The organism is Pseudoalteromonas sp. SCSIO 43088 (assembly GCF_023650795.1).
Taxonomy (GTDB): Bacteria; Pseudomonadota; Gammaproteobacteria; order Enterobacterales; family Alteromonadaceae; genus Pseudoalteromonas; species Pseudoalteromonas shioyasakiensis.
Window position 1 is genome coordinate 519,042 of sequence record NZ_CP072676.1, and the last position, 57,671, is coordinate 576,712.

A 57,671-nucleotide genomic window follows, 5' to 3' on the forward strand; every position below is an offset into this window, starting at 1 on the left:
CCGAAACAAAAAGCAATAATAGTGTCGCCGTATTTTATTCCTCGTGAGCAGGGCGTTAAATTACTAACCAATTGGGCAAAGCAGGGAGTTGATGTCACTGTGCTGACTAACTCTTTAGCTGCTACCGATGTATCCGCGGTGCATGCTGGTTATAAAAAGTACCGAGAAGATCTTATAAAGGGTGGGGTTAAGCTGTGGGAGTTAAAACCCAGTGACTTAATGGCCATTAAGCGCAAAGCGGGGCGTAAAGTAACTGGGTCATCACAAGCAAGTTTACACGCAAAAACCATGACCTTTGATGATGAAAAGATTTTTGTGGGCACCATGAACCTCGACCCTCGCTCGCTTGATTTAAATACCGAGATGGGCGTATTAATCGAAAGCGAAAAGCTTAGCCGCTTTTTGGCCCATTGGGTTGATACGCAAATGCCTGAATATGCCTGGAAAGTCGAGCTCAAAGATAATGACTTAGTTTGGCTCGACACAGTGAGTAATGAGCAGTTTGATGAAGAACCACAAACGTCTTCGTGGCGACGCTTTCAAGTGTGGTTTATTTCGTTATTCCCTATCGAAGATGAGCTATAAGCCATTCCTTCAGTATTTATACCTAAGCCCAACTTTTTAGTTGGGCTTTTTGTTTTCAGCCTTTAGTTGTTAACCATTTCGGGATAAAAAAAGGCGTTTGAGCGTACACGTGTAAACCCATTGTATTCAAGTGCTTAGCGTGCAAAGAAAAAATAAATATAAAAAAATGTTAAAAAAACTGGTTGGACCAATTGATCTATTGCTCGTTTTATGACGTAATGTAGGTATTACTATCTGGTCGGATGAGTTTATTATGAGCTTACGTACAAAATTAAAAAAAGTATTACCTAGTATTTCAATTACAGAACAAGAAGCGTTAGATGCGGGTGATGTTTGGTTAGAAGGTTCAATCTACCAAGGTAAACCTGATTTCGATGCACTTCGTGACGTGCCAGCAGCTAAGCTGAGCGCTGAAGAGCAAGCATTCTTAGATGGCCCAGTGAAAGAATTATTATCAATGATTGATGATTCTGAAATTCAAAACGGTGTTCATCTTCCTGACTACATTCTTGATTTCTTGAAAAAAGAGCGTTTTTTCTCGCTTATCATTCCTAAATCATTCGGCGGTTTAGAATTTAGCCCTTATGCAAACTCTACAATCGTTGCGACTATCGCGACTAAGAGTTCTGCGGTTGCGGTAACCGTGATGGTTCCTAACTCATTAGGTCCAGGTGAGCTATTACTTCACTTTGGTACTAAAGAGCAACAAGATCACTACTTACCACGTCTTGCAAATGGTCGTGATATTCCATGTTTCGCACTAACTAGCCCAGAAGCGGGTTCAGATGCGGGTGGTATTCCAGATATCGGTGTTGTTAAACGTGGTCAGTTCAATGGCGAAGAAGTATTAGGTTTAGAAATTACCTGGGACAAACGCTACATCACACTTGCGCCAATTGCGACAGTATTAGGTTTAGCATTTAAAGTAGTTGACCCTGACGGTTTACTCGGTGGCAAAGAAAACCTAGGTATTACCTGTGCGCTTATTCCTAAAGATCACCCAGGTGTTGAACTTGGTAATCGTCATGATCCTATGGGCATCCGTTTTTACAACGGTACGACTCGCGGCGAAAAAGTATTTGTACCAATGGACTTCATCATTGGTGGTCAAAAGAACATCGGCCGTGGCTGGCAGATGCTGGTTAGCTGTTTAGGTGCAGGCCGTGGTATCTCATTACCTGCACTTGGTGTTAGTTCATCACAAGTGGCATTCAAAGGTGCTTCTGAGTACGCAGCAGTGCGTGAGCAGTTTGGTCTGGCGATTGGTCAATTCGAAGGTATCCAAGAGAAGCTTGCTGATATCGCAGGTAAAACTTACCTTCAAGAAGCAATGCGTGTATTAACAACAGAAGGTTTAGGCATGGGCTTAAAACCATCAGTAGTTACTGCGATTGCTAAATACCACATGACTGAAATTGGTCGTAACGTGCTTGATTCAGCAATGGATATTCAAGCAGGTAAAGCAATTCAAAATGGTCCGCAAAATACATTAGCAAGTGGTTATGTTGCACAACCAATCGCAATCACGGTTGAAGGTGCAAACATTCTTACTCGTAACCTTATGATTTTTGGTCAAGGTGTAATGCGTTGTCACCCTTACCTGCAATCTATGGTTGAGTCTATCCACAGCGAAGACAAAAATGCAGATAAAGAATTCAACAGCATCTTACGTAAAACAGTGGGTTACAGCGTAGCTAATAGCTTACGAGCTTTCCGTTTAGGCGTATTACCGTTTACTGCGGGTGCTAAATCGTCACTACCAGAAGTACGTGAATACGAAAAAGCAGCGCATAAATTATCTGCAAAACTTGCAGTTTACGCTGACTTCTCGTTATTGGTACTAGGTGGCAAACTTAAACAAGCAGAAATGTTATCTGCACGTTTAGGCGACGTAATGAGCTTCTTATATGCGGCGATGGCATCAATTAAATACTACGAGCAAAAAGTAGCAAGCAGTGAACGTGAGCAAGCTGCGCCTTACTTCCACTATGCGACTCGCTTTGCACTACAAAGCGCTGAAGAAGCATTGCATAAGTTCTTAGATAACTTCCCTGCAAGTGGTACTCGTAAATTTATGCGTTTCATTACGATGAACTACTCAATGAAAATGCCTAAGATCAGTGATGATTTAATCCGTGAACTTGCGACTCAAGCGCAAATGGATACCGCATTTAAAGCGCAAATCACTCACTTGGTTAAACCAATTGAAGGTGATGGTCATTACATCAATGAGCAAGCGTACAAAGCGAAAATGGCGTGCCTTGATTTACTTAAGAAAGTTAAAAAAGCTCTGCGTGCTAAAACTATTAAGCCGGGCGTTCGTTTTGCAGAAACGCTTGATAATGCACTTGTTGCAAGTGTTATCAACGAAGAAGAATATGCAAAACTGATTGATTACAACAAGAAGCGTGAAAAAGCGATTCGTGTTGATGAGTTTGACTTTGATATGAACCTACTGGATGACAATGCAAAGCCAGTTAACCCACTTAAAAGTGTGGTAAACGAGTAATTCAACAATGCAAGTCCTGAGCAGTATTAGGACTTTATCTTCGAAAACCCGTGCTTAGCACGGGTTTTTTATTGCCTATAGGCCGTTGTGCCAATAGCCAATATCACCTACCATTGCCATCGGTTTATATAAATTACAGAGCGTTATGGATCTTAGGCAATTCGTTACTTGTCACTTTTCAAATATTACAGAGCTACAGCAAGCTGCATCAGTATGGAGTGGATGCGGTGAGATTATTCGTTGCCAAACGAATGGTACTGCTGCGGTAATTAAAGCGATTGAAGTGCCTAACCAGATCAATCATAGTCGTATAAAACAAAGTGATTTAGCGCTTGCCAGAAAGCGCCAATCTTACTTAGTCGAATTTAATTGGTATAGGCATTACGCAGAGCAATTACCCCATGAAGCTGCGGCTATCCACTGTATTGAGGCAATCCAAGAGGGCAGTAAGCAAGCACTGCTATTTAGTGATTTCAGTGCGCTTGGCTACCAGCCTGCAAGTGCTACACACAATGACATTGAAGCAATTATAAACTGGCTTGCACACTTTCATGCTTTTCATTTAGCAAGCTCTGCCGATGGCCTTTGGCCTCGCGGTAGTTATTGGCATTTAGCAACGCGGCCTGATGAGCTACAACGCATGAGCGATTTAAGCTTAAAAGCGCAGGCGCACGCTATTGATATTGCGCTGAGTGAGTCACCATATCAAACGTTAATTCATGGTGATGCTAAGCTTGCCAATTTTGCGATTGCGCCACAAAACCAGCATGTTCTTGGCTATGATTTTCAATATGTTGGCAAGGGTGTTGGGGTGATTGATGTAATGTATTTTTTAGGCAGTTGCTTAGATGATACGGCATTAAAATCAGTTGCAGATGACTATTTAAATCGCTATTTTGACACCCTCATACAGGCACTAAAACGTTATCAACCGAATGTAAACCCAGCGCATGTTGTTAGCAGTTGGCGAGCGCTTTGGTGTTACGCATGGAGCGATTTTTATCGCTTTTTAGCAGGTTGGAGCCCTGATCATGCAAAAATAAACGGCTACATGCAGCAGCAATTTGTAACGTATTTAAAAATAAAGGATTAGCAATGAATAAGCCAATGCGATTTGCCATTATCGGCTGTGGTGCTGTAACCGAAGTGAAAAGCGGCCCTGCTTATCAACAAGCAGAAGGTATTGCGCTTATTGGGGTGACACGCCGCGACTTAGAAAAAGCCCATGATTACGCTAAACGCCATAATGTCGCAAAGGTGTTCGCATCGCCAAGCGAACTCATTAACGATACCAGTGTTGATGCAGTGTATATTGCCACGCCGCCAGATAGCCATAAAGCGTATGCTCTTGAGGTTGCTGCGGCAGGTAAACCGTGTTGTATTGAAAAGCCACTGACGCCAAGTTATCAAGACAGCCTTGATATTGTCGCAGCGTTTAAAGAGGCTAAACAGCCGCTATTTGTGTCTTATTATCGCCGTTCATTACCACGCTTTAATCACGTTAAACAGTTATTAGAACAAGGTGCGATTGGTAAGCCTCGTCATGTTAGTTGGCATTTAAGTAAAGCTCCTAACGCTCTTGATTTATCGGGTGAGTACAACTGGCGCACAGATCAAAATGTGGCACGAGGAGGTTACTTCGACGATTTAGCCAGCCATGGTCTTGATTTACTTGCCTACCTTTTAGGTGACTTTAGTACGGTGCATGGTTTATGTGCTAATCAACAGGGCTTATATTCAGCATTCGATGCTATTACCGCGCACTGGCAGCATCAATCTGGTGTTACCGGCACCGGGAGCTGGAACTTTGCTTCAGCAAATCGTTTTGATGATGTGGTGATTTATGGCAGTGAAGGCGAGCTTAGCTTTAGTGTGTTTGACGAAAAACCGATTGTGCTTAACAACGCACAGGGCAAACAACAGTTCGTAATTGATAACCCTGCGCATATTCAACAATATCATGTTGAAAACATGGCGAACTATTTTCATGCTCAGCAACCTCATCCATCAACTGGTGAGAGCGCACTACACACAAGTTGGGTTATGGAGCAGATTTTATCGGCTTAGTGCTCAAACGCTGCATTGAAGGCATTTACAATTTGTGTGTTTTCACCTTCGTGAAATAACTCCATCAGGCGCTCACTAATTAAAGTTCGTACCTTTTCAGTTTTAAGCGCTTTATTGAACAGCGCGATTGCTTGTTTGCCGACCTCTGTTGGTGAACAAGCAATATAACCAAACACGGCGGCTTTTTCTGGTTTAAGGCTGATGTAACGAATACTACTCAGACCGGGGAAACGTTTATAACGGTTGCTAAATACAGTTTGGTATTCTAAAACGGCATCAATTTTATTTTGAAATAACATTTGCCCGAGCCTTGGTGCATTTGTTGCCCCATCGAGTATAAAAAAGTGCTCATCATTTAAACGGACAAACTTATCAATCTCTTCTGAGTATGAACGGCCTTTGGTGACGCCAATTGTTAAGTCATAGTAATAGATAGCTTGTAGTAAGGTAACAGCGTCTGGAATGGTGGGCTTATTAAATACCACCAGTTTATTTGAAGGAAATGCCATCAGAGGGTACTGACTAAACACAGCATGAGCTTCACGCTCTGGGGTTTTTAATTTATTGTACAAGCAAACATTGTTCATTTTTCTTAATTGCTGCCACTCTCTTAAGCGGCTTGCAGGTATAAAATGTAGGCTGATTTCATCGCCTAATTCAGCTGCGGCAGCCAGCAAAAACGTGGTGGCCTCATTTTCAGGGTTACCGCCATCTTGCGGAACAAAGTCTGCCATAACTTGAATATCGAGTGTTTCACTGTGGACCGGTAGGCAAATACACAAAAGTAGTATCGAAGTGAAGATAAACGTTTTCATTACTGCAGGCCCAAAATAAATAAAATGTTAAACATTGCCGGTGCGTGTTGTTGCAAAAAAATTAATATTTGCAGCTGATAGTGTAATTTTAGACCAATTCAAAGAATTAATGCGATGAACATGCATTTTTTGCAGTCGAGAAGACTATTTTGCGCTAAAATAGGCGTAATTTATCTCATTTAGGTTCTACTTATGTCTATCCATGTAATTACTCATCCGTTAGTTCAACACAAACTTGGCCTTATGCGTGCAGAAGGTATTAGCACTAAAAGTTTTCGTGAGCTGTCGTCTGAAGTAGGTACTTTGCTTACTTACGAAGCAACAAAAAACCTACCATTAGAAAGTGTTCAAATCACAGGGTGGGATGGTTCAACATTAGATGTAGAACATATCAAAGGTAAAAAAATTACTGTTGTGCCTATTCTTCGTGCCGGCCTTGGTATGATGGATGGTGTTATGCAGTTATTACCTGCTGCAAAAGTAAGTGTTGTTGGTCTTCAGCGTAACGAAGAAACATTGGAGCCAGTGCCTTATTTTGAAAAACTGGTTGGTAAAATTGATGAGCGTTTAAGCCTTGTTATTGACCCAATGCTAGCAACCGGTGGTTCAATGATCGCAACGATCGACATGCTTAAAAAAGCAGGTTGTAAAGATATTAAAGTGATTGTACTGGTGGCAGCACCAGAAGGCGTAGAAAAAACCCTTGCATCGCACCCAGATGTTGAAATTTTCACAGCATCTTTAGACAGTCACTTAAACGAAAAAGGATATATCATTCCAGGCTTAGGAGATGCCGGTGACAAGATTTTTGGCACAGTGTAAGGCGCTCACGTGGAAAATCATCAAACATTTTCGTTAAAAACCATTCTAACTGGCGCGCAAATGCTGTTTGTAGCATTTGGTGCACTAGTACTTGTGCCGTTACTAACAGGCCTTGATCCCAATGTGGCTTTATTTACCGCAGGCTTAGGAACCTTGCTGTTTCATGTGGTTACTAAAGGCCAAGTTCCTATCTTTTTAGCATCGTCTTTTGCTTTCATTGCACCTATTATCGCCTCGGTACAAATGTGGGGCATTCCCGCAACAATGGGCGGTTTAATGGTGGCAGGTTTTTGCTATGTTGCGCTTAGCTTAATTGTAAAATTTAAAGGCGTGAATGCACTGCATAAAGTGTTACCTCCTGTGGTTGTTGGCCCTGTGATCATGGTGATTGGTCTAGCCTTAGCCCCCGTCGCTGTGAATATGGCAATGGGTAAAGCAGGGGATGGCAGTGCACAATTAGTTCCTTATGAGCAAGCAATTTGGGTTTCAGGTTTATCATTACTGGTTACGCTGATTTTTGCGGTATGGGGTAAAGGTGTATTTAAACTTATTCCTATTCTTGCTGGTGTGGTAGCAGGTTACCTTGCTTCGTTATTTATAGGTATTGTTGAATTTAATGCGGTCACCGAAGCAAACTGGTTTGCGGTACCGGCATTTACTTATCCTGAGTTTAAATGGCAGGCTATTTTATTTATGGTGCCTGTGGCCATTGCGCCAGCAATTGAACATATTGGCGACATGATGGCTATTAGCCAAGTAACAGGTAAAGACTATTTAAAGAAACCGGGTTTACACCGCACTTTACTAGGTGATGGCTTAGCAACCTCTGCGGCATCGGTTTTTGGTGGTCCACCTAATACAACGTACTCTGAGGTAACGGGGGCGGTAATGCTTACACGTAACTTCAACCCTCGAGTGATGCTTTGGACCGCAATCATCGCAATTGTGCTGGCGTTTGTGGCAAAAATGGGCGCGGGTTTACAAACGATTCCGGTTCCTGTGATGGGCGGCATCATGATTTTACTGTTTGGTTCTATCGCCGTTGTTGGTTTAAATACCTTAGTTAAATCAGGTGAAGATCTTACCGCGCCTCGCAACTTGACTATCATCGCACTGATTTTAGTGTTTGGTATTGGTGGCATGCATATCGGTGGTGATGAGTTTAGTTTGCAAGGTGTGAGCTTATGCGCAATTTTGGGGATTATCTTAAATGCTGTTCTCCCCAAAGCAGTGCAACAAGCTGATTAGAACTTAAAAACTGCTTGAATATTGCACCAAAAAAGCGCATTAAATATGCGCTTTTTTTGTAACTAACTAAAATTTAAGGAATTATAAAACTGGTCTACTAACTGCATTTATCTCTATGTCATACTGGTAGGAGCGATTATGCAAGAGGCAAATGTTGTGGATATTACCCCGTTTTTAGCGAAGCATCAGTTACCACTCAAGTATCAATACTTAAGTGAGCAGTTTTTTATACCCCTCGCGCACGATATCTTAAGCGCAAAAATGACCGGCCAACCTATGCTGGTGGCGATTAACGGCTGCCAAGGGTCAGGTAAAACGACCCTTGCTGATTTCTTAGTGACCTGGGTTAATAGCAATACCGAATTTAATAGTGTGTCATTATCAATCGATGACTTTTATTTAAGTCGTGATGCACGCAATGAGCTTGCTAAAGATGTTCATCCTTTGTTTGCGAGTCGTGGTGTACCAGGTACGCATGATACGCAATTAATGGAACAAACCTTATCAGCTTTGTTGGCAGGTAAAGTGGAAGTGCCATTACCTCAATTTGATAAACTAACTGATGATCCGGTGCCAAAAGAGCTGTGGCCTAGTAATCAAAAGCCGATTGATATCGTGTTTTTTGAAGGCTGGTGTGTAGCCAGTACACCTCAGCAGCCTTATCAACTGCAAACTCCGGTAAATGAATTAGAGCAACTAGAAGATGCCGACGGCATTTGGCGTCGCTGCGTAAATAGTTGCTTAGCGAATGAATATCAAAATGTATTCGCAATGGCCGATTACACCATTATGTTAAAAGCGCCTTCATTTGAAGATGTGTATGCGTGGCGCTTAGAGCAAGAGCGTAAACTAATTGCCAAAAAAGGCCAGGGGCAGGGCACGTTTGACGAAGTGAGTTTAAAGCGTTTTATCTCTCATTTTGAACGTATTACGCGGGAAAACTTAGCTACTCTTGCGCACAGCGTGGATGCGTTATTATTGCTTGATACCGAGCGTGATATCACCAAGATGGAACTTCTCGCTGACCAGATTGCTCAGCCACTTATTTTTACTGACTTAGACGGCACATTGCTCGATCACGATAGTTACGAATGTGAGGTGATCAAACCATTTTTGGCAAAGTTGAATGATACCGGTGTCAATGTGATTTTTAACACCAGCAAAACCTTTGCTGAAGTCACTGATATTCAAAAAGGTTTGGATCATCACCAGCCCTTTATTGTGGAAAATGGTGCTGCTGTTTATATCCCGAAAGACTATTTCAAAGTAAAGCCGATTGGCTGTGATGAATATAAAGGTTATTGGCGCTTTGCCATGACGCAAAGTACCGATAAATTGCATGAAGATCTTAAACAATATGCGAGCCAATTTAGTCATTGTGTACGTTTGTTTAGCCAATTTAGTGCACAAGAAATAGCCGAGTTAACAGGACTCCCCGTCGATAAAAGTGAATTGGCTCTACAAAGACAGTACTCAGATCCGGTTTGTTTTTCGGGTAGTGAGGAAGAAAAGCAAGGTTTGATAGATGCAATGAGCCAAGCAGGCTACGAAGTGCTTGTTGGCGGGCGTTTTATCCATTTAACCAAAGGTAACAATAAAGGACTTGCACAAAAGTGGCTGTTAAATCAGTTCAAAAAAGCCTATCGGAATCCTTTTACTGTGATAGCGCTTGGCGACAGTCAAAACGATGTAGCCATGCTAAAGGCGGCCGACACCGCTATTTTAATCAATAACCCTGGCAGCCAAGTGCAATCACAAATATTACAAAAAGCATGGCAGCTCAGCGAAAAGCCCGCCCCTGCAGGTTGGGTTCAAGAAGTTTCTGCGTTAACTATCATCAAAGCGCGTTTTGCAGCAAAACAGGAGCAATCTCATGGCTGATTTTTATCAAAATGGCATTATCACGACCTTACACAATATTGCTGACCGCCCAGTAGAAGAACTAGAAAAAGAGTTGTTGGGCTTTTCAAAACAACGCCCAATGGGCCTGATTTTGCCTTCGCTTTACAGTGAGTTAGAAGGACCCGCTCTGCAAAATATTATTGCTGAGCTGAAACATGTGCCTTATTTATCGCAAATTACCATTGGTCTAGATCGCGCTGATGAAAGCCAATATCGCCATGCACTGCAGTTTTTTGCTGAGCTTGATCAGCCTCATAAGGTACTTTGGAATGATGGCCCGCGTTTACAAGCTCTTGATAAAGAACTACAAAAATTGGGCGTTGCGCCACGAGAGCTAGGTAAAGGTCGCAATGTTTGGTATTGCATGGGCTATAAGTTGGCAACCTCAAAAGTAGAGTCAATTGCACTGCATGACTGCGATATTTTGACTTACGACAGAGCGCTATTAGCACGTTTAATTTACCCCGTTGCTCACCCTCGTTTTAACTATGAATTTTGTAAAGGCTTTTACCCGCGCACCGCTGAGGGCAAAATTAATGGCCGTGTGTCACGTTTGCTGGTAACGCCGTTATTGCGTTCGTTTAAAACAATATTAGGTAGCAACGATTACTTAGAATATATGGATTCGTTTCGTTACCCGCTAGCGGGTGAGTTTTCATTCCGCCGTGATGTACTTAATGATATTCGTATTCCAAGTGACTGGGGCTTAGAAATTGGCGTGCTATCAGAGATGTATCGTAATTACTCGCATAACCGTTTATGTCAGGTAGATATTGCTGATAACTATGATCACAAACACCAAGACTTATCGCTAGAAAACCAAGCGGCGGGCTTGTCGAAAATGTCGATTGATATCACCAAAGCTTTATTTAGGAAGCTGGCTACCCAAGGGGTGACTTTTACGACAGAAACGATTCGCTCATTAAAGGCGACCTATTACCGTATTGCCCTCGATTTTATTGAAACTTATCACAACGATGCGTTAATGAATGGCTTAACACTCGATATTCATCATGAAGAAAAAGCCGTTGAAATGTTTGCTCAAAATATTATGAATGCGGGTCAGCACTTTTTAGAAAACCCAATGGAAGCACCGTTTGTGCCGAGTTGGAACCGAGTAGCTTCGGCAATGCCAGAGGTGTTTGCTCGCTTAGAAGAAGCCGTAGAGCTTGATAACAAAGAATATATTTAACGGGGAAGGCACGTGACTTTAGAGCTTTTGCAACAAAGGGTTATTCAGCATTTAACCTGCATCTACGGCGAAGTTGAGTTATCAACAACGCTTGAACAACTCGCAGATAGATTAATCAATACCATGTTAGGTGATGATCCTGTTCGAGACCCAACGCCGCATAAAAACCGTTGGGATGAGCAAGATATGATTTTAATTGCCTACGGTGATTCGATTATTCGTCATGCTAATACGGATGAAGCCGTTGCTAAGCCTGAAGAGCCGCCTTTGCATACGTTACATCGCTTTGTAAAAAACCAATGCTTACCTGAGCTTAATGCACTACACATCTTGCCGTTTTACCCATATAGCTCAGATGAAGGCTTCGCGGTAATGAATTATGTGCAAGTGAATGAAGCGTTAGGTAGTTGGCAACATATCCGCGATATTTCAGCGGATGTTAGGTTGATGGCAGATTTGGTGATCAACCATTGCTCTAGCCGCAGCGTTTGGTTTGAAAACTTTATTCAGGGCAAAGAGCCGGGAAAAGGGTATTTTAAAACGGCAAGCCAGAGTGATGACCTTGTGCAAGTTGTTCGCCCGCGAACATCACCGCTTTTACAGGCGGTTGAAACTAAAGACGGTTTGCAACATGTGTGGTGTACCTTTAGTCATGACCAAGTCGACTTTGATTTTGCTAACCCAGATGTACTCAATGAATTTGTCAGCATTATTCGTCATTATTTAGATAACGGTGTGCGTATATTCCGCCTTGATGCGGTGGCTTTTTTATGGAAAAAACTCAATACCCGCTGCATTAACCTGCTTGAGACACACGAAGTGATCAGGCTGCTTCGCACCCTTATTGAGCATTTTGAGCCTAATGTGATTATTATCACAGAAACTAATATCCCGAACCGCGAAAACCTATCGTACTTTGGTAATGCCAACGAAGCGCATTGTATTTACAACTTTTCATTACCACCGCTGTTATTACATACCTTACTCAGTGGCGACAGTACCGCATTAAAACATTGGATGATGAGTATGCCACCTCCTCAAGAAGGGACGGCATACTTTAACTTTATAGCTTCACATGATGGTATTGGCTTGCGCCCCGTTGAAGGCTTGTTGGAGCAAAGTGAAATTGCCGAAATGGTCAATACGACTGCGAAATATGGCGGTAAAGTTTCATTACGTACCGCCCCAGATGGCACCAATACCCCTTATGAGTTAAACATTGCCTTATTTGATGCGTTGCAAGGTACCCATAAAGGCCCAGATAAATGGGGGGTTGCACGCTTTTTATGTGCGCATGCCATTATGTTTGCGCTTGAAGGTATTCCTGGTTTGTATATTCATAGCTTACTCGGTACTACCAATGATTATGATCGCTTTGAAAATAGCCAACATAACCGAGCGATTAACCGTCACCGCTGGCAAGAGTCAGATTTACTAGCAAAGCTGAGTAATGAAAATGCCCATCATCGTACTGTGTTTAAAGCGATGAAAAACCTAATGGCTATTCGTAAGGCGCAAAGTGCATTTCACCCTAATGCGACGCAATATACGTTACATTTAAGCGAAGGGCTCTTTGGTTTTTGGCGACAAAGTATCAACCGTTCGCAAAGTATGTTTTGTGTTTATAACATTAGTGACGAGCCGCAAACGCTTACGCTTGCCGACTTAAATTTGATTGGTACCGAGCAATGGCGAGATTTGATCAGCGGTGAGCAAATTACTGAGCAAACACAAACAATGTCGCTAACCCCATATCAAGCAGTTTGGCTCAGTAATAAATAATGTAAATGCCCTTTACAGTGCGCTTTTTGTTGCCTCTAAAAGAAGTGATTCAACACTGAAGGGAAGGGCATTTTTATTCGCATTACTGAAAACGCGAAAGTTAATTGCTAAGTTATCACTGTGAATTTGTTCAACTAGCTTAAGCGTTTGTTCGCTATGTTGGCTGAAAATGGCCACTTCATGATGCATAGTTCCGGTTGCGTAATTATTGAGTAGATCATGAACATTTACTATAGCTAAAGCTCCTAGTGTGACATGACCGCCGATAGTGACGTCTATTTTTTCTGCCACAACTCTGAGCGGCCAATTTATTGCGCCAACCAATACATCTTTGCGTTTATTTAACTCATCAAGCGCTGCAATAGCCCCTAATGCCATGGCATCATTGGCAGCCCAAACCATATTGATGTTAGATTGATGGCTAAAGTAGCCAAGACTCTGGCGATACGCTTGTGTTGCTGACCAGTTGGCAACTGTTTTAGCGGTGATATTAGCATTATCATGCGTTTGAACACTTTGCTCTAAACCTTGCTCTCTATCAAGTGCTGCATGAGTGGTGTAATCACCATTAATCGCGAGAATATTTGCCGTGTGCTGAGCTTTTTCAATCAGTTTTTCAGCTAATAATTGACCCGCTTGTTTGTTATCGGGCACAACGCTACCTGCGATATTAATACCATGATCAATCAAACGGTTTAGTTCTTGTTCTGATGGGCGGTTAAGTAAAAAATAGATGGGCGTAGAGATGTGCTTTAAGCTTAAAAGTTGTTGGGTAAGCACACTTTTCTCATCAACTAAAATCAGCATGTCTGGCTTTGCTTTTATCGCTTTAGCCACTAATGACTTCATTTCAATATGATTTCGGTTGGCATAATGAATCGTTAATTCGAGATTAAAGTCTTTGGCAGCATCACGCATCAACTGCGACACTTCAAACCAAAACGGGCCTGTGACATTGGTATCGGCATGACCTGGGTTTATAAAAATAATACTTTGCTTGGCAAAGACACTCGGTAAGCAAAATAGGCAGATAATGAAAAATACCGTTTTGAGCATAGTCTTATTAAGTTAAAAGGCCGATAGGGAAGAGTATAGCTTGAATTGTCAGGTTTTAAGTAAATGATTGGCATAGGATAGTTTTTTAATATCTGATAGAAAAAGGGCTGCACAAATGTGCAGCCCCAAGAGAATCAAATATTTTACGATTAGAAATCGTAAGATAGTCTTAAGTAGCCGAAACGACCGATGTTGTCGTAACTTGCACTACCAGAACCTGTACCTAACGTACCGTATGGAAGTTTGCGGTTGAAGATATTATCTACACCCAGCTTCACACCAAAACCATTTTCAAAGTTATAACCAATTGTTGCATCAGAGATAACGTAAGTACCAAATGTCATTAAGCTATTTGGATTCGGGTTATCTGCAAGTTCTTGGTCAGTGTAAAGGCTTACTTCATCTAGATAACGTGTATCAAACGTTGTAAAGAAGCCATCACGCTTATAAGAAATTGAAAGGTTTGCTTGCCATTTCGCTTCGCCAGTTGTGCCTGCGTACTCATAGTAGTCGCTCGGTTGGTCTTGGAATGGGAAGGTTTTACGCTCAATTAAGTACGTACCAATTAAACGTGTTGAGAAGTTGCCTTCTAGTGCATCAAAGTCATAACCTAATTCAAAGTCAACACCTGATGCTTCTTGACCAGACACGTTCAGAACTGAGTTTTGAATAAGTGTAATTTCATGTGAGCTGCTATCACGCGTGATTAGGTTACAGTATTGGTTATTAATACCACCTTCTGCATCTACACAGCGGTCAAGAATGTCTTGTGAACCGATGGTCGAAATCGCGTCTTCAAGTTCAATTTTCCAGTAGTCAACTGTCACTACAGCGTTTTCAATGAATGAAGGTTGGTAAACAAAACCAATTGTTGTACTGGTTGATTCTTCGCCTTTCACATCTCGGTTACCACTTACTAAACCTTCAAGGGTTTGCGCATCGTAGTCTGATTCAAAATCAGCAGGTACACCAAGAGCTGCACAGTTCGCGCGGCGTACTTCTGAATTTTGTAGATCATTCAAGTTATCAGCTAAACATGGATCGTCAACACTGTAGAATGTTTGGCTCGGTGCACCAAAGATTTCGCCAATGTTTGGCGCACGTAGTGCTTCTGATTGTGTTGCACGTACACGTAGTTGATCGTTAACAGTCCAATCTAAACCAAGTTTCCAGCTTGTTGCATCACCAATTGTGCTGTAGTCAGCGTAACGTACCGCTGTATCTAGTACTAGGTCTTGAACAAGAGGTAAATCAGCAAGAAGTGGGATTGATGCTTCGAAGTAAATTTCATTTACATCAAACTCACCTTTGTCTTCGCCAAGCGCGTTAAAGAAGGTACCGGCTGCGTTGTCTGGCTCTTCAGTTTCGCTTTCTTCTTTACGGTATTCAACACCCGCTGCAAAACCAATGTAACCAGCTGGTAATTCATAAATTGCTGAATTTGCAAGTGAAGCAGACACAACTGTTTGGGTAATCTTTGAAGTACCTACTGAAACAGTATTGATGTAATCAATCGCTTCTTGGCTCGGTGCACCAAAGCCCATGATATTAACAGGTACACACCCTTCAGCACGTGCTTCTTCGCTGCGACAAACAACATTGCCTGAACCATCATCAATAGCATCTAGGGCATTGTAGTAGTTTGCCATGATCATGTTAGCGCCATTAACACGCTCTAAATCAGTTTGGCCATATACAACTGACGCATCTAATTCCCAGTCATTGAATACCGTGCCTTTTAAGCCTGCAACAAAACGGGTTGTTTCACGTGTATTGTTTTCAACACGACGACCTAAGTCAGTCATCATGCGGTTAACCATGATTGAGCTAACACCTTCTTGTTCCATTAGATCTTTAACGCTTGAGTCAAGGTAAGGGTTATCAATCTTGATGCTGTTATTTGGGTTAAAGAAGAAGAATGCAGGCTGACCAATGCTTTGGCCTTCGCTGTTAACATACTTTGCTTCAAGATACGCATTCATGCCCTCTGCGATATCGTAGTTTGTTTTGAAGTTAATGTTGTAGCGTTCAAACTCAGGTTGAATTTGGTTAAACTGTGCTAGGTTAAATGAATCACAGTTAGCACATGCAAGGCCATCAACTTGGTCACCAATGTTAAGTTCACGGTAAGTACCATCTGGGTTAAATGAATTTACATAGCCATTACTTAGCGCGAATACACCTGCGTTATTAATCGCATAGTAGCCTGCATTTGGCGTATAAATGTAGTCAGGAAAAGCTGGATCATCTTTGTTTTCAGCTGTTTGAGCTGTGTTGCGCATATTGCGGTAAGAGCCATCAGTCCAAGGGTGGTCTAACGCATTTAAAGTATCTTGACCCGAATACTCAACAGAGAATGCCACGTTACCGCGATCATTATCGAAGTTTGTGCCGTAAGAGAGTGTTGCTTTTTCGTTGCTGTAATCGCTTAGGTCTGATTCGCCTCGAGTTACACTTGCGCTAAAGCCTTCAATATTCTTTTTAAGAATGAAGTTAACTACACCCGTTACAGCATCGGCACCGTATACAGCTGACGCCCCACCGGTGATAATTTCAACACGCTCAACCCATGTGCTTGGAATTGTATTTGTATCAACTGATTGAGAGCCTGCAGAGCTAGAAACGTGACGTTTACCATTAACAAGTACTAGCGTACGGTCAGTACCCATATTACGTAAGTCAAGAATACTTAAACCCGCAGTACCGATGTAACGGCCAGAGTTTGAAAGTGAAAAAGTATTACCAAGAGCTGGTAATTTATTAAGTGCCTCACCGATATTAACCGCGCCTGTGTTAACTAAGTCATCACCAGTGATAACTGTCACTGGCGCAGGGGCAATAGCACCTTCACGTAAAATACGAGAACCTGTTACTTCGATACGGTCGATTGTTTGTACACCTTCTTCATCAGCAGCAAATGACTGACCTGAAATTGCAAGTGCAGATGTGCACAGGGCAAGCTTAATACTTGCACCTAAGATGTTATGTTTTTTCATTGTTTCACCTGTTAGTTTTTATTTTATCCCTTAAAGGGTTGTTAACAGTTGTTCTTAAAATGTTAACGCGGTGCACTTTATCATTGTCCCTATTATTTGCAAACAAAAACTACGTATCAATTTGTACACATCTAATTTCAATTTAAACAGTGTGTTAGGTTCTTTGTGGGGTTCAGGTGTTTTTTGTTTATTGTGAAAAGGTGATTACAGAATATTTACTTTGTTGCTGTATTCGGTATTTTAATGGCATTAGGTTTACGTAGCGTTTCGCTTTATAATGGGTGCATAATTTGTATTTGGTTGAGAGTGTATGAAAGCCATTTTTATTAGTTTTTTAATCGTTTTTTCCAGTCTGAGCGCGGCCAATAATATTGATCTTGAGGCCAATATGAAAAACATGGGGCTTGCTTATAAAAACTCAGTGCGAGCAACTGATTTAGCCACCTTTAATACCGCGATTGATGAATTTATTGAGTTATTAGAGACTGCCAAAACAGCTGATTTTAAACAGCATAAAACAGCGTCTTTAGAAGGGCTTGATAAAGTCATAAATCAAGCAAAGCAAGCTAAGCAACTTGCAACGACCCGTGGCCTTGAAGCTGCAAAAGCGCCGCTTAAATCTATTGATGAGCTACGTAAGAAATACCATGAGCTACATGAGCCGCCAGGTTTTTGGGAGTTGTTATTTGGTAAGTAAAGTTATTGAGTTAGATTTACTATAATTTTAAAAAGGTGCCGAGGCACCTTTTTTAACGCTTTTTCTTTTTACCCTGAACTGCCTTCAAGCGCGGATTGTCTTTATTAATAACATAGACACGACCTTTACGCTTTACGATTTGGCAGCCCGGGCGGTTCTTCGCGCTTTTTAATGAACTTAATACTTTCATGTTCTTACCTATAGCAACTACTTGCTCGCTAAGTTTTTGAAACGACGATTAAACGCAGCAACACGGCCATCGCTTGCAACGGCTTTTTGCTTACCGGTATAAAACGGGTGTGAATCGCTTGATACGTCAATTGGCACATAAGGGTAGGTTTTGCCCTCAAGTTCAATTGTGCGCGAAGTTTTAATTGTCGAACCAATAATAAAGTAGCTGTCTGCCGCTGTATCATGAAACGCGACTTGCTGGTAATCAGGGTGGATATTTGGCTTCATAATGGAACTCTTTGTTATGTGATAATGTAGCGATTATAGGGTGGTTGACTATTTAGATCAAGATAAAAATGATTCTTATTTATATCGGCTTGTCTTAATTTTGTACAAGCTGAACAATCAATAAGCAGTTAGATTTAAAAAGCTGGATATTGTCGGTAAGGCTGTTATAACTAGGTATGCGTGCTTATTTTAAAGAAGGATAAGGAAGTGAATGATAAAACTAGCCGTGAAGAACTAGATCAAAATGTAATGAACACGCTTCGCGATAAAGACCATTCTGTTTTAGCTAATCATGTAGACACCTTGTCGTGTACTCACAACGATATTATTGAGTTGTTGGCACAGTATTTAGCTCTGAGTGAACAAGATGATGATGAGCGTTTCGATACCTGGTTTGATAATCTAAGTAAAGAGCAACACACCGTTGTGAAGACTTTCGAAGTGTATCGTGGTCAGTACGAGCATTTAGATTCTTAATACTTGATCATGTTGTTTTTACATGAAAAAAGCCACCCGAAGGCGGCTTTGCTGATTAGCGCTAACTAATTAATCTAACATGTAAGCTCGCATGGTAATTTGCTCAGCTTGGCTTGAACCATAATCAGAAACAATCGTACGAATATGGACAAAGTCACCGACGTTGCCAGTATTAGGGATCGTAGCTACCCATTCACCGTCAATGTGTTCAACTTGTGCATCTAACCAGTTTTCGCTTGAGAACTTCGTTGATACAGGGCAATAGATATAAGCAGGCACGTTAGCAATCGTACATTCTTGGCCGTACGCATATTGGAACTGTACATCTGCCAGCGCCACTTCACCTACACCGTCCAATAAACCCGTTAACTTAACGTGAGCCGCTTCACCTGATTTCATGCTGTTGTTAATATCAACAGGTAAATCAACCATAGGCACTAAAATTGGCTGAACACCTTGTTGCTGCTCGTCAGCCGTAAATGTATAGAAACCTTGGTAAAGAGAACCTAGCTTATCATTGACTGGAGAGCGCTCACCAACACCACGGGCATAAGATCGCATTTCTAAGGTAATTTGATGAGAGCCCGGCTCAAGAGTTAACGTACCTTGATACGGAGATACAGGCTCACCATTTACTTTTAAACCAAAGGCTGAGCTACCCATAAAGCCAAAAATACCATCATGGTTTGCGGCATCGCCAAACGAGGCAAGGTTAAAGTAAAGAACGTTGGTATCGCGGCTAATAATCGCCGAGCCACTGCTGCCTAAGCTACCAGCACGTGGACCTTTAAACCAAGTGGTGTTTTGCTCTGCACCTTCAGTCATAGCGCGTGGACCATCAAAATAAGCGCCAGCACTTTGAATTTGATAGTTTGGCATAACGACATTCGTCCATGCATTTTTTGTACTTGCTGTGTAATATTCATCACGCTGATGAGGCAACATAATTAACTGTGAGCTACCTGTTGAGTAGAACTCTCCGGTACTGTTGGTCATTGCCATAACATCAGTCCATGCAGGGCGCTCATCATTTTGCGAGTGATAAGACGCACTTATTTTATGCATTTTATGTTCAGCAATATTGATTTTCCCAGATTGAATTCGGCCATCAGTAATATGGTTTATTGAATAAGCATAAGGTGAGCGTTCAGCCGCAATACCAGACCAGCTAACGATATTGTTGCCAGCCTCTATTTCTGCCATTAAGGCTTCACCTTGTTCGGTACTAATACCAATCACGGGGACTTTTGGTGTGCCTGTGATTGCCCCTTTATATCGGCCGCCACGACCAGGACGATAAAAAATCACACCGCTGGCGCCATTTTTCATCGCATTACCGACCATGTAAGACGTGAGGTAATTAGGGTTAGCAATAAGCGCAATTTTTCCGTCTAACTCAAATTGGCTCCAGTCAGTGCTGTAACCAGCATCACCTACTGGCACTACTTCTGCAGAGCCTTCACCATGAAAAGACAGTGCTAAACCTTGTTTGATGTAATCAAGTTCAACCCCGTTTTGCATTTTGACGGTTGTTTCTGGAGCCACTGCGCGGGTGGTGATAAATGAGCGAAAGCGATCGTCATGACCTTGTGACCATGCATACATATCATTTACGTAATCAGGAGCCATTTCGATAGCTGCAAGCTTCGCAACTTCTTGATCGTCAATCGCGTAAGTAAAGCCAAACGAATAACCTTGTGGATCAAGAGGCTGGTCAGCTTTAAAGGTAACAGGCTGAGCGTTACGTGCATCAAAGTTAATCTCTGTTTTGCCATCAATCTTACGATTTAATACAGCCATTTGTGCCGCTGATTCTACTAAACCAGAGCTGGTTTGCGGGTTATCATAAGTCATAATGTTAGCAATCAACGTATAGTAGCCAGCAGGTACATCGATATTGGCTTTACCGCCAGTGAGCCTAACAAGACTGCCCCAATCATCTTCTTCATTTATTAAGTAAAGCTTTGATGGCGAGCCTGCTTGATTACCCCAGCGATCAGTTAGGTTTACTGTTAAATTAACTTGGGGTTGGTCAATCCAAAATGACACTGGCACTGTCACTTGCTGATCAGTATTGCCAACGGTTGTGCCTGTGATACGACCTGTAATTGCACCATAAGCACTGTTATTAAGTGCCACACTAGGGTCAATCCACATAGGGACTTGAGCAACACCTTTGGCTGGGATTGTTACAGATTTAACATCTAACCCTGCCAAGGTCGCCGGTAATTGTGTTTTGCCATCTTCACCGATTAAATCTAATTTCAATTTTAATTTAATATTTTCATCAGACGTGTTTGTTAACGTGATCTGTGTTTCGGTAAATGTACTATTGGCATTATCAAAGTAGCCAAGTTCACGGTTTGCAGGGGCCACAATAGCTTGGTCAATGGCTCGGTCGATATTCATGGCACCGGCACCTTGCTCAAGGACGTGAGAATCACTACTAAATACAGATGATGTAAGCACGTCTTTAATTTCTTTTGGCGTAAGGTCTTGGCGAGCTTGCATTACAATTGCAGCACCACCGGCAACATGAGGGGCAGCCATTGATGTACCTGAATACACGCGGTAGGCCGTATCACCTAAGCCACCAGAAGCCGCGGCAACCACAGAGACACCTTGCGAGGCAATATCTGGTTTTGCTGAGTGGCCATCTGGCGATGGACCGCGTGAAGAGAACGACGCCGTATTGCCATCACGATCAATAGCACCCACGGTTAATGCACTTGGCGCGCAGCCCGGTGAACCAATCGTTTCACGGGTAAAGCTATTGCCCGCAGAGATAACAAATAAAGCTTTATCGCTAAGCGCTTCAACCATCTCAACCAATGGGCCACTACAGGTTGTTGCTGTGCCACCCAATGACATATTTACAATGTCAGCTTGTTCTGAAAGCACCGCCCATTGCATGCCATTTAAAATACCGTAGGTTGATCCTCCTCCTGTATTACCAAGTACTTTACCGATAATTAAATCGGCGGCTGGTGCCACCCCGACCCATTTGCCTGCTGACTCATGGCCATTGCCTGCAACGGTTGAGGCTGTATGAGTTCCATGACCATTTAAGTCATCTACACCGTTGCTCGAATACGTAAAATCACGTGATGCAATGACACGACCTAGTAAGTCTGGATGCTCGGTGTCGTAGCCTGTATCAAGTACGGCAACTTTAATACCTTCGCCATTATAGTTAATCGCTGACTCACCATATGCGCCGGTTAGTGGGACTGTTGGAGTCAGTGTTTCTGACTGGGTAACCTTGTGAGCATGAACGACAGCATCAAGCCAAATACCTTCAACGTCAGCTTGTGCAACCAGGGTTTGCCAAGTTTGCGCTGCTTTGTCTTTGTTGATTGCAAATGCGGCGCTGTCGATTAGCTCAATTTCACCGGTTAATGACATACCAGCAAGCGTTGCTGGGACTGCAGGTCCTGCAAGGGTGCCGTCGCGGTATTCAACAATGACGGGGAGCGCGTCGGTTGATGCATCATCGTAACCCGATTCATATAACTTATTAATGTTAAATAACTCTAAATCGATCGCATTTGAATCAACTAAGGCTTGAGCATGGTTTGGAACAACATAGGTGTTGTTACCACGTTTAAAGATACTGGTGAATGTATCTGAACCATCTGCATTCACTAATCGAATGCCGCCTAGCTTGCCGTCTTTATTGACAACAGCCGATACTTTGTCCCCAGTGATCAAAGTGAATGTAAGGGCATCCGCTTTACTTTGTTGTGTAACAAATGATTCTTCTGCGGTTGCTGGTTGAGCAATCGATAAGCCGAGCATGGCTAAGTAGGTCGCCTTTAAGCGACCAAGCCTTGGAAAAGGTTTCATCTTTTCATCCTTTATTTTGATGTAATTAGTTTGGAAGAAAGGAGTTATTGCTAGCTGTCAAAATAACAAATATGACAAGAGCAATAACTCAACCAGACCAATCTATCGATCAAGCAGATGAAAACCTACAAAACAAAGGTAGCAAATTGTATTAACCTATTTATAACAAAATAAACACTGTTGTAACTTTGTGCGGTCATTCAGTTTCGCTTCATTTTAAGCGCAAAAATGAGAGGTTATTTTACCGATAGATCGTACTTTGCCACTACGTCATCAATATAACGATGGCGTAAGGTGTTTTTACCTTCGTTGCCCGTACCATGACTTAACGCGCGGTTCATTAATTTGAGCGCTTTATGTAAGCTTTGGCGCTCTTCCACGCTTAAACCTGTTTTAGTGCGTAGTTCAGTAATATCATCAATCAATAACTTAGCCACATCGAGCTGTACGGCTTCTTCAACTAAGCCATTTTGTGTTAGCACACCGTATTTACTGCATAAAAACTGCTGCCAAACTTGCTGTAAGTGCTCGTCAATTTCACTGCCAAATAATTCTTCATCGATAGCAAAGCCTTGCTCAGCAAGCTTACTGAGTTGATTTGAATATTGCTGAGCAAAATAATTAAATGCTTGGCAAGATGAGCTTATGTCATGTTTGATAATTAATTGCCCCCAGCTAGCGGCACCACGAGGGTAATAGTCTTGATATTCTTCGCATTGATAAATGCCCGAATACGAACTGCATTCTAATTGACTCTGCAAACAGTAACTCGGCTTTGGAAATAAACTACTTTGTTGCCATGCCGATAGCGTTTCCTCATCAATTGAGAGGGTATGGCACAGCTCTTCGGTGGTATAAAAGTAGGTTGCCAAAAATTTTGAAAGTTGCATTATCAAATACTCACAATAAATACTGTTAATTTATACAGTGTTTGATTTTGGCTTAACTTTGATTTTTTCTCAAGTATTTTTATTTATTGCAGCACACTACTCGGAAAATGCCTGTGTTTGTGATACAACTAGCGCAAATTTTCCAAACATTAAAAAAGTTATGCGCAACCTAGAAACAATTAAACAAGCAAGTTTGATCACCGCTATAAAAACACCTTATTTAACCAATGGTGAAATTGATCTTGCATGTTATGACGACCTTGTTGAACAGCAAATTGCAGCTGGTGTTGATGGCATTATTGTCGGTGGTACCACAGGTGAAGGGCAATTAATGAATTGGGAAGAACACTTAATGCTAATTGCTCACAGTGTTAGCAAATTCTCTGACCGTTTATTAATTGTCGGTAATACAGGTAGCAATAATACACGCGAAGCGATTAAAGCAACCGAGTATGGTTTTGCCACCGGTATGGATGCAGCGCTACAAATTAACCCTTATTACGGACGTACGTCGCTGGCGGGTGTGAAAGAGCACTTTAACCGTTTACTTGATATTGGTCCTGCGTTTATCTACAACGTAGCCGGTCGTACAGGCCAAGACTTAACACCCGATATCATTGAGCCACTCGCTAAGCACGAAAACTTTATCGGTGTAAAAGAATGCGGTGGCAATGAGCGTATTGCTCATTATGAACAGCAAGGTATTGCTTGTTGGTCAGGTAATGACGATGAAGCGCATGATGCAAGACACATTCATAAAGCCCACGGTGTTATCTCGGTTACATCTAATATTATTCCAGGCTTATTCCGTCAGTTAATGGATGAGCAAAATGATGCACTTAATGCAAAACTACAGCCACTTATGGGCTGGTTATTCTGCGAGCCTAACCCAATTGCAATCAATACGGCACTTATGATGACAGGCGCGGTAAATCCTGTGTTCCGTCTTCCTTATGTGCCACTAACAAGTGCTCAGCAAGAAATCGGTTTAGGTTACATTAACGAACTTGATGTTGCTGATATAGTAGGCGAAAAAGCACAACTTTTAACCGAAAAAGACGTTATTTTACGATAAAAATGAATGAGTGCTTAATTGCGGCTGTAATTAAGCACCATTGTTTTACTTTTTTGTAGCTAATAGGTAAAATTAGCAATCGTTTGGCGTTATAAGAATAATATTTGTGAAATTTGTTGTTGATAATTTGAGTTTATGGGTTGCACCCGAGCAACAAATAGCAGAATTAAGCCATCTCAATCTTGCTGACTTTGATTTAAGCTGGGTTGCACCGATGCAGCGCCGCCGCTTAAGCCCATTTATGAAAATGGCTCTTCATACTATGCATCAAGCGCAAGGTGAGTATCAGTAGCTAGCTGTTAATTTTTCATCGCGTCATGGCGACTTACCAAAAACATCGCAACTGTTACATTCACTTGTCGAACAAGAGCCTCTTTCTCCGACCGCATTTGGTTTGAGTGTACATAATGCTGCAACCGGATTATTTTCGATTATTGCAAAAAATAAAGCCCCGATGAATGCTATTGCTGGTGGTCAAGACAGTATTATTTCAGCCATGATAGATGGTTTTGCGCGTGTTCATAGTGGTATTGAACAGCAGATTTTGATTGCTCATGCCGAAAGTGTATTACCAGATGAGTACTTACCATTTAGCGACGAGCAACAAATTGCTCATAGTGTATCGTTCGTATTATCAACAGCGCAGACCGGTAAGCCATATTTTGAATTAACGAAACTTCCTGAATCAGAACATACTCAAAGTGACTCGTGTTTACCACTGAGTTTGCAATTAGCAGCTGCTTTAACAAGCAAAGGATCACAATCGCTGCTTTCACATCAACAATCAGCTTGGATGCTACAGTACCATGGCGACTAACGTTTACATTAAGTTGAATAAAATTTGGCGGGTACTGGCAACCGGGTTTTGTTTTTCTGTATTTGGTTTTGGCGGTATTGTACTCACCTTGTTGGTTTTGCCTCTACAACGTTTATTTGAACCTTGCCAAGCGAAACGTAAGCAAAAAGCCCGTTTAACGGTTCACTATAGTTTTAAATTCTTTGTTGCCTTAATGCATTACACCGGTGCTATCCATTTCTCTGTGCAAGATAAACAGAAATTTCATGATCTTAAAGGGCAGTTAGTACTTGCCAATCATCCTTCATTAATTGATGTTGTGGTGCTGATATCTGTGATTAAAAATGCTGACTGCGTGGTCAAAGCACACCTATTTAAAAATCCATTTATGCGCGGTGTCATTAAAGGCACAGGTTATATTAGTAATGAAGACCCGCAAGAGTTACTTAATGATTGTGAAGCATCACTCGCTGCTGGAAATAACCTGATTATCTTTCCTGAAGGCACCCGCACAACCCCAGGTGAACAGTTAAAATTTAAGCGTGGCGCTGCGAATATTGCTGCGCGTTGTAAAGCCCCAATTACCTCAGTGCTGATTAGTATGAAACCCAGCACTTTGACCAAAGGCACACCATGGTATTGCGTTGCCGCAACAAAAGCGCATTTTGAGATGCGCTTTGCCACTGACCCATTTATGTTTAACGACACATTTAATAATGAACAACCCGCCATGCAAGCACGACAATTAACCCGTGATTTGCAACATTACTTTTCAGAGGAACTCAGGCACCTATGACTGAACTAAAGAACAAAATAAAACAATTAATCATTAGCAGCTTAGATCTTGAAGATATTACCGTGGATGATATTGAAAATGACCAACCTTTGTTTGTTGATGGTTTAGGCCTAGATAGCATCGATGCGCTTGAGCTTGGCTTAGCCATTAAAAAAGAGTTTAACGTTAAGATTGACGCAAACTCAGAACAAACAAAAGCCCATTTTGCATCGGTAGATGCATTGGCAGAATTTATTAACCAACACCAATCATAATACAGACTTAGAAGTAGGAATAAGCATGAAAACCGCTGCTGACATTTACAACGTTTTACAGGGCATTTTAGTAGATGAATTTGAGATCGATGCTGATGATATCAGCCTAGATGCGCACCTGTATCAAGACCTAGATCTTGATAGCATTGATGCTGTTGATTTAGTTGTAAAACTACGCGAAATCACTGGTAAGAAAATTGAGCCAGATGCATTTAAGCAAGTGCGTACTGTGCAAGATGTTGTAAACGAAGTAGAAAAGCTCGTTTCATAAACATTACTATGCTCAAAGCGATAACCACAACACTGCTCTTAGTATGCTTATCTTTATACCCATTTATTGTGTATTTTGGATTACAGCATATCTCATTAAGGCAAGTGAGCTTGGTATTGATGGTATTGTTAGGTTTAAGGCTTGTACTTAGCAAGAAGTTACTGACATCTATGCCATGGATAAAGCCAGCCTCTATTTTGGCTATTATCGCTTTAGCAACGACGCAGTTTTTTAACAGTGATCTGGGCTTAAAGCTTTACCCAGTCATTATAAATACAGTAATGGCCATAACCTTTGCTTATTCGTTGAAAAGTGGCCCAACAGTCATTGAAAGTTTTGCTCGAATTAAAGAGCCTGATCTTGATGAAAAAGGGGTTAATTACACGCGCCAAGTTACTAAAGTATGGTGCGCGTTTTTTATTATTAATGGCAGTATTGCGTTATACACTAGCCTATTTACTTCGTTACAGACATGGACTCTGTACAACGGATTAATAGCCTATATTTTGATAGCTCTCTTAGGCCTTGTGGAATGGCTTGTAAGACAAAAGGTTAAAAGTAATGGTAGCGAGTAACCTGAAATTTCACCCAGACGCTGCATTTGTTGTTGCAGGGCAGCCAATAACACAAACACAGTTTTTTGCTGATATTGCGGCTTATCAAAGTAAGCTCACAGCGCTTAAAGCTGGCAGCCATGTGGTGTTATTCCATCCTGATACCTACCAATTTGCAGTGCGCTTATTTGCCTTAGCGTGTAGTGGTCATAATGTCATTCTGCCACCTAATGGTCAGCATGAAACATTAAGCTTATTGCTTGCTCAGTCTGCTTTTTTTGCCGGCGATGCGACCAATATCAATGATGATGTGCTTTTTACTAACCTTGAGCAAAGCCTTGGTCACACGCCTTTGCAAACTAACCGTTTACAATGGCCAACAAACACAGCGGTTATATTTTATACTTCAGGCTCATCAGGACAATCTAAACCGATTGTGAAACCGTGGCGGGTATTAAATCGAGAGCTTGCAGTACTTTCAATGTCATTTGACTTACCCAGCCAATTTACGTTTTTAGCAACTGTTTCGCATCAGCATATTTACGGCTTATTATTTCGTTTACTTTGGCCGTTGGCGAAAGGCCATATAATTGATAGTGAACAAATTCAGTATCCTGAACATATTGCGCAAAGACTAAAAAATATTCGTTATGCAGCGCTCGTTTCAAGCCCTGCGCAACTTGGTCGTTTATGTGCTGATAATGTGTTAATTCCTGAACGCGACAAAATTAAGTGGTTATTTTCCTCTGGCGGACCACTCAACAATGAACATGCCGAAACTTTATTTAACCAGTTAGCTCGCCCAGCTACCCAAGTATTTGGTAGTACCGAAACCGGCGGTATTGCTTATCGACAAGTTACACAGGCGGCGGTTGATGTACCATGGCAGCCGTTTAATGGTAATTATTTATCGTTGAATCATGAAGGGCGCTTGATGCTAGATTCTGCGATTTTAGAGCAATCGAGTTTCCCGTTAGATGATAGAGCGCTTATTCATAAAAATGGTCAATTTAAACTGTTGGGCCGTATAGACAGAACGATAAAAATTGAAGAAAAACGTTTAAACCTAGATGAGCTTGAGAGTTATCTGCAAAGCCATGACTGGGTAAAAGAAGCAAAAGTGGTGGTTATTCCAGCTAAGCGCGTGCAAATTGGTGCGGTGGTTGTACTCAGTGATGAGGCAAATAAAGAGCTTGAACAACAGGGTAAATTGGCAATTAACCGCGCTTTACAAGCACACCTCTCAAACCGCTTTGAACGTATTTGCTTACCACGTAAATGGCGCTACATCGATGCACTTCCTTTTAACAGCCAAGCTAAATTAAGTTTAAAAACATTGGAGCAGTATTTTGCCAAGCCTGAATAACGTGACCCCAGAGGTGGCCGTTTTATCACAAACAGAAACTAGCGTGAGTTTAGCGTTAACCATTGCGGCTGATTTAGATTATTTTCGCGGCCACTTTCCTGATGCACCAATTTTAGCAGGCGTAGTACAGCTGGATTAGGCAGTAAAATATGCTCAGCAATATTTGGGTTTTGGCAAACTAGTACAAGATTTAGAAGTGTTAAAGTTTCAGGTAGTAACAACCCCTGATATGACGGTAAACCTAACCCTTGAGCGCAATGCAAAAGGCAAATGTTTGTTTAGCTATCAATCAGAAAAAGGCCAGCATGCGTCTGGTCGAATTGTATTTTGTGATTAAGCCATGAACCAGTTTTGTATTGTTATTCCTAATTACAATCACACCCATGCTATTGCGGGTGTACTCGATGAGCTAAAAGAGTTAAAGCTGCCGATAATCATGGTTGATGATGGCAGTGACGCAGATGCCAAGCAAGTATTTGCAGAGCTTGACGCACAGTACGATTTTTTAACCTTGATAAGCCACGTTCAAAATCAAGGTAAGGGTGGTGCAGTTCAAACTGGCTTGATGGCTGCCTACAAGCAAGGGTTTAGCCATGCCATTCAGGTTGATGCCGACGGTCAGCATTCGTTATCCGATATTAGTAAGTTGATTGAACTAAGTAATGCATCACCTAACAAGGTGATCAGTGGTTGTCCTATTTATGATAGCTCCGTGCCAAAGCATCGTTATTTGAGTCGTTACATCACCCATTTTTGGGTTTGGGTAGAAACACTCAGCTTTGATATTGTTGATTCAATGTGTGGTTTTCGGGTTTATCCCTTAGCAGCCGTTGAGCAATTAATGGCTAAGCAAACGCTTGGCAAGCGCATGGACTTTGATATTGAAATTTTAGTCAGGCTTTATTGGCAAGGTGTTAAGGTCACGTTTTTGCCAACCCAGGTCATTTACCCTGAAAATGGCGTATCTCATTTTCGAGCCTTACACGATAATGTAGGTATTTCTTGGCTGCACACGCGCTTATTCTTTGGCATGTTGCTACGCTCACCTAAGCTGCTTTGGCGTAAGGTGGCAGGCTAATGGCTGTAAAACATTGGTCAAAAATGCAAGAACGTGGCAATCGCTTAGGCATGCAAATATTGCTCGTGTGCTATCGCGTATTTGGTCGAAAAGGCTTGTGGTTGGTTTTGTTTCCAGTGGTGTTTTATTTGTTTTTAACTGGCAAAACTGCCCGCCAAGCGTCACATGCATTCTTAACCCAAGCGCGTAAGGTGAATGGCAATAGTAAAGCAGTTACTTGGCGCGATAGCTTTCGTCATTTTCGCTTCTTTGCAGACAGCGCTTTTGACAAAATAGATGCCTGGCTTGGACGAATTCAGCAACATAATATTCTTTACACCAACGAAGCGCTTTTCAAACAACTCGATGAGCAACAGCAAGGGGCTATTTTTATTGGCTCACACCTTGGTAACTTAGAGGTATGTAGAGCTCTTAGCCAACACCGAAACAGTAAAACGATTAATGTATTGGTGTTTACTCATCATGCTGTTGAATTTAATAAATTACTGAAAAGTATTAATCCGGATGTTGCGGTAAACCTTATTCAAGTAACCGATCTTGGCCCAGATATGGCAATTATGCTCAAAGAGAAAGTTGAGCAGGGTGAAATTGTGGTGATTGTCGGTGACAGAACCAGTACTACCACTGCAGGAAGAGTTATTGAAGCTGACTTTTTAGGTAAGCCAGCCCCTTTTTCACAAGGGCCATTTATTTTAGCTGCGCTATTAGATTGCCCGGTGTTTCATCTGTTTTGTTTAAAAGATAAAAAGCCAAATGGCGAAACATGTTACCGCGTGATTTTTGAAAAATACGCCGACAAGCTCGTTTTACCACGTAAAACGAGGCAACAAACATTACAACAAATTGTTAGCGATTATGCGCAAAGGCTCAGTTTTTATGCTGCGGCCTATCCGTATCAATGGTTTAATTTTTATGATTTTTGGCAAAATGACGAGCAAGTGTCTCGTAGTCAAAACAAGGAGAACTAAGGTGTCAGAGCACTCGACTACCGTTTTTGGCCAACAGCGTTTATCAATCGAAGATATTGTTCATATTGCATTAGAGCAAGGTGCTGTTGCGTTAACATCAGACCGTCAATTTGCTAATAAAATAGACAGCGCCGTGGCCTTTTTAGATAAGTTGCTTGAAGACGATGGCGTGATATATGGCGTTACCACAGGTTATGGCGACTCAGTAACCGTAAAAGTGCCACTTGATTTAGTCAATGAGTTACCACTGCATCTTACTCGTTTTCATGGTTGTGGCCTTGGTGATGTGTTTAATCAAGTCCAAGGGCGCGCTATTTTAGCGACTCGTTTGACCTCGCTTTCACAAGGGTATTCTGGTGTTAGCTGGGAGATGTTAAATTTATTACGTGACTTTTTAAATCACAATATCGTACCGGTGATCCCACAAGAAGGGTCTGTAGGAGCCAGTGGTGATTTAACGCCACTTTCATATGTAGCTGGTGCTATGGTTGGCGAGCGTGATGTGTATTACAAAGGCGAAATTAAAAACAGTCTAGAGGTGATGCAAGAACTTGGCTTACAGCCATTAAAGCTACGCCCAAAAGAAGGGCTGGCAGTCATGAATGGCACTGCTGTGATGACAGCTTTGGCATGCCTTGCTTATGATAGAGCTGATTATCTAGTTAAATTGACCAGCCGTATAACAGCCCTTGCAAGCCTTGCATTAAAAGGTAACAGTCATCACTTTGATGATATTTTGTTTTCAGTGAAACCACATCCAGGGCAGCAGCAAGTAGCTGCATGGATCCGTGGAGACTTAAACCATGTAGAACACCCCCGTAATGCAGACCGCTTACAAGATAGGTATTCAATTCGCTGTGCTCCACATGTAATTGGTGTGCTGCAAGATAGTTTGCCGTGGTTTAGGCAAATGATTGAAAATGAACTAAATTCGGCAAATGATAATCCAATCATCGATGGTGAAGGTGAACACGTACTGCATGGTGGTCACTTCTATGGCGGTCATATTGCAATGGTAATGGATAGCATGAAAACTGCTGTTGCTAATTTAGCCGACTTAGCAGACAGACAAATCGCATCCTTAGTTGATACGCGCTATAACAATGGTTTACCTTCTAATCTATCGGCGAGTAATGATGAACGTCGTTACATTAACCATGGTTTTAAAGCGGTCCAAATTGGCGCCAGTGCATACACGGCCGAAGCATTAAAACTGACCATGCCAGCAAGTGTGTTTTCTCGTTCAACCGAGTGTCACAACCAAGATAAAGTGAGCATGGGAACCATCGCTGCACGAGATTGTTTGCGTATCTTACAGCTAACCGAACAAGTGGTTGCAAGTACCTTGCTTGCGAGTATTCAAGGTCTACGTTTACGTATTAATAGCGGTGAGCTTGAATTTGCTAGTTTAACTAGTGATGTACAAAGTATGTATCAAGACATTAGCGAGTTTTTCCCGCTGCTTGATGAAGACCGTCCTCTAGAGGCTGTTCTTCGCTTTACGGTAGACGCTATTCAAACAAAACGTTGGAGTTTATATGCATAGTCGTGGCTCGTTGTTGAGTACTCATGTTGAGATTGAAATTCCTTTTCATGATTGCGATCCAATGAATGTGGTATGGCATGGTAATTATCCGCGCTATTTAGAAGTCGCGCGCTGCGAATTACTGCGTTTGTTTGATTATGACTATGTGCAAATGCAAGAGTCTGGCTATGCATGGCCGGTTATTGATATGCATATTAAGTACGTCGGCTCTGCATTGTTTACACAAAAAATCCGCGTTGATGCCTACTTAAAAGAATATGAAACACGATTACGTATTGATTACGTAATCACTGATTGCGCTACAGGTAAAAAGTTAACCAAAGCAACGACTATCCAAGTTGCGGTTGATATAGAGAAAAAAGAAATGCAGTTTGTTTCGCCGCCTGTGCTACATGAAAAACTTCAAAAGGTGATTTAATGCGATTAAGCGTGTTGTTACTGAGTGTGCTAGCTCTTTTCCCTGTGTTTGCATCAAGCGCGGTGACAGAGCAAGGCACATTTAGCCAAGAAAAGCATTTTAAAGGGTTTAGTAAGCCTTTTATATCAACAGGTTCGTTTGAACTTGCTGAAGATGGCCTCACTTGGCAGGTTGAATCTCCGGTTAAAAGCACGCTATTAATCAAGCAAGGGCAAGTATATACCCTTAACGATCAAGGTGAGCCGCAGCTACAAAAAGGCGCTGAGCCTTACGTTAATTTATTGCAAGCGATTTTAAAGCATGATGAAGTGGCACTTGCTGAGCAATTTACGATGACAGAGCATGCAGAGCCCGGTTGTCAGACTTTATTGCCTAAAGATGACTTGCTAAAGCAGCTATTTAGTCAGTTCGAATTATGTGTAGCAGCAGAGCAAGTGAGCCGTGTGCGTCTTCAAGAAGCAAATGGGAACTTTACTGTATTACGCTTTGCTTATCCTCATAAAGAGCAAAAACAGTGAAAGCATGGGGCCTAACGCTTGCTTGGCTGAGCCTATTAGTTAGCGCCTTAGTGGTTGTTTTTATTCTAAAACAGCCTACGTTGAATAATGATATTTTGGCTTTGTTGCCAAAGTCAGAACCGCGTTTACAGCAAGTCGAAGAACACTTTTTTTCAGCTAATAAACAGCAGTTGAGCTTTTCTTTTCGTGGTAAGAATGCAGTAAAAGCTTATGATGATTTACATCAGTGGCTGGCGAGTAAACACATTGAGCCTCGTTTTAAGTTACCTGAAATCTCCCAGTTGGCAGCATTTTACGGTAAGTACGCAGGGCATTTAGTTTCCGAGGAATATAAGCAAGCGATTGGCGATGCTAATCGCTTTCAACAGTATTACTTTAGTCAGTTGAGTAAAGTCGCAGATCCTTTTGTTTCAAGTACTATCAACCAAGACCCTACGCTTGCCACTGCGGGGTTCTTATCTGAGGCAATGGCGCACATGCAGCAATTTGAGCTGCAAGATGGCCGAATTAACATTAGCTATCAAGGTGATGAGTATTTAATGTTATTCGTGCAAAGTGCTGGCAATGCCTTTTCAATAAATCAATCAATAGCTCTAAGCAATGAGATTGTTGCCTATATCGCTGAGCTTGAAAGCCGCTATCCCGATACACACATTCGCTATGCCGGTGCTTTATTTCATACCGCAGCAAATGCGCAGCAAGCCAAATTTGAAATGACCTTGTTTGGTTCGGTGAGCTTGCTGGCACTTATTGTGATGGTGGTGTGGGTGTTTCGCTCGATAAATGCATTGTGGCTGGCCTCTGTAACCGTGATAAGCGCCGCTATTGGCGGCACCATTGCGCTGATCAGTATTTTTAGCCAAGTGCATGTATTAACCATGGTGTTTGCCGTGACACTGATTGGTATTGCCATTGATTATGCATTTCATGGCATGCTTGATTTAACCGAGCAGCCGCAAGGTTTTAGTCAAGGGCTTAAACTGGCACTGTTGTTGTCGTTACTAACCACCACACTCGGTTACGCAAGTTTGTTTTTCTCACCGGTGCAGTTACTTAGTCAAGTGGGAGTATTTGTTGTTGCAGGGCTAGTTACAGCTTGGCTTTGCACACGTATTTTATTGCCTTATTGGCAAACAGGTTTAACCATTAACACTGCTGCGCATCAGTTAGCAAACATGTTAAGTGGTTATTTAAAACGATTAACGCATTACCGCGTCGCACTCAGTATGCTGATGTTATTGCTATTAAGTGCCTTTGCTTTACTAAAACCCCCTGTGATTAATGATGATGTAAAGCTGTTAAATGCAAGTCCTGCTGATTTAATGGAAAACGAAGCTTTGCATATGTCTTTATTAGGTAAGGATAATGGCCAAATCATGATTTTATTTGCCGATAATGCGCAGCAGTTATTAGTAGAACAAGAAGCATTAAAAGCAACTATTCGCGGCCTTAATGGCACTGCTGTGATGCTTAGTGACTTAGTGCCTAGTAAACAATTACAACAGCAAAACTATGAGCAGTTGCATTCAGCCCAGCAAGCTATGAGTGTAGTTAGCCAAATGACAGGGACGCCTGTTGAGCTTTCAACATCAATGCTTGATTTAAACGCGGCACTTAATTCACCGTTAGCGCCGTTAATCGCTAACCAAGTGATCTCAAACAATACACTAACCGCAAGCTGGTTTATGGTAACCGGTGTAAATAAATCCGAGCTGATGGATTTAGCCAACGCTGACCCAGATTTAATTGTTTACGATAAAGTCGCGATGATAAGCGAAGGTTTAAGTCATTACTCAAATTCGTTACTGGTGACACTGGCCATTGCGATGACCTTTGCGTTACTACTCTTTAGCGTTAAATTTGGTTTTAAAACGGCGTGTAAACAAACGTTAGTACTTGTACTAACAAGTGCAGCTGTACTGCTACTATGCAGTGCGCTGCAATCTCAGTTATCGATTTTTAATTTGTTAGGCTGTTTATTGATATTAGCGTTGGCAATCGATTACTTGGTGTTTTATCAGGTTAATAATTTAAGCTCGAGCAATGTACTCGCAATTAGTTTGTCAGCGGCATCATCGATGTGGGTATTTGGCATGTTGGCCGTTTCGAAAACACCGGCCATTTTCAGTTTCGGATTAACGGTATTAGTGGGGCTAGTTTGTATCTATATCCTGGCGCCGCTCAGTATTGCATTACCTAAAAATAAGGAAAAATAATAGGTGAATAATCAAGTTCAACAGGCTGATGTTGTTATTATTGGTGCTGGCCCTTCAGGTGCCGTGGCTGCCAGTTTACTGGTGAAAAAAGGTTGGCATGTGGTGGTGTTAGAGCAGCAAACCTTTCCTCGTTTTTCGATTGGTGAAAGTTTATTACCCCAGTGCATGAGCTTTTTAGCAGAAGCAGGCCTTGAGCAAGCGGTGCAAGCACAGGCACAATCACTTGGGTTTCAGTTTAAAAATGGTGCGGCGTTTCAGCGTCGTGGCGACCACACCACAATCGATTTTACCGAGAAATTTAGCGAAGGCCCTGGCACGACTTTTCAGGTAAAACGCGCTGACTTTGATAAATGCTTAGCCGATGGTGCCATGCAGCAAGGGGCTGAAATACGTTACCAACATAGCGTGTTAGCGTTCACCGATTGTGAGGATGGCGCTTTACTTGATGTTACGGATGAAAACCAGCAAGGCTATCAAATTAAAGGACGTTTTGTACTTGATGCTAGTGGTTTTGGCAGGGTATTACCTCGCTTACTTGATTTAGAGTCAGCATCAAATTTCCCTGTACGTTGGGCTTTTTTCAGCCATTTTAAAGATAATATTAGCGATACCCAGTTTGACCGTGAAAAAATCTTAATTAATGTTCATCCAGAGCATAAAGATATTTGGTATTGGCTGATCCCATTTAGTGATGGTACGGCAAGCATTGGTGTTGTTGGTAAACCAGAGCAGCTTAATGATAAACAACCACTCGCTGGTTTAAATGAATTTATCGAACAAGATAGCTATTTAAGTGAGTTATTAGCCAATCGAGAAGCTATTGGTGAAGCGCGTGCTATCAAAGGCTATTCGGCTAATGTGTCGAGCTTGTATGGTGAGCATTTTGCACTACTTGGTAATGCTGGTGAGTTTTTAGATCCGGTATTTTCATCTGGGGTGACGATTGCATTAAAATCAGCCTTATTGGTCGCTCCTTTAGTTGATAGCTACTTACGTGGTGAGCAAGTTGATTTCAAAAACGATTACAGTGAGCCTTTGCAACAAGGGGTTAATTGCTTTAGAACCTACGTCAGTGCTTGGTATGATGGCTCTTTTCAAGACGTGATTTTTTACAGTGAGAAAAACCAACAAGTGCGCGAGATGATCAGTGCTATTCTTGCGGGTTATGCATGGGACTTACAAAACCCATTTGTAAAACAAAGCAACAAACGCTTAAATACGTTGGTTGAATTATGTCGCGACTAACACGCTCTTTGCTCTTATCTTTGAGCATATTAGTGGCGAGTTGTGCCAGTGAATTTGCAGTAAAAACGGGCGTTGATTTAGCGCCAAATGCAGGGATTTATTTGCTTGATCCACCGCCATCATTAGTTGCCGATAATTGGCAGCAAGTACTTGAAGTACACCATGGCGATGAGCAGCATACATTACTAGCGCAGTTGAGTTTAAACAGTGAAACGGGTATTAACTTGGCTGTTATGACGGCTCAAGGTATGCCAATCTTTCAGTTAGAAAAAGCGCCACTAGGGCCGATTAAAAGCGAAAAAATGCTCCCTATCAACGCGGTTGATCCTCGCTATATTCTTGCTGATATCATGCTAGTACACTGGCCGGTTACTGTGCTGAACTCGCAACTTTATGGTTTGAACTTGGTTGAACAAGGCTCGACACGGCGTTTATATCAAGGTGAACAGTTAATTAGTGAAATTCGCTATTTAGACGGTGCAACAGAACTTGTAAACTTTCAGCGGGATTACAAAATTAAATTTCAAAGGGTTAATTGATTATGCCATTTTGGCTTAACGACTTAGGTATTGTTAGTGCATTGGGGGTTGGTCATCAACAAACAATGCAAAGTATCAGCTTACAACCTAAACAAACACTCACAGAGGTGACGTCGCTTGCATTTGAGCAGCGCCCAACCTTTGTGGGTTTGGTTAATGAACTGCCATTAACAGCATCAATGCGATTTTATCAGCTAATCGATTTAGCGCTGGCGCAACTTGCTGACACATTAGCAAACATAGACATTCCGAGTAGCCGTATTGCTGTGGTGATTGGTACCAGTACTGCTGCAATTCAAGAAGGTGAAAGAGGCCGAATTGCCCATGCAGCTGAGGGAAAGTGGCCAGAGGAATTTGATTATTACGACCAAGCGCTCGTCGCACCTGCCAATTATATTGCCAAAAAACTCGCTGCGAAGGGGCCAAGTTACAGCATTTCAACTGCGTGTAGTTCAAGTGCCAAGGCGCTTATTAGTGCGCGCGCCTTACTCAATGCCGATTTAGCCGATGTGGTAATTTGTGGTGGGGTAGATAGCTTGTGCCAACTCACTATTAATGGCTTTGATTCGTTATCGTCTATCAGCGATGAAATTTGTAAGCCGTTTAGTGGCGACAGAGCAGGCATCAATATTGGTGAAGCCGCAGCGTTATTTGTTATGAGTAAAGAGCAGCATACAAAACAAAGTATTGCCTTTTTAGGTGGTGGTGAAAGCTCCGACGCCCACCATATTTCAGCACCGATTGCAGACGGTTCTGGCGCTATTGCTGCTATGACAACGGCGTTGCAAGACGCGAATTTAACGCCTTCAGATATCGACTACATTAATGCCCATGGAACAGCCACACCGCAAAATGATGCCATGGAATCTCTGGCAAAGATACTAAGGTCAGTTCTTCTAAACATTTGACCGGCCACACCTTAGGCGCTGCAGGTGCTTTAGAAGTTGGATTATGTTGGCTCTATTTGGCTTACCCAGAGTTTAATCAATTAGTATGCAATCAGGTTGCAAAAGACGAATCATTGGCTGAAATTGGTTTAATAACACAACCAGAAACGGCAGAAATTAACACTTGTTTATCAAATTCGTTTGCCTTTGGTGGCAATAATGTCAGTGTAGTACTAGGACATCTAAATGAATCACTATAAAATTGAGCAAGTAGTCCCTCATAACGAACCAATGATATTGCTCAATCGCCTATCCAATTACAGCGAAGAGTCAGGTTGCTGTGAAGTGGATATTAGTTCACACAGCCCGTTTTATGACGAGAGCTTAAATGGCGTTGCCAGTTATATTGGCTGTGAATATATGGCGCAAACTATCGCAGCGTATGCTGGTGCGCTGGCAAAAGACAAAGGAAATGAAGTACAAATCGGTTTTTTAATTGGTACGCGAAAATATAAAACCTATGCACCGGTATTTAAAAACGAGCAAACGCTTAAAGTCTCGGTGACAAAATTATATCAAGAAGAATCAGGGTTAAGTGTATTTGAGTGTCAAATACATAGCGATGAAACATGCTTAGCAGAAGCAAAAATTAATGTGTTTCAACCACAAGACCCAATGCAGTTTATAAGAGAAAATCAATGACAAAACGTATTTTAGTCACCGGCTCAAGCCGTGGTATTGGCAAAGCAATCGCACTTAGATTAGCTAACGATGGCTTTGATATTGCTGTTCATTGTCGCAGTGGTGTGGCTGAAGCAGAGCAAACCTGTGAAGAAATCAGTGCGCTTGGTCGTCACGCTAGCTTATTGCAATTTGATGTTTGCGATAGAGAGCTTGCAAAGCAACAAATTGAAGCTGATATTGCCGAGCACGGTGCGTATTATGGGGTGATCTGTAATGCCGGTATCACGAATGATATGGCGTTCCCAGCGATGCAAGGTGATGATTGGGATAAAGTGATCCGTACTGGCCTTGACGGTTTTTATAATGTGGTTCATCCAACGGTGATGCCAATGGTGCAAGGTCGTAAAGGTGGCCGTATTGTCACTATGGCGTCAGTGTCAGGGATTGCCGGTAATCGCGGGCAAGTTAACTACAGTGCCGCTAAAGCGGGCATTATTGGTGCGACCAAAGCGCTTTCGCTTGAGCTTGCAAAACGTAAGATCACCGTTAACTGCGTAGCTCCAGGATTAATCGAAACCGAAATGACAGAAGATTTACCGGTTGATGAAATGCTAAAAATGATCCCATTAAAACGTATGGGGTCAGTTAGTGAAGTCGCGGGTACTGTGTCGTTTTTATGTTCAGATGACGCCGCGTATATCACCCGCCAAGTTATTTCTGTGAATGGCGGTATGGTGTAATGAAGCGCGTTGTTGTTACAGGCATGTCTGCCATTACTGCATTAGGTGATACCTGGGGTGAATTTAAAACCGCTTTGCAAAAAGGTGAAAATGCCGTTCAGTACATGACTGACTGGGATGTGGCGCCAGAACTAAATACTCGACTAGCAGCACCTGTTACTCATTTTACTAAACCAAGCCACTATAAGCGTAAACAAGTTCGCTCAATGGGGCGTGTTGCTATGATGTCGACCCGTACTACAGAGCTTGCTTTAGAAGAAGCCGGGCTATTAGAGCACTCAAGTCTAACCGACGGCTCTACAGGCATTGCTTTTGGCTCATCTACGGGGTCAACGCCACCATTATTGGCTTTTGCAAAAATGATGGAAACCGGTGAAATGACAGGCGTAACGGCCACCAGTTACATCCAGATGATGGCGCATACAGCGCCTGTGAATGTGGGTGTCTTTTTTGGCTTAAAAGGTCGGGTGATCACTACCAGCTCTGCGTGCACATCAGGCTCGCAAGGTATTGGTTATGCTTATGAAGCGATTAAGTATGGTCGCCAAAAAGCCATGGTGGCTGGTGGCGCAGAAGAGTTATGCATCACAGAAGCTGCGGTATTTGACACCTTGTATGCGACCAGCACAAAAAATGATGATGCGAAAAGTACGCCACGACCATTTGATCAAAATCGTGATGGTCTGGTTATTGGTGAAGGTGCAGGCACACTCATTTTAGAAGAGTATGAGCATGCCCTTGCCCGTGGCGCGACCATTTATGCGGAGCTCGTCGGTTTTGGTTGCAACTCAGATGGTCAACATGTGACGCAACCTACCGCAGAAACTATGCAAGTGGCTATCGAAATGGCACTTAATGATGCACAGCTTACTGCCGACCAAATTGGCTATGTGAATGCTCATGGTACGTCAACAGATCGGGGTGACATTGCGGAGTCTCTGGCGACTTTCAATGCCCTTGGTAAGAAACCTATTAGCTCATTAAAGAGTTATTTAGGTCATACCTTAGGAGCATGTGGCGCCATTGAGGCATGGGCAAGTATCAATATGATGAATGATGGTTGGTTTGCACCTACTATCAATTTAACAGATGTCGATCCTGAGTGTGCTGATTTAGATTATATCAAGGGCAATGGCCGTGAAATGCAAACAGATTACATTATGAGTAATAACTTTGCGTTTGGTGGCATCAATACCTCGTTAATTTTTAAAAAGTGGCAAGCATGATCAAGCGCTGCATCATAAGTATTTTATTTATTCTAACTTTTAATGCTTATGCTGCAGAAGACAGTGTAGAAAAGGGCACTGCAAAAATGGAGTTCGGTGCAGGCCTTTTTTATGCAGATATCCCCCATTATTTAGGTTCAGATGAAAGTGAGCAATACCTATTGCCTGTGCCTTATTTTCGTTATCAAAGCGATAAAATGGCCATCGACCGTAATAACTTCACTGGCTTTTTGTGGCAACAAGAAAATCTCCATTTAGATTTATCTGCCAACGTAGGTCTTGCAGTAGACAGTGAGGACAACAAAGCCCGAGAAGGTATGGATGATCTAGATTGGGTGTTTGAATTAGGGCCTTCACTTAATTACTACCTAATAGGTGAACCAAACGCTAAACAGCATTTGTATTTAAGCCTGTTTGCACGCAAAGCCATTGCGACAGATTTCTCAGGTATTGATGATATTGGCTGGCGTTATGGGCCAAGTGTGTATTATCGAGTGCCGATCATCGAAAAGGCGGATTCACAATTTTCATTAGCGTTTCGTGGCAATATCAACTTTGCTAGCGATAAATACCTTGATTACTACTATGGAGTGAGTGACTTACATAGCAATGAAACTCGCCAAGCATACTCAAGTCGTTCAGGTTTTTCTGGCGCTGATGTATCAATTGGGGTACATTTTGACACACCAAAGTATTGGTTAGGTGGTTTTGTTAAATATCATCACCTTGCTAACAGTCAACAAGAAGCAAGCCCACTCGTGAAGCAAGATTATAATGTTTCGGTTGGTTTTGGTGTTGCATGGAAGTTTTATAGAAGGAATTTTTAAATGAAGTTATTGACCCTTGTATGTGTTTTAGCGGCTTGTTTGTGTTCAACAAACAGTTTTGCCCGTGATGATATACAAACGCTACCTGTACAAGCACTACTTGAAACTAGCAAAGCGAAACAAGCGCTGTTAGATATTCCACTGTATTTTGCTGATCAAAGTCATAACAGCATTAAAACCAATTATGGTGAAGTGATCACCAACAAGAAAACCAACGCATTTAATAAAACTGACCGAGAAGCGTGTGAGTGGGTAATGCTTAGTGCTTTAAAAGCATTACAAGAGCGTGCTATTCGTGAAGGCATGAATGCAGTTGTAAATATTCAGTCGTATTACAAGAAGCGTGAGTTTGTTAGCCAAACAGAATATCAATGTGGTGCGGGCACATTTGTTGCTGGCGTGGCATTAAAAGGCACTTTAGTTAAGTTATAACTAACTAAAGTCATTTTTTTTCTGTATAATTTGCGACCCTTGATATGATGGCCGCAGGTTATACAGCATGAATTTTAAATCATTTAGTTTTTCTTCTGAGCTTTTACAGGCATTAGAAGAGCTTAATTTCGAAACGCTTACTCCCGTTCAACGTAGTGCAATTCCTGCGGTAAGAAAAGGCAAAGACGTACTTGTTAGTGCGCAAACAGGCACGGGTAAAACCGCTGCATTTGCTTTACCACTTATCCAAAAATTATCAGAATCAGCGGTTAGTGAAAATAATGCTCCAAGTGCATTAGTGCTTGCACCTACTCGCGAGTTAGCTGAACAAATCGCTAATAATTTTAAAGCGTTTGCAAAATACACTGAACTCAAAACAGTGTGCTTGTTTGGTGGTATTAATCTAGCGGGTCAAGCTAACGATTTGAAAGCAGGTGTCGATATCGTGGTTGCAACACCAGGGCGCTTACTTGATCATCTGCGTTTAGGTAACATCAGCTTAGCTAATGTTAAGCATTTAGTGCTTGATGAAGCTGACCGTATGCTAGACATGGGCTTTATCAGCGATATGCAAACTGTTATTAATGGTTGTGATGAAGCGCGTCAAATCTTGTTGTTCTCTGCCACTTTCCCGGCGGCAATTAAACAATTTGCGAGTAAAGTACTAAAGCAGCCTGAAATTATTCGTGTTGATCAAACCAACAGTACTGCAGAAACAGTGCAACATGTTGTTTATCCAGTTGAAGAACGCCGTAAGCAAGAGCTTTTATCTGAATTGATTGGTAAGAAAAACTGGCAGCAGGTACTTGTTTTCGTAAACATGAAAGAAACTGCCGATGAGCTTGTAAAAGAGCTTAACCTTGATGGTATTCCTGCTGTTGTTTGTCATGGTGATAAAACCCAAGGTAACCGCCGCCGCGCTTTACGCGAGTTTAAAGAAGGTAAAGTTCGCGTGCTGGTCGCAACTGAAGTAGCTGCTCGTGGTATTGATATTGAAGGGTTGCCACGTGTGATCAACATCGATCTACCTTGGCTTGCAGAAGACTACGTGCATCGTATCGGCCGTACAGGTCGTGCTGGTAAGCCGGGTCAAGCAATTTCGTTTGTCAGCCGTGAAGAAGAAAACACTTTATTCGATATCGAAAAGCTAATCGGACAGCGCATCAAGCGTGTTGTTTTACCAGGTTACGAAGTAAGCAGCCGTGAAGTACTGATTGATAAAATTGGTAAAAAGCCGTCGCATTTACGTCGTAGCCGTACAAATAAGGCTTCGGGTCAGGCAACGGGTGAAGCGCGTGCAAAGAACCGTTCACGAATCGCAAATGTTCGCAAATCTTTGAAAGGCAATAAATTAAGCCTTAAAAAGTAATAGATTTCGATAACAAACGTATAAAAAAGCCCCATTGCTGTTTGGCAATGGGGCTTTTTTGGCTCTTTTATTAGTACAAATGGAGTATTTTGTTAAATTTTATGACACAAAACTGAAAATTAGATTAACAAATGTACCTTACTGAATTACAATCGCTTTGAAATCAGTCAAGTAGCGTTTCTAGCGCGTCAGTGTCTAAATGGATGTTTATGCAGTACTTAAAAAGAATAATAAATAAAATAGTCGCCCCTACTTTTTTACTTAGTGTTGCCTGTATGCCTTTTTCTGCCAATGCATTTGATAAAGCAGAGTTCTCCCTTGCCCATATTAAAGAGTCTATTAGCGTTGATGGTGTGATGGATGAGTCGCATTGGCAATACGCCACAAAAGTACCATTAAAATATCAGAATGAGCCAACCGAAAAAGGCACGCCGCTCGTACAAACCGATGCCTACATGTATGAAGATGGTAAATACTTGTATGTTGGTTTTATTGCAAAAGATAATGACCCTTCTCAAATTCGTGCCGCCCTTCGAGATCGTGATACGCTTTGGCAAGACGACAATGTTGCCTTGATGATTGATACCTTCAATGATGAACGAACCGGCTATGAGTTTTATGTAAACCCTCTTGGTGCGCAAGGCGATATGCGCATGACTGATATTGATGATTGGGTTGAAGATCCATCATGGGATGCCATTTGGGATAGTGCAGGGCAAATAACTGACGATGGCTATGTGGTTGAAATGCGTATTCCGTTCACTGCACTTCGCTTTCCAAAAGATCAAACAGAGTTAACGTGGAGTTTTGCAGTTTGGCGAAATTATCCGCGTGATGTGTATTATCAAATGTCGAATGTTGGTTTTGACCGAGATGTAAAATGTAGCTTTTGCCAGTTTGATAAACTCACAGGCTTTGCCAACATGACAGAAAGCCAAAACATTCAGCTTACGCCAACTTTAACTGCGCTTCGCCATGATACCAAAGATAAAGTGCCGGGTGATTGGCAAAATGGTGATATTGATACTGAAGCGGGCTTGGACTTACGTTGGGGGGTGACGCAAGATGCGGTTATTAATGCCACCATTAACCCTGACTTTTCGCAGGTCGAGGCTGATTCACTTGAGCTTGACGTAAATACCACTTACTCAATTTATTATGCTGAAAAGCGCCCATTCTTTTTAGATGGTGCGTCTTATTTTGATACCAGCCAACTAGAGCTTTTATACACGCGAATGATTGCTGAACCTGATGTGGGTTTAAAATTAACAGGTAAAACTGGCGCGCACAGCTATGGCTTTATGTACGCTGACGATCAGAATACCAGTGTCTTACTTCCGACAAATCAAGGTTCGGGCTTTGCTAATCTGGCAGATAAAACGCAAGCAGTAGCGGGGCGTTATCAGTTTGATATTGGCCAAAAAGGCACAATTGGTGTGATGAGCACGCACCGTGAAAATGATGATTATCATAATACGGTGTTATCTTTAGATGGTAGTTACTGGTTTAATCAATCAGATAGTTTGCAGTATCAAGTAGCAAGCACAGATACCACTAACTCAGAATTTTTAGTTGATTATTATGGCATTGATAAAAATCAATCAGATCAAGCTTATGCTATTGAATTTACTAGAACTAAGCGTGATTACGAAGTTTATGCTAATTACGAAAATATAGGTAAAGAATACCGCTCAGACTTAGGTTACCAAGCTAAAGTTGATTACGAGCAAGTACAATTAGGTGGTGGGCAAACATGGTATCGCGATGCTGATGATGCAATCACAGAGTACAGCTACAATGTTGAGTGGGATAAAACATGGGCGCAAAATGGCGACCTACTCGAAGAAGAATACGATGGCTTTTTTACCTTTAAAGGTAAGATGCAGTCGCAAACAGAAATTGGCTTTATCCATCGTAATGAGTTTTATGCTGGCGAGTTTTTTAATCAAAACATAGGTTATATCTACGGCGGTTTTAGACCCATTCGTGACATTAGCTTTTTATTGTATGCTCAATATGGCAGTAAAGTTGATTACAGTAATGCAGCTTTAGGTACTATGGTTCGCATTGAACCTGAGGTGACATGGGATATAAACGATCATTGGCAGGTGCAACTAGAGCACAGCTACAGCTACCTAGATAACGAGCAAAATGAGCGTGTTTATACTGCTAACTTAACGGATCTACGCGTTTATTATAAATTTAATATGCGTTCAATGCTGAAACTCGTTTTGCAGTTTGAAGATGTCGATCGAAACAACGAAGCTTATCGATTTGATGTAAGCCAAACTAACCGTGATTATGGCAGTCAGTTAGTGTATTCGTACAAGATTAACTCGCAGACACTGTTTTATTTAGGGTATTCTGATAAAGGGTATCAAGATGATTCGTTGAAGAGTCTTGAGCGAGATCAGCGTACCTTCTTCACTAAGCTAAGCTATGCATGGCAGCTTTAAAAATTATAAAAAAGGAAAATCATAATGAATATTGCAAAAATATCAGCTGTTGCAGTTGCAGCTACTGTACTTGCGGGTTGTGCAGCGAAACAAGATGTAAGTCGCTTTGAAGCGGAAAAACCAAAAACCGTGTGTATTGCAGAGCATCAAGCGGTAAAAGAAGGTGTTGTAACATCACTACAATCAGGCTTTGCAAAACATAACGTGAAAACGCGTGTGATCCCAGCCAACTATGTTATGAAACATCAAGCGTATCAAACAGACATCTCAACTGCTAACACAGATGGTTGTGATGCTGTTGCGTTTTATGTTGCTAACTGGCGTTGGGATTTAGCCCTTTATATGGCATATGCCAATATTTGGGTCACTAATGTTGACCAAACTGAAACAATTGCTCAGGCAAGCTATCGCACGGGAGGTGGTTTAGATAAGTTTATTGATGCGAACGAAAAAATCATTGAGCTCGTTGATTCGATGTTTCAGCAAGTTGAAGCTAAGAAACAACAAGAAAGTCAGAAAAAGGCAATATAAAGCAGCATGTTGGTCAGCTTATAGCTGACCAACTTCTTCGTTTACTTTACTTCTTACCACGCCTTCAAGACTTTTTAAGCCCCATTGCTTACCAATTTCGACAGCTTCATCAACTGGTTTTTTCAAGGTTACAGCATTATATAGCGCAACGAGAGCGCCAACACGGTTGCTGCTCGCACAGTGAAGTAAGGTGGTTTGCTGTTGGTGCTCATTGAGCAAAGCCTGAAGTTTCGTAGCATTTTCAATGGTAATATCAGCCTTAGATTGCACAGGAATATGGTAATAGTTCATACCAAGCTCAGTGACTAACTCTTGCTCAGACCAATTCGTTTCGTTATCACCACGAAGGTTGATAATGTTCTCAACACCAAGTTGTTTTAGCTTGGCAAAATCGGTTTGACTTGGCTGGCCTGAAGTTAGCACATGCTCAGATTGGGCTTTAAGATTCAAAATATCCAGTTTTGTGGCAGCTGTTTGTGCTGCTAATGCTGAAAATGACAGCAGCGCAACACAGGCTAATTGTATAAACTTATTCATGTTACTCCTTGAAAAGTGTTTAATTTTTGCTGTAGACGGTTTCACCACGGCTAATGGTTTCTAGCACTTGTAAATTATGTAGCTCTGCAGGCTTTATTTTCAACGGATTGTTATCAAGGATAATTAAATCTGCTTGCATCCCTTGTTTTAATTGCCCTTTTGAGCTTTCTTCAAAGTGTTGATACGCAGGCCATGTCGTCATTGCTTGTAGTGCAGTATACACAGAAACGCGTTGATCTGGGCCTAATACTTGATCTGTACGGGTCGTACGGTTAACCGTTGCATCTAATACACGCAGTGCATTGGGCAGAGCTACAGGTGCATCATGATGGGTGCTAAACATTAATCCTTGTTTGCGAACCGCATGGGTGGGTGAAATAAAATCGGCGCGGGGATGACCAAGTACCGAATTTACATGCCAGTCGCCCCAATAAAAAGTATGCATTGGGAAGAGCGATGGAAATATGCCTAATTCTTTGAGACGGTTTACCTGATCTTGACGAATAGTTTGACCATGAATGAGTACAGGGCGGCGGTCTTTTTTACCAAGCTTGTCATTGGCATTTTCAACGGCATTTAAGAACTGCTCAATAGCGGCATCACCATTTGCATGAGTCATCACTTGCCAGTCATTGGCAAAGGCAGTTTCAATATACTGATAGGCTTGTTCATCATTAAAAGTAGGGTAGCCTGCATAGCCTTGTTCTTGGCCTTCAGGTGCTTTTAAGTATGGGTGAGATAACCAAGCGGTTTTCCCTTGTGGTGAGCCATCAAAGTTAAGTTTTACACCACCAATACGAAAATGATTTGTGTAGTTTTTACTGTTATAGCTTGAATCCATAAAACTGCTGCTGGTGGCCATATCGGCATAGGCAACCACATCAATGACGAACTTATCGGCTTTGGATGCTCTTACCATCGAATCATAGGCTTCTTGAGTTGCTCGGCCTTCTTGTGCTGTGGTGTAGCCGTATTTTGTGTAGAGTTTTTGCCCTTCTTGCAGCATTAAATCTTGTAAGTCAGGATCAAACGACTGCATGAGCTTAAACAGTAAACCAAAGTGCGCGTTTTCTTCGAGCACCCCATTGGGTTCTTGTGAGTTGGCCATACGACGAATTAGCCCACCGTCAAGATTGTCTGTGTTTTCGTCGATGCCGGCCATGGCTAAAGCTTTACTGTTTGCAACACTTAAGTGCCCCGAAGTATGAATGATGATCACTGGCTTTTCGGTGCTAACGCGGTCTAAGTCCATTTTAGTCGGGTATCTATCAAGCTCAGCATCATCGTAACCAAAGCCTAAAATAGCACCCGTTTTTTCAATAAATGTGGTGTAGTCAGGGTTATTTTGTGCGGCGGTAAGAATATTAACGATTTGCTCAACACTATTGGCATCTCCATCTGGGCTAGGTAATACATTGGCTACCATGGCTTGCAAACCAACACCATAGACATGGCTATGGCCATCAACAAAGCCAGGCATTAAGGTTTTGCCTTGCAAATCAATCAGCTTTGTTTTGCCAAACTTATGCTCAAGTGCTTTAGTTTTATCACCCACAAAGATGATTTTGTCACCTTGGGTAGCGATTGCCTGTGCATACTCGGGTTTGTCGCCAGTCATTGTAAGAATATCACCACCATAATAAATGGTATCTGCAGCACTCACTTGCAGAGGTAGGGTTTTAACTGTTTGTTCAGGGGGGTTATCGCAAGCCGTTAAGGCAAGTAATGAACAAGCGATTGCGAGGTGATGTTTCATATAAATCTTCCATGAATTTTAGCTATGTCTAAGAATATAGTCTGTTTAAAATTTTTGTCTTTAAAAAATAGTATTAAATTTCGTTAAAGTACAAGACTATAGCAGCGCCATCGAGGCTACTACCGTTGTGAATGTTGATACCAATGCCAAAGTTGTCAAACCATGACGTCCACTTTCTACTGTCCCATAATAAGCCGATACCATATTCATAAAAGTGATCGGTCCCAAATGCTACGCGACTATCGCCGCCTAAATCGATTCGCTGGCCTTTAATGTAAAAAGCTTGCTCAAAAACCCCGATTTTGAACATGTTAAATTTAGCTTTAATACCATTAAGTGTGCGCCATGTTTCAGGTGCTGCATTACTTATCCCATCAGGGTGAGAGAGTGCCCATCCATAGTAGTAATTGAAGTTAAGTTTGTACTCGTAATAGCCCCAATGCCTAGGTAAGCGATAGATCATGGTCGCATTTGGGTTTAACACCAGCGCATTACTGTTGAGGTTGGTGTAAAGATTTTCAGCTAATGGCTTAAAGTTACGCCTAGACTCGGGAGAGTTATACTCATAGTCATTATTGTAATGTAAGTAGTGAGTATTAAAGCCAAATTGATATGACCATTTAGAGCCAAGTGCTTTTTCGGCATTAAAACCGATCATGCCGTTATATACAGTTTCTGAAATATAGTCGTCAGCCACATTATCAAATAGCGAAATGAAATCTGATTGATTCAAATAGCTTACCCTGCTGGTCAAACTTAGTTTGTGTTGATAAATTGGCTCATCAAGCTGCCAAGTATAAGGAATACTGTAGAGTCTGAGTTTTTTTCTAAGCGCGATACTGTCTTCATCTTTACTGCTATGTTGTGGGTCAAACAGTGTTTGTGGGTCAAAATCACCCATACCTAAGGTAATACTGTCCCCATCCGTTAAAACCAACGACGTTGCAAATGCGGTTTCAAGTTGCTTTGTTGGATTGGCATATAAATTAAATACACTTAATGCGTGCAATAGAAACCACAGCTTAAATAGCTTTTTCATATAAAATAACAATAAAAATTAATGTTTTAATAATAGTCGTAAAGTTAGCTTTCAACAATCTCAGGTACAAAAAAGCCAAGCATTAGCTTGGCTTTTTTACATCTTTAAGAAAAAGATTAAGGCTGATAGTAAATCGGTGATTCAGGGCCAACTGGGAAGCCCAGAACAAATACCCATAAGTAGAATAATGCAACCCAACCAACAAAGAAGATCATGCTGTATGGAAGCATGGTCGCAACCAATGTACCAATACCCATGTCTTTCTTATACTTAGTCGCAACAGCCAGTATCAAGCCAAAGTAACTCATCATTGGGGTGATAAGGTTAGTTACCGAGTCACCAATTCGGTACGCCGCTTGAATAGTTTCTGGTGCATAGCCGATGAGCATTAACATTGGTACGAAGATTGGTGCCGTTACAGCCCACTGTGCAGATGAAGAGCCTAAGCTTAAGTTTACTAAAGCACACATTAAAATGAAGAGCACAAATACTTCTGGGCCAGTTAGGTTTAATGCTTGTAACAGAGCGGCGCCGTTAATAGCTAAAATTGTACCTAGGTTGGTCCATTTAAAGAAGGCAACGAACTGTGCTGCAAAGAAAACCAGCACAATATACATCCCCATCGAGCTCATGCTTTTACTCATGGCATCGATGACATCTTTATCGTTTTTCATGGTGCCAACAACGCGGCCGTAAACAAAACCCGGAATACCGAAAGTCACAAAGATAAAGACCACAATGCCTTTTAAAAATGGCGAGTGTGCAACAAGGCCTGTTTCTGGATTACGCAAAATGCCGTCTTCAGGAACAATTGTCCATGCAAGTAATAATGAAACCACTAACAGTGAAACACCCGCCCACTTAAGGCCTGACTCTTCTTTATCGGTTAAACCTGCAATGTCATTTTTTGGCAAATCATTACTTGCTTCATCAGGGTTGTACTTACCAAGGCGTGGCTCGACGATTTTTTCAGTAACGAAAGTGCCTAAAATAGCAATTAAAAATACTGAGATCATCATGAAATACCAGTTTGCTTCAGCGCCAACTTGGTAATTTGGATCAATCATTTGTGCTGCAGGTGTAGTAATACCAGCAAGAAGAGGGTCAATGGTGCCTAGCAATAGGTTGGCACTGTAACCACCTGAAACACCTGCAAATGCCGCAGCAAGGCCCGCAAGTGGGTGACGACCAAGGCTGTGGAATATCATGGCTGCTAATGGAATTAGTACGACGTAGCCAAGTTCTGATGCCGTATTTGATAAAATCGCAGCAAACACCACCATAAAAGTAACTAAACGCTTTGATGCGCCCATTACCATGCCGCGCATAGCAGCAGAGAGTAAACCTGACTGCTCTGCAACACTCACACCTAATAAAGCAACCAGTACTGTACCAAGTGGTGCAAAGCTGGTGAAGTTCGTAACAAGGCCAGTAACGATACGCTGCAGGCCTTCGGCACTGAGCAGGCTGACAACTTCAATAACCCCATCAGGGTCTCGACCTGCAGCGCCTTCAGGGCGTGGGTCGATAGCACTTAAACCATACCAATCGGCAATGCCGCTAAAAACTATAATGGCAACGCAGAACATTGCAAATAAAGTGATAGGGTGGGGGAGCATATTACCCAAAAATTCAACAGTGGCTAAAAATCGGTTAAACAACCCATTATTACCACCCTCATGGGTGTTGTGAGAGTTTATAGTTTTTGACATGTCCAGTTCTCGTTATTTCAAAATGGCGCTAACCTAGCATTTTTTACCGGACAGATCATGTTTTAGCGGTGGGATATCTAATAGGTACGTTCCAATACGCCCTTATATAGCAAGGGGTAGCGGCGCAAACGTTTGCCAATGTAATCATCGGCTAAAATTTGCGCACAGATTTGATCTACATCGTTACTTGCTTCAAATACCCAATCAAAGCGCTCAATAGCAAGCAAAAAGCCACGCTTGAGGAACTGTTGTTCGCGATAGTAGCTAAGGTTTTCTCGAATAATATCTAACTTACTTGGGTTAGTTTTTAGTTCATTAATAACTTGGTTGATAAATGCCTGCTGTTGCTTTGATTCAGCTTTTACCCGTCGTTTCATTACTTCTTTACAGTTCCTGTTCTGCGATATAAAGCACTTTCTTTAAAAAGTCTTCTTTGTTCTTTTCATGTTGATAGTCAAGGTGGTAAGTATTATGAAAGCCAAAGCGCAGTAACACGCCACTGCCTTTTAGATATACCGTATAACCATCGATATCCGAAAAAGCGCAAATACCCTCATAAAGCTTTCCATCTTCATGATCTTCACCGTGTTGAATGATTTTTTCATACACAGATAGAATTAATTTACCGTCTAGCTCATTTTTCATGATGACTCCTTTTTGAAGTAATACGTTTCAGATCTATAAAAAGTTTAGTGCTATTTTATGCAGGTATTAAACGTGCTGCGTATTTTTAAAACCTTACTTTGCGATAAATCACTAAAATCATATTTAGATAGCAGATGTCGAAAATTTACAATATTTTCTCTTACCTTAAACTTAAGATAGATTTTATTTGAGGGACGCACAATGAAATATAAGTTTATACCCCTGATACTACTAACAGGCTTGTTGCTTGTAAGCCAAAGCACATCGGCAAATACAGCCCCTTTGGTTTTAGAAAATGAAGCAGGGAAAATAGTCAAACTTGACAGTTACTTGGGCGAAAAACCCGTTTACTTAAAGTTTTGGGCGACTTGGTGCAAGCCATGTATGGAGCAAATGCCACATTTTCAGCATGCATATGAGCAATATGGCGATAAAATTCAATTTGTGGCTATTAATATTGACCTTAATGATGACGCAGACGCTGTTGCTAAGGTTAAAGAGCGTTTTTCACTCACTATGCCACTATTTACTGATCACACAGCCCAGGTTGCTAAACATTATGAATTTATGGGCACCCCGTTTCATGTGTTGATTGATAGTGATAAAAAGGTGATTTTTCAAGGCCACGAAGCAGATAAACCGCTTGATAACACATTACGTTTGTTATCACACAATGGCAAAGTTGATAAAGCGCGTTTACTAGGCGAAAAGCAAGGCCAAGCGACTCCTTTGGTAATTCCGAACAAAGGTAAAAAAGCCGTGCTGTTCACCGCTACGTGGTGCGACTGGTACTTAGCCGACACGCGCCCTGCAATGGCTAAGCAATGTGTATTAGCGCAGCAACATGCTAATAAACTGGCAGAGCAAGGAGTTGATGTCGAGGTTAAAGTGAGTCAGCTGTGGACTGATCAAAGTGCAGTGCAAGAATATGTTGATAAATTCGCTGCAACTATGCCTGTTTCTATCGATTATGGAAATGATTTATTTATCGAAAATGGCATTAATTCAGTACCCAGTTTACTTCTCTACAACGATGGAAAATTAGTCTCAACACAGGCTAAATTTTAATAAAAACAGCGTGATTTTGCTTTGTAATTATGCAAATTTAGCCTATGCTCAAGGCTCATTTAACAGTGAGCCTAGAGCATGATAGATAAGGCATTATTAGCAAAAACACGCGAGTTATCTGACCGATTAATCGCATTGCAAACACCCATTCGTATTCTTGATGCGATCAACTGGGATAAACAAATCAAAGAAGAGTTTTTTAAGCATAAATGCCAAAAGAACCCAACGGTTGATCAAGCCTATTACCAACAGCGTGATCTTGGTTTTGTACCAAGCGAGTTGCGTCGCGCGTTTTCTGATTTAAATCGCGATATCATCAGCCAGTTAGGGCAGCTAAACCCGATTGCCCAATACATGAGCAAGATGTGCACTGAATATAAAACCGTACTTAGTATGATTGAATATCGTGGTACCCCTGAATTTCATGATTTGTCAGTTGAGTTGTTCGGTCATCCCAAGGATTTATTCCATGCAGGAGAGCCTTCACTTTCTGAACTTGCCACCATGCTTGAGCAGCCGCTAAAGAGTATGCTTGATGCGGATATTTTACCGGATGATCCAAAAAACATAGATGCACAAGATGCGGTGAAAATTCTAGCATCACAAGTGGCTCAAACGATGCCGGGCATCGATGTTGAGGTTATTCTGAGTGACGGTATTGTGAGTGATGCTGCGGCAGGTGCAAATAATATTAAACTTAATCAAGATGTTAAATTCTCTCAAAGAGAGTTAGATATTCTTGAGGTACATGAAGGCTGGATCCATGTCGGGACGACGCAAAATGGTCTTGCTCAGCCCTATTTAACCTGTTTAAGTAAAGGCACACCGAGCTCTACAGTGACCCAAGAGGGCCTTGCGGTATTGACCGAAATTATTACCTTAAAGTCGACGCCACGACGTTTAGCAAAATTAGTGAACCGTATTCAAGGTATTACTAAGGTTATTGATGGCGCGGAGTTTGTTGATATTTATCGTGATTATGTAGCGCAAGGTTTGAGTAAAGACGACAGTTATACACTTACTCAACGGGTGTTTAGAGGCAGTACAGCAACAGGCTTACCTTTTACCAAAGATATCGCTTATATCAAAGGTTTCGTGTTGGTGTATAACCTTATACGAGTTGCCATTCAGTTAGGTCGAATTGATCAATTGCACTTGTTATTGGTCGGTAAAATCTCAATTGATGATTTTAGACTGATATCGCAATTACATGATTTAGGTGTGATTGAAGACCCTAAATTTATTCCACCACACTTTAAAGACTTACGAGGCCTAGCAACCTGGCTAAGCTTTGGTCGTTTTATTGGTAACTTGTCGTTTGAACAATTAGAAAACGATTACAAACCACTCTTTCTTTAAACAAAGAAATAAAAAAATGCAGCTGGAATGAGCAGCTGCATTTTAAGAGTTAAAGCATGTTGCCTTACATGCTTTTAGTCGAGGAAACGATTAACCGGTGAGTGCGTCAACCTGCACTACATCATTCAGTACGATAACTTCTGCACGTTTGAAGAAGTTAAAATCTGTTGCGGTTGCTAATGTGTAAGCACCCATCATACGGCTGATGATTAAATCACCATTGTTTAATTTTGGTAGCATGATTGACTCACTTACTACGTCGATGCTATCGCAAGTTGGGCCTGCTAATACTGACTCTACGCGCTCGTTTGATTGTTTGAACGAGTCGATAGGGTACGAGGCTTCATCGAACAATAAACCACTGAATGAGCCGTAAATACCATCATCTAAATAGTACCAAGGCTTGCCATCACGAACTGCTTGACCCATTACTGATGCAACACTGGTTACAGCACTGGCTACAATAAAGCGACCTGGTTCAGCAATTACGCGAACTGTCTCTGGTAACTGTGCTAAGGCATCATTAATAGGCGCACAAAACTCATCAATTGGCAGCACATCTTTGTTGTAAGGCACAGGGAAACCACCGCCAATATCAAGCGTACTAAGCGCAGGTAATCCTAATGTGGCTACGTCGTTAATCACTTGATTACATGCAGCAATGGCAGTGACATATTTAGCTGGGCTTGCTGTTTGCGAGCCAACATGGAACGACAACCCTTTGATACGAATACCTAATTGTTGCGCATAGCTAATGATTTCAACGGCCATTGCTGGGCTACAACCAAATTTTTTCGATAAATCAGCGAATGCTTCCGCATTACGAAAACTTAAGCGAACAAGTAACTCAACCCGGTCTTTGTATGCAATGAACTTTTCTAATTCATTGATGTTATCAACCACAAACACATTACAACCGTATTCAAGTGCATCACGAATATCACGATCACGTTTGATTGGGTGCGTGTGAATAGTACGATCACTTGGTACGCCTTGGCTGGCGACTAAGTCAACTTCGCCGCTGGTTGCTAAATCAAAGCTGGCACCTTCTTCTAAAAGCGTACGAACAACCGCTGGATGAGGAAGTGGTTTTAATGCAAAGTGTAAAGCAACGCCAGGTAAAGCACGGCTTAATGCACGGTATTGATGACGAACAGATTCACAATCAAGCACCATTAATGGCGCGCCATGTTGTGCAACGAGCTGTTCAATAAATTGGTTTGATGGTTGTGCTACTGGTTCGTTTGCAGCAACCGACGCTGCAGGTACTTTGATTGTTAAGTCTTGTGTAAGTGTTGAAATAGCCATTTTACTCTCCGGCAATTAAGCAACTGCTCAGAAAAAATGGAAGTCCGAGTCAGTTGAGTGTTATTAAGCGCACAGTATGTTCTGTGCAATCAAATACACTCTTGGATAGTACATGATTAGCATAGGTTATCAGAAATTAACACCCCCCGAATTTGCTGGGCTGTAGCGTTGACATAGTTTTACATGAACTAAAATCGGGACAGACCCAGCATAGACCCACCCCTAAAAATAGACCCAAAATGACCCCACAATGGACCCAAAAAAATCTATCGACCCTCTGACAACGTAGTCCCAAAAGTGTGCGCCCGCACAGACGTTCTAGCCCCCACCTAGACCCAAAAAACGTGTATTAAAGTTTGCGTGTGGCTGTCGGAGGACAATAAAGTTCGAAACTTTTCGATGCTATTTGTCGCAGTCTGCCTTTTGTTCTAACAAGCTTTTGCCCCAAAACAAGTCTAGTCGAGCGTCGCAAATGAGCGATCAGCGGACGGTGAAAAATGTTCAGCTGATACCGTTTTTATATCCAAAATCAACAAACTTCCCCCATATTCAGGTAAATGAGCAATTTGCGCATTTTTGTCCTTAGACCACGTCATTAACTTTCAAATATTTTCATAGCTAGCAAAAGGTTAGCTAATTTGATAAAAACGTATGAACCAGAAAAGTGAGCTATTACGTGGTAGAAATATGCGCGATTTGCACACTATTAAATTGTTGAACTAAGCCGCTGCGCGGAGTCGCAAACATCCCAATCAACGACCACACTTACCTTGAGATTTAACCCATTAATCTGGAGGTAACAATGAACTCTCTCATTGAACAAGTCGCCACTGAAATTGAACTCATGGGCTATTCACAACGAACTCGCGAGACCTACTGTGGTTGCTTACAGCGCATTGAGAACTATTTCAGTAAATCCTTAGCGCAAGTCACGGATGCGGAATTGAATCACTATTTTAATGAGCCTGAGGTGCGCCGATTAACCCGAGCGAGCCAATTGGTGCAAATTAATAGTGTCCTCTTCTTATTCAAACACATACTCCACCGGCCGTTGCAATTAGCCATCACTTTACCCAAGCAACGGCATAAGCCACCCCAATATTTAAGCCGACAAGATATCCACTTACTGATTCACCATTGCCAAGATTTACGTTTAAAAACCATGATAATGCTCAGTTATGGCTGTGGATTACGCTTAAATGAATTAACCCACCTCAAAGTGGCACAGATTGATGGGCAACGTAAAACGGCCTTTATTGAACACGGCAAGGGCAACCAGTCTCGTTATGTGGTGATTCCTGAGACGGTATTGCATCAACTCCACGTGTACTGGCAAGCCTATCACCCCAAAGAGTGGCTGTTCTATTCTCGCTGGTTAGCCTCCCAACCTCTCAGTAGCTCCACCTATACGAAGGCACTGAAAAAAATCGCCGCACAGCTTGGGCTTAAGGATAAAGTGAACGCGCATCAGTTACGCCATGCCTATGCCACGCATCAATTAGAGGCAGGGATGCCGTTGCATCAATTACAGCACCAGCTTGGGCATCGCAGCATTAAAACGACCGAGTGCTATCTGCATTGGTTGCCAGAGCTTGGGCATGGGGGCGTTGATTTACTAGCCAACTTGCAGTAACGCATGCCACCGCTTCATCTGGCGGATATTCTCAGCCAAGGATTACCGCATTACCAACAACAGCACCGATTAACCCGTCAACAATATCAAGTGTGTGCACATATCTTGGCGTGTAGAACAGGACAACTCGGTTATCAACAGTGGCGTTGTGACCAGTGTGGTCATGAGGAGCAATTTAGTTGTAGTTGCAGAGACCGGCATTGTCCTCGCTGCCAAGGACAAGCCACGCAAGCTTGGATTGCCAAACAAGCGATGTCACTGCTACCTTGCCCTTACTTTCACTTAGTGTTTACCTTACCGCATGAACTTAACCTAATCGCACACTATGCACCTAACGTGCTTTATCACTGTTTATTTAAGAGCCTTTGGCAAACACTCATGACATTCGCTGCCCATCGTCATCAGGGTCAACTCGGCATGACTTGTGTGTTGCATACTTGGGGGTAAAACCTCAGCCAACATATTCATGTGCATTGTTT

General features: G+C 41.9%; 52 protein-coding genes and 3 pseudogenes (2 of these 55 cut by a window edge). 41 read left to right on the plus strand and 14 right to left on the minus strand.

Annotated elements, in window-relative coordinates:
• The 4 genes from J8Z28_RS20080 to J8Z28_RS20095 form a co-directional block, all read left to right on the plus strand.
• A protein-coding gene (locus tag J8Z28_RS20080) for a phospholipase D family protein (RefSeq protein WP_250660437.1) crosses the window boundary here: on the plus strand, window positions 1–585 show its 3' end. Its footprint begins 948 nt before the window's first position; the window shows 585 of its 1,533 coding nt (coding positions 949–1,533); the start codon falls outside the window, past its left edge; it ends in the stop codon at window positions 583–585.
• Between the two features lie 253 nt (window positions 586–838).
• Window positions 839–3,094, plus strand: coding sequence for an acyl-CoA dehydrogenase (locus J8Z28_RS20085; protein ID WP_250660438.1), 2,256 nt, complete (start codon window positions 839–841; stop codon window positions 3,092–3,094).
• Window positions 3,095–3,239: 145 nt separating this feature from the next.
• Complete coding sequence (locus J8Z28_RS20090) at window positions 3,240–4,187, plus strand: phosphotransferase (RefSeq protein ID WP_250660439.1); 948 nt, start codon at window positions 3,240–3,242, stop codon at window positions 4,185–4,187.
• A 2-nt stretch (window positions 4,188–4,189) separates the two neighbouring features.
• On the plus strand, window positions 4,190–5,161 hold the full coding sequence (locus J8Z28_RS20095) for a Gfo/Idh/MocA family protein (protein WP_250660440.1): 972 nt from the start codon (window positions 4,190–4,192) through the stop codon (window positions 5,159–5,161).
• Here the strand turns inward: J8Z28_RS20095 and J8Z28_RS20100 are convergent.
• Window positions 5,158–5,976 carry a hypothetical protein gene (locus J8Z28_RS20100; RefSeq protein WP_063528265.1) on the minus strand — a complete coding sequence of 273 codons (819 nt, stop codon included), beginning with the start codon at window positions 5,974–5,976 and terminating at the stop codon, window positions 5,158–5,160. The genes J8Z28_RS20095 and J8Z28_RS20100 overlap by 4 nt on opposite strands.
• 192 nt (window positions 5,977–6,168) lie before the next feature.
• Here J8Z28_RS20100 and upp point away from each other — a divergent pair, with 192 nt between their 5' ends.
• The 5 genes from upp to J8Z28_RS20125 all read left to right on the plus strand — a co-directional run bounded on the left by upp (window position 6,169) and on the right by J8Z28_RS20125 (window position 12,922).
• Entirely contained in the window at window positions 6,169–6,798 is a 630-nt protein-coding gene (gene upp, locus J8Z28_RS20105) for a uracil phosphoribosyltransferase (protein WP_250660441.1), read from the plus strand.
• 9 nt (window positions 6,799–6,807) lie between these two features.
• Window positions 6,808–8,046, plus strand: coding sequence for a uracil-xanthine permease family protein (locus J8Z28_RS20110; protein WP_062565731.1), 1,239 nt, complete (start codon window positions 6,808–6,810; stop codon window positions 8,044–8,046).
• Between the two features lie 138 nt (window positions 8,047–8,184).
• A complete protein-coding gene (locus tag J8Z28_RS20115) occupies window positions 8,185–9,927 on the plus strand; it encodes an HAD-IIB family hydrolase (RefSeq protein WP_250660442.1) in 1,743 nt (580 codons plus the stop codon).
• Window positions 9,920–11,140 (plus strand): glycosyltransferase family protein, encoded by a 1,221-nt coding sequence (locus J8Z28_RS20120; RefSeq protein ID WP_054562434.1) that lies wholly within the window; start codon window positions 9,920–9,922, stop codon window positions 11,138–11,140. The genes J8Z28_RS20115 and J8Z28_RS20120 overlap by 8 nt, the downstream gene beginning before the upstream one ends.
• Before the next feature lie 12 nt (window positions 11,141–11,152).
• The gene (locus tag J8Z28_RS20125) at window positions 11,153–12,922 is read left to right on the plus strand and encodes a sugar phosphorylase (RefSeq protein ID WP_250660443.1); all 1,770 of its coding nucleotides are present in this window, start codon (window positions 11,153–11,155) and stop codon (window positions 12,920–12,922) included.
• Between the two features lie 12 nt (window positions 12,923–12,934).
• Here the strand turns inward: J8Z28_RS20125 and J8Z28_RS20130 are convergent, their stop codons facing one another.
• Window positions 12,935–13,978 carry an ABC transporter substrate-binding protein gene (locus J8Z28_RS20130; protein ID WP_250660444.1) on the minus strand — a complete coding sequence of 348 codons (1,044 nt, stop codon included), beginning with the start codon at window positions 13,976–13,978 and terminating at the stop codon, window positions 12,935–12,937.
• Window positions 13,979–14,127: 149 nt separating this feature from the next.
• The gene (locus J8Z28_RS20135) at window positions 14,128–16,974 is read right to left on the minus strand and encodes a TonB-dependent receptor plug domain-containing protein (RefSeq protein WP_250660445.1); all 2,847 of its coding nucleotides are present in this window, start codon (window positions 16,972–16,974) and stop codon (window positions 14,128–14,130) included.
• 310 nt (window positions 16,975–17,284) lie between these two features.
• On the opposite strand from J8Z28_RS20135, the gene J8Z28_RS20140 reads away from it, so the two are divergent.
• Window positions 17,285–17,671 carry a cytochrome b562 gene (locus J8Z28_RS20140; RefSeq protein WP_062565726.1) on the plus strand — a complete coding sequence of 129 codons (387 nt, stop codon included), beginning with the start codon at window positions 17,285–17,287 and terminating at the stop codon, window positions 17,669–17,671.
• Between the two features lie 52 nt (window positions 17,672–17,723).
• Here J8Z28_RS20140 and ykgO read toward each other — a convergent pair whose 3' ends face one another.
• Both ykgO and J8Z28_RS20150 read right to left on the minus strand, forming a co-directional pair.
• A complete protein-coding gene (gene ykgO, locus J8Z28_RS20145; RefSeq protein ID WP_058584105.1) occupies window positions 17,724–17,861 on the minus strand; it encodes a type B 50S ribosomal protein L36 in 138 nt (45 codons plus the stop codon).
• 17 nt (window positions 17,862–17,878) lie between these two features.
• The gene (locus J8Z28_RS20150) at window positions 17,879–18,130 is read right to left on the minus strand and encodes a type B 50S ribosomal protein L31 (protein ID WP_058584106.1); all 252 of its coding nucleotides are present in this window, start codon (window positions 18,128–18,130) and stop codon (window positions 17,879–17,881) included.
• A 249-nt stretch (window positions 18,131–18,379) separates the two neighbouring features.
• Between J8Z28_RS20150 and J8Z28_RS20155 the strand changes: the two genes are divergently transcribed.
• Entirely contained in the window at window positions 18,380–18,607 is a 228-nt protein-coding gene (locus J8Z28_RS20155) for a hypothetical protein (protein ID WP_220095044.1), read from the plus strand.
• A gap of 69 nt (window positions 18,608–18,676) precedes the next feature.
• Here J8Z28_RS20155 and J8Z28_RS20160 read toward each other — a convergent pair whose 3' ends face one another.
• Window positions 18,677–22,453: a S8 family serine peptidase gene (locus J8Z28_RS20160; RefSeq protein ID WP_250660446.1), complete on the minus strand. Its 3,777-nt coding sequence runs from the start codon at window positions 22,451–22,453 to the stop codon at window positions 18,677–18,679.
• Window positions 22,454–22,689: 236 nt separating this feature from the next.
• Entirely contained in the window at window positions 22,690–23,343 is a 654-nt protein-coding gene (locus J8Z28_RS20165; protein WP_063527485.1) for a DUF6058 family natural product biosynthesis protein, read from the minus strand.
• A gap of 160 nt (window positions 23,344–23,503) precedes the next feature.
• On the opposite strand from J8Z28_RS20165, the gene dapA reads away from it, so the two are divergent.
• From dapA to J8Z28_RS20300, 26 genes and pseudogenes are all read left to right on the plus strand, one after another.
• Window positions 23,504–24,418, plus strand: a complete 915-nt coding sequence (gene dapA, locus J8Z28_RS20170) for a 4-hydroxy-tetrahydrodipicolinate synthase (RefSeq protein ID WP_054562639.1) — start codon at window positions 23,504–23,506, stop codon at window positions 24,416–24,418.
• Window positions 24,419–24,524: 106 nt separating this feature from the next.
• Window positions 24,525–25,235, plus strand: a pseudogene (locus J8Z28_RS20175) (beta-ketoacyl synthase chain length factor).
• On the plus strand, window positions 25,225–26,010 hold the full coding sequence (locus J8Z28_RS20180) for a lysophospholipid acyltransferase family protein (protein WP_250660447.1): 786 nt from the start codon (window positions 25,225–25,227) through the stop codon (window positions 26,008–26,010). Before J8Z28_RS20175 ends, J8Z28_RS20180 begins: the two are co-directional and overlap by 11 nt.
• Window positions 26,007–26,264 carry a phosphopantetheine-binding protein gene (locus tag J8Z28_RS20185; protein ID WP_054554555.1) on the plus strand — a complete coding sequence of 86 codons (258 nt, stop codon included), beginning with the start codon at window positions 26,007–26,009 and terminating at the stop codon, window positions 26,262–26,264. The genes J8Z28_RS20180 and J8Z28_RS20185 overlap by 4 nt, the downstream gene beginning before the upstream one ends.
• 25 nt (window positions 26,265–26,289) lie before the next feature.
• Window positions 26,290–26,535, plus strand: coding sequence for an acyl carrier protein (locus tag J8Z28_RS20190; RefSeq protein WP_054554554.1), 246 nt, complete (start codon window positions 26,290–26,292; stop codon window positions 26,533–26,535).
• A gap of 8 nt (window positions 26,536–26,543) precedes the next feature.
• Entirely contained in the window at window positions 26,544–27,110 is a 567-nt protein-coding gene (locus J8Z28_RS20195; RefSeq protein WP_250660448.1) for a COG4648 family protein, read from the plus strand.
• Window positions 27,097–28,455 (plus strand): AMP-binding protein, encoded by a 1,359-nt coding sequence (locus J8Z28_RS20200; RefSeq protein ID WP_250660449.1) that lies wholly within the window; start codon window positions 27,097–27,099, stop codon window positions 28,453–28,455. The genes J8Z28_RS20195 and J8Z28_RS20200 overlap by 14 nt, the downstream gene beginning before the upstream one ends.
• Before the next feature lie 13 nt (window positions 28,456–28,468).
• A pseudogene (locus tag J8Z28_RS21985) lies at window positions 28,469–28,792 on the plus strand (ApeI family dehydratase).
• 3 nt (window positions 28,793–28,795) lie between these two features.
• Window positions 28,796–29,533 carry a glycosyltransferase family 2 protein gene (locus tag J8Z28_RS20215; RefSeq protein WP_250660452.1) on the plus strand — a complete coding sequence of 246 codons (738 nt, stop codon included), beginning with the start codon at window positions 28,796–28,798 and terminating at the stop codon, window positions 29,531–29,533.
• Window positions 29,533–30,501, plus strand: coding sequence for a lysophospholipid acyltransferase family protein (locus J8Z28_RS20220; protein WP_250660453.1), 969 nt, complete (start codon window positions 29,533–29,535; stop codon window positions 30,499–30,501). The genes J8Z28_RS20215 and J8Z28_RS20220 overlap by 1 nt, the downstream gene beginning before the upstream one ends.
• 1 nt (window position 30,502) lies before the next feature.
• Window positions 30,503–32,047, plus strand: a complete 1,545-nt coding sequence (locus tag J8Z28_RS20225; RefSeq protein WP_208855492.1) for an HAL/PAL/TAL family ammonia-lyase — start codon at window positions 30,503–30,505, stop codon at window positions 32,045–32,047.
• Window positions 32,040–32,465, plus strand: a complete 426-nt coding sequence (locus J8Z28_RS20230; RefSeq protein WP_250660454.1) for an acyl-CoA thioesterase — start codon at window positions 32,040–32,042, stop codon at window positions 32,463–32,465. The genes J8Z28_RS20225 and J8Z28_RS20230 overlap by 8 nt, the downstream gene beginning before the upstream one ends.
• Complete coding sequence (locus J8Z28_RS20235; protein ID WP_250660455.1) at window positions 32,465–32,983, plus strand: outer membrane lipoprotein carrier protein LolA; 519 nt, start codon at window positions 32,465–32,467, stop codon at window positions 32,981–32,983. The genes J8Z28_RS20230 and J8Z28_RS20235 overlap by 1 nt, the downstream gene beginning before the upstream one ends.
• Entirely contained in the window at window positions 32,980–35,199 is a 2,220-nt protein-coding gene (locus tag J8Z28_RS20240; protein ID WP_250660456.1) for an MMPL family transporter, read from the plus strand. The genes J8Z28_RS20235 and J8Z28_RS20240 overlap by 4 nt, the downstream gene beginning before the upstream one ends.
• A gap of 3 nt (window positions 35,200–35,202) precedes the next feature.
• Window positions 35,203–36,444: an NAD(P)/FAD-dependent oxidoreductase gene (locus tag J8Z28_RS20245; protein ID WP_250660457.1), complete on the plus strand. Its 1,242-nt coding sequence runs from the start codon at window positions 35,203–35,205 to the stop codon at window positions 36,442–36,444.
• Entirely contained in the window at window positions 36,432–36,983 is a 552-nt protein-coding gene (locus J8Z28_RS20250; RefSeq protein ID WP_063527232.1) for a DUF3261 domain-containing protein, read from the plus strand. Before J8Z28_RS20245 ends, J8Z28_RS20250 begins: the two co-directional genes overlap by 13 nt.
• Before the next feature lie 2 nt (window positions 36,984–36,985).
• Window positions 36,986–37,891 carry a beta-ketoacyl synthase N-terminal-like domain-containing protein gene (locus J8Z28_RS20255; RefSeq protein ID WP_250660458.1) on the plus strand — a complete coding sequence of 302 codons (906 nt, stop codon included), beginning with the start codon at window positions 36,986–36,988 and terminating at the stop codon, window positions 37,889–37,891.
• On the plus strand, window positions 37,888–38,130 hold the full coding sequence (locus J8Z28_RS20260) for a hypothetical protein (RefSeq protein ID WP_250660459.1): 243 nt from the start codon (window positions 37,888–37,890) through the stop codon (window positions 38,128–38,130). The genes J8Z28_RS20255 and J8Z28_RS20260 overlap by 4 nt, the downstream gene beginning before the upstream one ends.
• Window positions 38,117–38,572 (plus strand): hotdog family protein, encoded by a 456-nt coding sequence (locus tag J8Z28_RS20265; protein ID WP_250660460.1) that lies wholly within the window; start codon window positions 38,117–38,119, stop codon window positions 38,570–38,572. Before J8Z28_RS20260 ends, J8Z28_RS20265 begins: the two co-directional genes overlap by 14 nt.
• The gene (fabG, locus tag J8Z28_RS20270; protein ID WP_063527235.1) at window positions 38,569–39,294 is read left to right on the plus strand and encodes a 3-oxoacyl-ACP reductase FabG; all 726 of its coding nucleotides are present in this window, start codon (window positions 38,569–38,571) and stop codon (window positions 39,292–39,294) included. The genes J8Z28_RS20265 and fabG overlap by 4 nt, the downstream gene beginning before the upstream one ends.
• Window positions 39,294–40,520 carry a beta-ketoacyl-ACP synthase gene (locus J8Z28_RS20275; protein WP_063527236.1) on the plus strand — a complete coding sequence of 409 codons (1,227 nt, stop codon included), beginning with the start codon at window positions 39,294–39,296 and terminating at the stop codon, window positions 40,518–40,520. Before fabG ends, J8Z28_RS20275 begins: the two co-directional genes overlap by 1 nt.
• Window positions 40,517–41,347, plus strand: coding sequence for a MipA/OmpV family protein (locus J8Z28_RS20280; protein ID WP_130167640.1), 831 nt, complete (start codon window positions 40,517–40,519; stop codon window positions 41,345–41,347). The genes J8Z28_RS20275 and J8Z28_RS20280 overlap by 4 nt, the downstream gene beginning before the upstream one ends.
• Window positions 41,348–41,779 (plus strand): excinuclease ABC subunit A, encoded by a 432-nt coding sequence (locus J8Z28_RS20285; RefSeq protein WP_250660461.1) that lies wholly within the window; start codon window positions 41,348–41,350, stop codon window positions 41,777–41,779. It begins immediately after the preceding gene.
• A gap of 67 nt (window positions 41,780–41,846) precedes the next feature.
• Window positions 41,847–43,148: a DEAD/DEAH box helicase gene (locus J8Z28_RS20290; RefSeq protein ID WP_062565709.1), complete on the plus strand. Its 1,302-nt coding sequence runs from the start codon at window positions 41,847–41,849 to the stop codon at window positions 43,146–43,148.
• Between the two features lie 209 nt (window positions 43,149–43,357).
• Window positions 43,358–45,604 carry a carbohydrate binding family 9 domain-containing protein gene (locus tag J8Z28_RS20295; protein WP_250660462.1) on the plus strand — a complete coding sequence of 749 codons (2,247 nt, stop codon included), beginning with the start codon at window positions 43,358–43,360 and terminating at the stop codon, window positions 45,602–45,604.
• A gap of 24 nt (window positions 45,605–45,628) precedes the next feature.
• Window positions 45,629–46,135, plus strand: a complete 507-nt coding sequence (locus J8Z28_RS20300) for an Sbal_3080 family lipoprotein (protein ID WP_062565707.1) — start codon at window positions 45,629–45,631, stop codon at window positions 46,133–46,135.
• Between the two features lie 18 nt (window positions 46,136–46,153).
• Here the strand turns inward: J8Z28_RS20300 and J8Z28_RS20305 are convergent, their stop codons facing one another.
• From J8Z28_RS20305 to J8Z28_RS20330, 6 genes are all read right to left on the minus strand, one after another.
• Window positions 46,154–46,672 (minus strand): protein tyrosine phosphatase family protein, encoded by a 519-nt coding sequence (locus tag J8Z28_RS20305; protein ID WP_250660463.1) that lies wholly within the window; start codon window positions 46,670–46,672, stop codon window positions 46,154–46,156.
• A 19-nt stretch (window positions 46,673–46,691) separates the two neighbouring features.
• Entirely contained in the window at window positions 46,692–48,428 is a 1,737-nt protein-coding gene (locus J8Z28_RS20310; RefSeq protein ID WP_250660464.1) for an amidohydrolase, read from the minus strand.
• A 73-nt stretch (window positions 48,429–48,501) separates the two neighbouring features.
• A complete protein-coding gene (locus J8Z28_RS20315) occupies window positions 48,502–49,467 on the minus strand; it encodes a Solitary outer membrane autotransporter beta-barrel domain (protein WP_250660465.1) in 966 nt (321 codons plus the stop codon).
• 116 nt (window positions 49,468–49,583) lie between these two features.
• Window positions 49,584–51,179 carry an AbgT family transporter gene (locus tag J8Z28_RS20320; protein ID WP_250660466.1) on the minus strand — a complete coding sequence of 532 codons (1,596 nt, stop codon included), beginning with the start codon at window positions 51,177–51,179 and terminating at the stop codon, window positions 49,584–49,586.
• A 77-nt stretch (window positions 51,180–51,256) separates the two neighbouring features.
• Entirely contained in the window at window positions 51,257–51,556 is a 300-nt protein-coding gene (locus J8Z28_RS20325) for a hypothetical protein (RefSeq protein WP_250660467.1), read from the minus strand.
• A gap of 7 nt (window positions 51,557–51,563) precedes the next feature.
• Window positions 51,564–51,824: a DUF3081 domain-containing protein gene (locus J8Z28_RS20330; RefSeq protein WP_054554528.1), complete on the minus strand. Its 261-nt coding sequence runs from the start codon at window positions 51,822–51,824 to the stop codon at window positions 51,564–51,566.
• 201 nt (window positions 51,825–52,025) lie between these two features.
• On the opposite strand from J8Z28_RS20330, the gene J8Z28_RS20335 reads away from it, so the two are divergent.
• Window positions 52,026–52,892 (plus strand): TlpA family protein disulfide reductase, encoded by an 867-nt coding sequence (locus tag J8Z28_RS20335; protein WP_284693444.1) that lies wholly within the window; start codon window positions 52,026–52,028, stop codon window positions 52,890–52,892.
• 78 nt (window positions 52,893–52,970) lie between these two features.
• The gene (locus tag J8Z28_RS20340) at window positions 52,971–54,251 is read left to right on the plus strand and encodes a flavohemoglobin expression-modulating QEGLA motif protein (protein ID WP_058584118.1); all 1,281 of its coding nucleotides are present in this window, start codon (window positions 52,971–52,973) and stop codon (window positions 54,249–54,251) included.
• A 90-nt stretch (window positions 54,252–54,341) separates the two neighbouring features.
• Here J8Z28_RS20340 and J8Z28_RS20345 read toward each other — a convergent pair whose 3' ends face one another.
• Window positions 54,342–55,559, minus strand: coding sequence for a type III PLP-dependent enzyme (locus J8Z28_RS20345; protein ID WP_130167633.1), 1,218 nt, complete (start codon window positions 55,557–55,559; stop codon window positions 54,342–54,344).
• Between the two features lie 802 nt (window positions 55,560–56,361).
• Here J8Z28_RS20345 and J8Z28_RS20350 point away from each other — a divergent pair.
• Together J8Z28_RS20350 and J8Z28_RS20355 are read left to right on the plus strand one after the other, a co-directional pair.
• Window positions 56,362–57,192 carry a tyrosine-type recombinase/integrase gene (locus J8Z28_RS20350; protein ID WP_077202319.1) on the plus strand — a complete coding sequence of 277 codons (831 nt, stop codon included), beginning with the start codon at window positions 56,362–56,364 and terminating at the stop codon, window positions 57,190–57,192.
• A 3-nt stretch (window positions 57,193–57,195) separates the two neighbouring features.
• A pseudogene (locus tag J8Z28_RS20355) lies at window positions 57,196–57,671 on the plus strand (IS91 family transposase) (it continues 601 nt past the right edge of the window).

Bases quoted from the DNA above. Each gene is read 5' to 3' on its own strand.
- J8Z28_RS20135 (WP_250660445.1), bottom strand. From the start codon at position 16,974: ATGAAAAAACATAACATCTTAGGTGCAAGTATTAAGCTTGCCCTGTGC.
- J8Z28_RS20310 (WP_250660464.1), bottom strand. From the start codon at position 48,428: ATGAAACATCACCTCGCAATCGCTTGTTCATTACTTGCCTTAACGGCT.
- J8Z28_RS20250 (WP_063527232.1), top strand. From the start codon at position 36,432: ATGTCGCGACTAACACGCTCTTTGCTCTTATCTTTGAGCATATTAGTG.
- ykgO (WP_058584105.1), bottom strand. From the start codon at position 17,861: ATGAAAGTATTAAGTTCATTAAAAAGCGCGAAGAACCGCCCGGGCTGC.
- J8Z28_RS20350 (WP_077202319.1), top strand. From the start codon at position 56,362: ATGAACTCTCTCATTGAACAAGTCGCCACTGAAATTGAACTCATGGGC.
- fabG (WP_063527235.1), top strand. From the start codon at position 38,569: ATGACAAAACGTATTTTAGTCACCGGCTCAAGCCGTGGTATTGGCAAA.
- J8Z28_RS20120 (WP_054562434.1), top strand. From the start codon at position 9,920: ATGGCTGATTTTTATCAAAATGGCATTATCACGACCTTACACAATATT.
- J8Z28_RS20215 (WP_250660452.1), top strand. From the start codon at position 28,796: ATGAACCAGTTTTGTATTGTTATTCCTAATTACAATCACACCCATGCT.
- J8Z28_RS20255 (WP_250660458.1), top strand. From the start codon at position 36,986: ATGCCATTTTGGCTTAACGACTTAGGTATTGTTAGTGCATTGGGGGTT.
- J8Z28_RS20220 (WP_250660453.1), top strand. From the start codon at position 29,533: ATGGCTGTAAAACATTGGTCAAAAATGCAAGAACGTGGCAATCGCTTA.
- J8Z28_RS20100 (WP_063528265.1), bottom strand. From the start codon at position 5,976: ATGAAAACGTTTATCTTCACTTCGATACTACTTTTGTGTATTTGCCTA.
- J8Z28_RS20140 (WP_062565726.1), top strand. From the start codon at position 17,285: ATGAAAGCCATTTTTATTAGTTTTTTAATCGTTTTTTCCAGTCTGAGC.
- J8Z28_RS20160 (WP_250660446.1), bottom strand. From the start codon at position 22,453: ATGAAACCTTTTCCAAGGCTTGGTCGCTTAAAGGCGACCTACTTAGCC.
- upp (WP_250660441.1), top strand. From the start codon at position 6,169: ATGTCTATCCATGTAATTACTCATCCGTTAGTTCAACACAAACTTGGC.
- J8Z28_RS20150 (WP_058584106.1), bottom strand. From the start codon at position 18,130: ATGAAGCCAAATATCCACCCTGATTACCAGCAAGTCGCGTTTCATGAT.
- J8Z28_RS20320 (WP_250660466.1), bottom strand. From the start codon at position 51,179: ATGTCAAAAACTATAAACTCTCACAACACCCATGAGGGTGGTAATAAT.
- J8Z28_RS20230 (WP_250660454.1), top strand. From the start codon at position 32,040: ATGCATAGTCGTGGCTCGTTGTTGAGTACTCATGTTGAGATTGAAATT.
- J8Z28_RS20200 (WP_250660449.1), top strand. From the start codon at position 27,097: ATGGTAGCGAGTAACCTGAAATTTCACCCAGACGCTGCATTTGTTGTT.
- J8Z28_RS20280 (WP_130167640.1), top strand. From the start codon at position 40,517: ATGATCAAGCGCTGCATCATAAGTATTTTATTTATTCTAACTTTTAAT.
- J8Z28_RS20275 (WP_063527236.1), top strand. From the start codon at position 39,294: ATGAAGCGCGTTGTTGTTACAGGCATGTCTGCCATTACTGCATTAGGT.
- J8Z28_RS20300 (WP_062565707.1), top strand. From the start codon at position 45,629: ATGAATATTGCAAAAATATCAGCTGTTGCAGTTGCAGCTACTGTACTT.
- J8Z28_RS20090 (WP_250660439.1), top strand. From the start codon at position 3,240: ATGGATCTTAGGCAATTCGTTACTTGTCACTTTTCAAATATTACAGAG.
- J8Z28_RS20195 (WP_250660448.1), top strand. From the start codon at position 26,544: ATGCTCAAAGCGATAACCACAACACTGCTCTTAGTATGCTTATCTTTA.
- J8Z28_RS20085 (WP_250660438.1), top strand. From the start codon at position 839: ATGAGCTTACGTACAAAATTAAAAAAAGTATTACCTAGTATTTCAATT.
- J8Z28_RS20330 (WP_054554528.1), bottom strand. From the start codon at position 51,824: ATGAAAAATGAGCTAGACGGTAAATTAATTCTATCTGTGTATGAAAAA.
- J8Z28_RS20345 (WP_130167633.1), bottom strand. From the start codon at position 55,559: ATGGCTATTTCAACACTTACACAAGACTTAACAATCAAAGTACCTGCA.
- J8Z28_RS20180 (WP_250660447.1), top strand. From the start codon at position 25,225: ATGGCGACTAACGTTTACATTAAGTTGAATAAAATTTGGCGGGTACTG.
- J8Z28_RS20285 (WP_250660461.1), top strand. From the start codon at position 41,348: ATGAAGTTATTGACCCTTGTATGTGTTTTAGCGGCTTGTTTGTGTTCA.
- J8Z28_RS20185 (WP_054554555.1), top strand. From the start codon at position 26,007: ATGACTGAACTAAAGAACAAAATAAAACAATTAATCATTAGCAGCTTA.
- J8Z28_RS20115 (WP_250660442.1), top strand. From the start codon at position 8,185: ATGCAAGAGGCAAATGTTGTGGATATTACCCCGTTTTTAGCGAAGCAT.
- dapA (WP_054562639.1), top strand. From the start codon at position 23,504: ATGCGCAACCTAGAAACAATTAAACAAGCAAGTTTGATCACCGCTATA.
- J8Z28_RS20340 (WP_058584118.1), top strand. From the start codon at position 52,971: ATGATAGATAAGGCATTATTAGCAAAAACACGCGAGTTATCTGACCGA.
- J8Z28_RS20295 (WP_250660462.1), top strand. From the start codon at position 43,358: ATGCAGTACTTAAAAAGAATAATAAATAAAATAGTCGCCCCTACTTTT.
- J8Z28_RS20165 (WP_063527485.1), bottom strand. From the start codon at position 23,343: ATGCAACTTTCAAAATTTTTGGCAACCTACTTTTATACCACCGAAGAG.
- J8Z28_RS20235 (WP_250660455.1), top strand. From the start codon at position 32,465: ATGCGATTAAGCGTGTTGTTACTGAGTGTGCTAGCTCTTTTCCCTGTG.
- J8Z28_RS20155 (WP_220095044.1), top strand. From the start codon at position 18,380: ATGAACACGCTTCGCGATAAAGACCATTCTGTTTTAGCTAATCATGTA.
- J8Z28_RS20290 (WP_062565709.1), top strand. From the start codon at position 41,847: ATGAATTTTAAATCATTTAGTTTTTCTTCTGAGCTTTTACAGGCATTA.
- J8Z28_RS20190 (WP_054554554.1), top strand. From the start codon at position 26,290: ATGAAAACCGCTGCTGACATTTACAACGTTTTACAGGGCATTTTAGTA.
- J8Z28_RS20335 (WP_284693444.1), top strand. From the start codon at position 52,026: ATGAAATATAAGTTTATACCCCTGATACTACTAACAGGCTTGTTGCTT.
- J8Z28_RS20315 (WP_250660465.1), bottom strand. From the start codon at position 49,467: ATGAAAAAGCTATTTAAGCTGTGGTTTCTATTGCACGCATTAAGTGTA.
- J8Z28_RS20095 (WP_250660440.1), top strand. From the start codon at position 4,190: ATGAATAAGCCAATGCGATTTGCCATTATCGGCTGTGGTGCTGTAACC.
- J8Z28_RS20265 (WP_250660460.1), top strand. From the start codon at position 38,117: ATGAATCACTATAAAATTGAGCAAGTAGTCCCTCATAACGAACCAATG.
- J8Z28_RS20305 (WP_250660463.1), bottom strand. From the start codon at position 46,672: ATGAATAAGTTTATACAATTAGCCTGTGTTGCGCTGCTGTCATTTTCA.
- J8Z28_RS20325 (WP_250660467.1), bottom strand. From the start codon at position 51,556: ATGAAACGACGGGTAAAAGCTGAATCAAAGCAACAGCAGGCATTTATC.
- J8Z28_RS20130 (WP_250660444.1), bottom strand. From the start codon at position 13,978: ATGCTCAAAACGGTATTTTTCATTATCTGCCTATTTTGCTTACCGAGT.